The 42,307-nt window shown below is 40.0% G+C and carries 37 protein-coding genes and 1 pseudogene; 5 read left to right on the top strand and 33 right to left on the bottom strand.

Going from position 1 to position 42,307, the window contains the following annotated elements; all coding sequences use genetic code 11:
• Nucleotides 1–236 precede the first annotated feature (236 nt).
• From B4H39_RS08930 to B4H39_RS08895, 8 genes are all read right to left on the bottom strand, one after another.
• On the bottom strand, nt 237–1,343 hold the full coding sequence (locus B4H39_RS08930) for a WxL domain-containing protein (RefSeq protein ID WP_251421319.1): 1,107 nt from the start codon (nt 1,341–1,343) through the stop codon (nt 237–239).
• Nucleotides 1,344–1,357: 14 nt separating this feature from the next.
• Entirely contained in the window at nt 1,358–3,385 is a 2,028-nt protein-coding gene (locus tag B4H39_RS08925; protein ID WP_251421321.1) for an RTX toxin, read from the bottom strand.
• A gap of 12 nt (nt 3,386–3,397) precedes the next feature.
• Nucleotides 3,398–3,970 carry a hypothetical protein gene (locus B4H39_RS08920; protein WP_271328190.1) on the bottom strand — a complete coding sequence of 191 codons (573 nt, stop codon included), beginning with the start codon at nt 3,968–3,970 and terminating at the stop codon, nt 3,398–3,400.
• Nucleotides 3,967–4,989 (bottom strand): DUF916 domain-containing protein, encoded by a 1,023-nt coding sequence (locus tag B4H39_RS08915; protein WP_251421326.1) that lies wholly within the window; start codon nt 4,987–4,989, stop codon nt 3,967–3,969. The genes B4H39_RS08920 and B4H39_RS08915 overlap by 4 nt, the downstream gene beginning before the upstream one ends.
• A 65-nt stretch (nt 4,990–5,054) precedes the next feature.
• Nucleotides 5,055–6,191: a DUF916 and DUF3324 domain-containing protein gene (locus tag B4H39_RS08910; protein WP_251421328.1), complete on the bottom strand. Its 1,137-nt coding sequence runs from the start codon at nt 6,189–6,191 to the stop codon at nt 5,055–5,057.
• Nucleotides 6,192–6,387: 196 nt separating this feature from the next.
• Nucleotides 6,388–7,116 carry a WxL domain-containing protein gene (locus B4H39_RS08905; protein ID WP_251421331.1) on the bottom strand — a complete coding sequence of 243 codons (729 nt, stop codon included), beginning with the start codon at nt 7,114–7,116 and terminating at the stop codon, nt 6,388–6,390.
• Between the two features lie 27 nt (nt 7,117–7,143).
• A complete protein-coding gene (locus B4H39_RS08900; RefSeq protein ID WP_251421335.1) occupies nt 7,144–7,956 on the bottom strand; it encodes a WxL domain-containing protein in 813 nt (270 codons plus the stop codon).
• Between the two features lie 3 nt (nt 7,957–7,959).
• Nucleotides 7,960–8,781: a WxL domain-containing protein gene (locus B4H39_RS08895; RefSeq protein ID WP_202230928.1), complete on the bottom strand. Its 822-nt coding sequence runs from the start codon at nt 8,779–8,781 to the stop codon at nt 7,960–7,962.
• 611 nt (nt 8,782–9,392) lie between these two features.
• On the opposite strand from B4H39_RS08895, the gene B4H39_RS08890 reads away from it, so the two are divergent.
• On the top strand, nt 9,393–10,184 hold the full coding sequence (locus B4H39_RS08890; protein WP_251421338.1) for a class A sortase: 792 nt from the start codon (nt 9,393–9,395) through the stop codon (nt 10,182–10,184).
• Between the two features lie 157 nt (nt 10,185–10,341).
• On the opposite strand, the gene B4H39_RS08885 is transcribed toward B4H39_RS08890, so the two are convergent.
• The 22 genes from B4H39_RS08885 to B4H39_RS08780 form a co-directional block, all read right to left on the bottom strand.
• Nucleotides 10,342–10,770 carry a hypothetical protein gene (locus B4H39_RS08885; RefSeq protein ID WP_251421341.1) on the bottom strand — a complete coding sequence of 143 codons (429 nt, stop codon included), beginning with the start codon at nt 10,768–10,770 and terminating at the stop codon, nt 10,342–10,344.
• Between the two features lie 22 nt (nt 10,771–10,792).
• The gene (locus B4H39_RS08880; RefSeq protein WP_251421343.1) at nt 10,793–11,569 is read right to left on the bottom strand and encodes a WxL domain-containing protein; all 777 of its coding nucleotides are present in this window, start codon (nt 11,567–11,569) and stop codon (nt 10,793–10,795) included.
• A 39-nt stretch (nt 11,570–11,608) separates the two neighbouring features.
• Entirely contained in the window at nt 11,609–11,926 is a 318-nt protein-coding gene (locus B4H39_RS08875) for a hypothetical protein (protein ID WP_251421346.1), read from the bottom strand.
• 136 nt (nt 11,927–12,062) lie between these two features.
• Nucleotides 12,063–13,514 carry a helix-turn-helix domain-containing protein gene (locus B4H39_RS08870; protein ID WP_202230931.1) on the bottom strand — a complete coding sequence of 484 codons (1,452 nt, stop codon included), beginning with the start codon at nt 13,512–13,514 and terminating at the stop codon, nt 12,063–12,065.
• A 197-nt stretch (nt 13,515–13,711) separates the two neighbouring features.
• Complete coding sequence (gene nox / locus B4H39_RS08865; protein ID WP_251421349.1) at nt 13,712–15,049, bottom strand: H2O-forming NADH oxidase; 1,338 nt, start codon at nt 15,047–15,049, stop codon at nt 13,712–13,714.
• Between the two features lie 606 nt (nt 15,050–15,655).
• A complete protein-coding gene (gene tkt / locus B4H39_RS08860) occupies nt 15,656–17,656 on the bottom strand; it encodes a transketolase (RefSeq protein WP_251421352.1) in 2,001 nt (666 codons plus the stop codon).
• 129 nt (nt 17,657–17,785) lie between these two features.
• Nucleotides 17,786–19,153 carry a PTS ascorbate transporter subunit IIC gene (locus B4H39_RS08855; RefSeq protein WP_202230934.1) on the bottom strand — a complete coding sequence of 456 codons (1,368 nt, stop codon included), beginning with the start codon at nt 19,151–19,153 and terminating at the stop codon, nt 17,786–17,788.
• A gap of 50 nt (nt 19,154–19,203) precedes the next feature.
• Nucleotides 19,204–19,503, bottom strand: coding sequence for a PTS sugar transporter subunit IIB (locus tag B4H39_RS08850; RefSeq protein ID WP_251421355.1), 300 nt, complete (start codon nt 19,501–19,503; stop codon nt 19,204–19,206).
• A 1-nt stretch (nt 19,504) separates the two neighbouring features.
• Nucleotides 19,505–21,433: a BglG family transcription antiterminator gene (locus B4H39_RS08845; protein WP_202230936.1), complete on the bottom strand. Its 1,929-nt coding sequence runs from the start codon at nt 21,431–21,433 to the stop codon at nt 19,505–19,507.
• 189 nt (nt 21,434–21,622) lie between these two features.
• The gene (locus B4H39_RS08840) at nt 21,623–22,243 is read right to left on the bottom strand and encodes a pentapeptide repeat-containing protein (RefSeq protein ID WP_251421358.1); all 621 of its coding nucleotides are present in this window, start codon (nt 22,241–22,243) and stop codon (nt 21,623–21,625) included.
• The gene (locus B4H39_RS08835) at nt 22,240–22,956 is read right to left on the bottom strand and encodes an NADPH-dependent oxidoreductase (RefSeq protein ID WP_251421361.1); all 717 of its coding nucleotides are present in this window, start codon (nt 22,954–22,956) and stop codon (nt 22,240–22,242) included. The genes B4H39_RS08840 and B4H39_RS08835 overlap by 4 nt, the downstream gene beginning before the upstream one ends.
• Nucleotides 22,949–23,833 carry a primosomal protein DnaI gene (gene dnaI, locus B4H39_RS08830; RefSeq protein ID WP_251421364.1) on the bottom strand — a complete coding sequence of 295 codons (885 nt, stop codon included), beginning with the start codon at nt 23,831–23,833 and terminating at the stop codon, nt 22,949–22,951. Before dnaI ends, B4H39_RS08835 begins: the two co-directional genes overlap by 8 nt.
• A 2-nt stretch (nt 23,834–23,835) precedes the next feature.
• Nucleotides 23,836–24,999 carry a DnaD domain protein gene (locus B4H39_RS08825; protein WP_251421367.1) on the bottom strand — a complete coding sequence of 388 codons (1,164 nt, stop codon included), beginning with the start codon at nt 24,997–24,999 and terminating at the stop codon, nt 23,836–23,838.
• A gap of 32 nt (nt 25,000–25,031) precedes the next feature.
• The gene (nrdR, locus tag B4H39_RS08820) at nt 25,032–25,481 is read right to left on the bottom strand and encodes a transcriptional regulator NrdR (protein ID WP_202230941.1); all 450 of its coding nucleotides are present in this window, start codon (nt 25,479–25,481) and stop codon (nt 25,032–25,034) included.
• A 3-nt stretch (nt 25,482–25,484) separates the two neighbouring features.
• Nucleotides 25,485–26,138 carry a tRNA (guanosine(46)-N7)-methyltransferase TrmB gene (gene trmB, locus B4H39_RS08815; protein ID WP_251421370.1) on the bottom strand — a complete coding sequence of 218 codons (654 nt, stop codon included), beginning with the start codon at nt 26,136–26,138 and terminating at the stop codon, nt 25,485–25,487.
• A gap of 60 nt (nt 26,139–26,198) precedes the next feature.
• Nucleotides 26,199–26,972: a phosphotransferase family protein gene (locus tag B4H39_RS08810; protein WP_251421373.1), complete on the bottom strand. Its 774-nt coding sequence runs from the start codon at nt 26,970–26,972 to the stop codon at nt 26,199–26,201.
• A 349-nt stretch (nt 26,973–27,321) separates the two neighbouring features.
• Nucleotides 27,322–27,585 (bottom strand): Veg family protein, encoded by a 264-nt coding sequence (locus B4H39_RS08805; protein WP_202230944.1) that lies wholly within the window; start codon nt 27,583–27,585, stop codon nt 27,322–27,324.
• Nucleotides 27,586–27,693: 108 nt separating this feature from the next.
• Nucleotides 27,694–29,067, bottom strand: a complete 1,374-nt coding sequence (dnaB, locus tag B4H39_RS08800) for a replicative DNA helicase (RefSeq protein WP_251421376.1) — start codon at nt 29,065–29,067, stop codon at nt 27,694–27,696.
• Nucleotides 29,068–29,070: 3 nt separating this feature from the next.
• Complete coding sequence (gene rplI / locus B4H39_RS08795; RefSeq protein ID WP_202230946.1) at nt 29,071–29,523, bottom strand: 50S ribosomal protein L9; 453 nt, start codon at nt 29,521–29,523, stop codon at nt 29,071–29,073.
• Nucleotides 29,520–31,487 carry a DHH family phosphoesterase gene (locus B4H39_RS08790; protein WP_251421379.1) on the bottom strand — a complete coding sequence of 656 codons (1,968 nt, stop codon included), beginning with the start codon at nt 31,485–31,487 and terminating at the stop codon, nt 29,520–29,522. The genes rplI and B4H39_RS08790 overlap by 4 nt, the downstream gene beginning before the upstream one ends.
• A 69-nt stretch (nt 31,488–31,556) precedes the next feature.
• The gene (locus B4H39_RS08785; protein WP_202230951.1) at nt 31,557–32,210 is read right to left on the bottom strand and encodes an HAD family hydrolase; all 654 of its coding nucleotides are present in this window, start codon (nt 32,208–32,210) and stop codon (nt 31,557–31,559) included.
• Nucleotides 32,211–32,312: 102 nt separating this feature from the next.
• Complete coding sequence (locus tag B4H39_RS08780; RefSeq protein WP_251421382.1) at nt 32,313–33,725, bottom strand: Cof-type HAD-IIB family hydrolase; 1,413 nt, start codon at nt 33,723–33,725, stop codon at nt 32,313–32,315.
• A gap of 266 nt (nt 33,726–33,991) precedes the next feature.
• Between B4H39_RS08780 and B4H39_RS08775 the strand changes: the two genes are divergently transcribed.
• Together B4H39_RS08775 and B4H39_RS08770 are read left to right on the top strand one after the other, a co-directional pair.
• Nucleotides 33,992–34,957, top strand: a complete 966-nt coding sequence (locus tag B4H39_RS08775; RefSeq protein ID WP_251421385.1) for an asparaginase — start codon at nt 33,992–33,994, stop codon at nt 34,955–34,957.
• A 246-nt stretch (nt 34,958–35,203) separates the two neighbouring features.
• Nucleotides 35,204–35,497: a hypothetical protein gene (locus B4H39_RS08770; protein ID WP_251421388.1), complete on the top strand. Its 294-nt coding sequence runs from the start codon at nt 35,204–35,206 to the stop codon at nt 35,495–35,497.
• Nucleotides 35,498–35,599: 102 nt separating this feature from the next.
• Here the strand turns inward: B4H39_RS08770 and scrK are convergent, their stop codons facing one another.
• Complete coding sequence (gene scrK / locus B4H39_RS08765; protein ID WP_251421391.1) at nt 35,600–36,475, bottom strand: fructokinase ScrK; 876 nt, start codon at nt 36,473–36,475, stop codon at nt 35,600–35,602.
• An 8-nt stretch (nt 36,476–36,483) separates the two neighbouring features.
• Nucleotides 36,484–38,430 carry a sucrose-specific PTS transporter subunit IIBC gene (locus B4H39_RS08760; protein ID WP_251421394.1) on the bottom strand — a complete coding sequence of 649 codons (1,947 nt, stop codon included), beginning with the start codon at nt 38,428–38,430 and terminating at the stop codon, nt 36,484–36,486.
• 141 nt (nt 38,431–38,571) lie between these two features.
• On the opposite strand from B4H39_RS08760, the gene B4H39_RS08755 reads away from it, so the two are divergent.
• Together B4H39_RS08755 and B4H39_RS08750 are read left to right on the top strand one after the other, a co-directional pair.
• The gene (locus B4H39_RS08755) at nt 38,572–39,990 is read left to right on the top strand and encodes a sucrose-6-phosphate hydrolase (protein ID WP_251421397.1); all 1,419 of its coding nucleotides are present in this window, start codon (nt 38,572–38,574) and stop codon (nt 39,988–39,990) included.
• Entirely contained in the window at nt 39,987–40,946 is a 960-nt protein-coding gene (locus B4H39_RS08750) for a LacI family DNA-binding transcriptional regulator (RefSeq protein ID WP_394304439.1), read from the top strand. The genes B4H39_RS08755 and B4H39_RS08750 overlap by 4 nt, the downstream gene beginning before the upstream one ends.
• 332 nt (nt 40,947–41,278) lie before the next feature.
• On the opposite strand, the pseudogene B4H39_RS08745 reads toward B4H39_RS08750, so the two are convergent.
• Nucleotides 41,279–42,307: pseudogene (locus tag B4H39_RS08745) on the bottom strand (hypothetical protein); the annotation flags it as partial.

Here is a 42,307-nt window from a genome sequence, read left to right as displayed (position 1 = left end):
ACTTTCTGAGTCTATAGTATAAAAAAAGGTCAAATGAAATGAGTGTTTGATGAGAAAAGCGGAGGGAACTTCCATGTGGGTTGACTTCTGGCTTCCGTAGTCCGTGCCTGAAAAGTGGACAAAAGAAGCTCCAGTCTAGGCTGGAGCTTCTTGACTTCATGAAAGTACTTCTCACTTTCTCTTTTTACAATTCTCTATCCCCTTTTATTTTTTCATGTGGTTCATCACAGATTTACTTAATTACTTGGTACGTCAGATAAGGTCCAAGTCAACCCACCTTGATATTTTGCTGCATATTGTTGAGTAACAGGTACCTCTAGATAGATACCTTTCTGAGTTGTTCCATTCCAATTTTGGCTCAGATTAAACGTGCCGCCTTTTGTTCCTGCAAGCTCGCTATGAACGAGTGTGTTATTGGCTGACAGCATTGTTTTGTTTACACCATCAGCACTAAACCAAAGCGCTCCAACTAACGACCGTCCTCCTGCAAGAGCTACTCCTGACTCATCCACCTCGACTAAAGGATGATTTTCTTTTACAAACATTGTCCATCCTGTATTTTTAGATACCTCTCTTGTATCAGTTACCACAACATCCTGATCGTAGCTTGGAAACGCTCTTAGGCTGCTTGTTTTAACTTTCAATTGTCCAAAACTCATTATTGAGGGTGCGCTTGTAAAGTTAAGGCTTCCGCTAAAAATTGTGACATCTACAGACTTAGAAAGTGTTTTATCAGCAGCAGAGAAGTTATAAGTAATGGGGACAACGTCATTTGATGCAGCATTCTTTAAAGCAGAAAAATATTCGCCCGCATTAGCTAATACTGCTGGAGAAACAGTGCCGTCTGCCTGATAAGCTTTTGCACGCGTGTAAAAGTCAAGTTTTTCTTGATTCCTGCTCGCTCCTATTTCATTGGCTATATCTTGTCCCAATGTCACAGGGTAAGCATTCACAGCCTTTTGTCTGTCTGAAGATATGACCGCTTCATCTGCCACAAGGACGAGATGTGCCTGTGCCTTTTCATAGCTTGTCGTCCATGTGACAGGAATGTCAAGATAATCTCGACCTTCTAAACCAGCATTTGCTGTCTTGATTGTATTCGCATCAAGTTGAAGTCCTGCCAGATTTTCTCCAGCAACATTCATAAGAGATTTCAGCTGACTTTCAGTGAGACTTTTTGCGGTAGTTTCTGAAATAATTATATTTTGGGCTGAAAGTTTCAGTGTGATAGTGATTGTAGCCTTTTGAGAAATGTGAGGCACCGCTGCAGAAATTTTATTTGTAGTGATACTATTTAGAAGAGCAAGTGATAAAACTACATTTATTATAAAAAGACGTTTCATTTTTCTCCTCTTCTTTATGCTGGACCGTGCGCAAGGGTATATTTAAAGATACCAGCTCGTGTCCCTGTTTGTGAAAGTAATGTGTTTTTTGCTCTAATCCTTATGCCAGCTGAGCTTGGAACATTCACGGTATAATTTTGACCAGCATTAGCCATCGAAATATAGGACGGAAGCTTTGCATCCGAAGTAACAGATACAATGGGAAGTGCTATTCCTTTCCTAAATTCTGCCGTATTCTCCTTATTTGCTGGATCACTCCAGTAATAGCTCAGACGGTCAGAAAAATTATTTTCCATCATGGTTACAGTAAGATGAAAATTAGGCGCCTGTCCCCTATCATCTCCTAGAACGAGTCGTTGAGCTGCGTTACCATTGATCAAATTTGACCAAGACCCGTTAGCAGGTGTCCCATTAGCATCATTCGGATTGAGTGATATATTAAAAGTTCGTGTCATAGAAGATTGCCCTGCATCTAACCAGAGCCCAATTGGCTGGTACCAAGAAATATAGCGGGCATTATTCATATTAACTAAATCCACTCTAGAATAGTTATTCGGCGTTAATGCAGAGTCTGTAATAGCACCCAACCCCGTTATTCGGCCTGTATTTTGCCTGTACCAAACATCACGCGTTCCTAAATTATTTCGATTAGGTGCCACTAAATCTAACTTTGCTGTATCAAAGCGTGCTGCTGTCGTTGAGGTATGTGTTCTTAAACCCCTTCCTGTAATTGTGATTGGAAAATTATTATTTGCATTCACAGTATAATCAAACACTGAACCCCCAGCCGTGTTTAAGGTTACGACCTTAGAATCATTAAGCATCATACCGCTTCCTACTCCTGGACTTCCAGCCACGAGACTCGCTGTTGTTTTCAAGTTATTTAAGAGTAAGCTAGCATTTTGCCCAATGTTCCAGCGCACAACTCCTGTACCTACAAAACCATTGAGATTGATGTTTCCACCGCCAGTAGTTACGGCAAGTCTGCCGTTATTTCCGATATTCAGTGTCCAAGAGTTATTGGCTACAGCTAAAAACCAGCCTCCGTTGTTTCGTGCAGCTGTATTTTCTGTTCCTTTGATATCAAAGGAAGCATTATCACCAATATCCCAAACCATCGGACCACTATTACCATCATCATAATACATACAATATGTATCATTAAGATTCCAAACCAAACGCGCATTATCCGCAACTTTCAGTGTATGAGCGTTATTATTATAGGTATAAAAAGGTTGATCCCAGCCCCAGTTTTGGTTTAAAGTTGTCGTCCCTGAAACAACTTCAACCCACTTCCCACCTTGAATCCACTCCCCTTGATTATCAGCGCCGGTCAAGCCCACCGTGGTCATATTATTATTTTGTCGGATATTAAAGGTATTATTACCGAAAAACAATATTCGACCGTTGTCATTACGGATAGGTTGAGCACCAGCTGTTGGTGCTCCATTGCTCACTGTAACATCTTGATAGACAAAGGTTGGTTCAGAACCACCTCTTCCAACAGACTGAAAAATTCCTCCAGTAATATTGTTTATGATGTAGGCATTTTTCACCTCCAAGACCGTAAACTGTGAAACACCTGAGTTTGGTACACGGAAAGGACCTCGGATATATCCTGCCCCTGCACCAGAACCCGCCCCTGCTGTCGTGTAGTTGGTATCTGTATCAAGATAAAGTCGTCGTCCATTCCCATTGATGGATAAACTTTTGCCCTCAACAATCGAAACGCCATTATTGGTATTTCCAGTATTTGCGTAATTATAACCTCCAATATCAGGAGCGCCTGGCACATCTCGAACAACGTTAAAATAGACTGTCCTGTTTGAAGCAGCATTGGGTCTAACATGATGGTAGGTATCCATCATATCTTTCCAACTGTCCGTATCATAGTAAGTCGCTCCTGCCTGACCTGTGATTGCCCCAGTGGTATCAATACGGCCGCTTAACACTGCTGCATCTACATTTCTTCCGATTCCGAGCAGTATCAAAATCATAGCTGTTATAAAGAATGGAGCAAGATATTTTTTACTTAATGTCATAAATTCATTTCCCTATAGTCCTTGAACAAGTGTATTTGTGATTGTTGCTTGATAAGCGCCGGGCTTTATTTCTCGTGTGGTGTCCAATTGCATTTCAGCAGTGACACCTCCACTCTTTTGGTTTCCCTGAGCGTTTCTCTGTCCAGTTAAGACCCTTCCCGCTTGCCCAAGGATATTGACAGCAGGATTTCCCTTTATCGTGCCAGAAGCATTGTCTGCAACGCTAATCTTAAAATATTTTAAGGGTAAAACCGTTGGCTTACCATTAATATTTCCTGTAAACTCACTTATCTTTTGCTGCAAATTATAGCCATTAGAATTCCCTGTGATATTGACGATAGTATAGGGTTGCGTTCCTTTAGTGCTTATAGCGCCAGTTGTCGTAGCTTCTGTATTTGAAAAGTTAAAGTCTGGAGCTTGAGTAAGATATAAGTTATCTGTCGCAGGTGCAGTGACATTAATATATGTATCCGCACTGCCATTATTTGTATCAATCTGTACATCTGCATGAACAGGTGAAATAAATGTTACGTTAGCTATAAGAGTCAAAGCTGTATAAAAAATGAGTTTCATTTTTCTTTTCAATTTTTCTCCCTTCTTCGCTTTAGACTATAACTAATAAACCCAGTCACTCCCCCACCTAGAGCCAAAGCACCCAGCCATAAAAAGTTTGCCTTGGCTTTTTGTTTAGCACTTTGGGGGCTAACCTGAACCTTGCCTTCACTGTCCACTCTAAGCAGATAGACTTCTTTTAATGTTTTGTTCTCCTGCCTCGCTTCAATATCTAGTTTATACTCGCCACCTTTGTCCAACGCTTTTTTCACCTGTAAAGGGAGGAGAATATCGGCATAAGGTACCACTGTTCCCGAAGGATAATCTAAGCTTGAATAAAGATTTCCCTTTCTATCTTTTATAGATACACTGAGCTGAGTTTTCTCTTGCAATACATTCTTAGTATTTTTAAGACGAATGAATTGTTCATCTGTTTTCATCTCACCAGCTGAAAGCGCGAGAGAGGCCGACTTGTCCCGTTCACCAGACTGCAAAATCAGAGCAAAAGCTGAACTATAAATGTTTAATAAGCTTTGTTCTTTCTCTACCTCATTCGCACGTCGCGTCACATTGATCCCCCCTATTGCAATCTTATTTGTCCAAGAACTAGGAATTCTAACTCTCAGAGGAATTTTTTTAGACTCTCCCGGCTGCAACACTACTGTAGCACTTCCTGAACCTTTCTTTTCGCCAATCAAAACATCTCTGTAAAAGTCAAAGACTTTTGTATGTGAAAGAAAGTTTTTAGTTTCGTCTTCTTTCAAGCCATAGTCTATAACAAAATTTGAATTCGTGATGGCTTGATTTGATGTGATATAAAATGTATTTTTCTGCTTGCCGTTGTTTATTTGGATGTATAAAGTGAGTTCTTCACCACTTTTGACATTTAACCACCAATACCCTAATTTATCGTCTATCTGACGTTCTTCAAGTAGAGGACGTGCTGAGAAGTCTGCTCCTGCATTTTCTTGGGCAGCGATGCTTTCTCCATTTACCATCAAACCCAAAAAGCTCGTTAGGAATAAGAGTGAGCATATTGTAATTTTCTTCATTTCTTTCATCCTTAGTGTCTAAAATACAGCAAGTTCAGCTAATAAGTAAAACAGTGATTGCTTCCTTAATTCTCGATATCTTTTTCATTCAATCTTTTCTCAAGTTCAGCTATACGTGCTGTTTTCTCATCCTCCTCTTGGTCTTTTTTGCGACGTTTCCAAAGGATAAAGAAGAAGATAAGAATGAGGAACAAGAAGATGAGAACAATGATTAACCACTTAATCCAAGAACTGTCTTGCTTTATGGTGACATCTTTCGCATTAAGCTCCCGCGCTTTGTCCGCTGTAATTTCGAAATCTTGTACGAATGTCCATTCATATTTGTATCTTGTTTCATTGCCTTTTTCATCTTTGACCACATAGCTTCCATTTTCATCTTTTTGCCCGTGCACAACCATCTTCATTTGATATTTACCCGGTTGTAACTTCTCTCCATTCAATGACAAAGGGTAATCAAAGTTGGAGTTGGGAGCCATCTGCATCATCTCTTTGCTTGACTTATATTCCAGCTTAGGGTTGTCAATACCTTTGACAGTTGCTGAAAGTTGCATCTGATTCAGATAGCCCATACTTGGATTTTGTAAGTTGGCATTAATCACATTTCGATAATTGACTTGACCTGCTGAAACTTTTGTGAGTTTGAGATCCGGAGCCACTTTTTCATTTGATTGACTCAGCAAAAGGGCAATAACATAGGCATATTCATTTTGGATACTGATTCCTTTTGTATCTGCTGTCTTTTTTGAACCTTGCTTTTCTTTATAAGTAAGTCCTCCGGCCATATAACCTTTGAATGCCGAATCAGGCATTTTGACAGTAATCTTTACAGTTTTTGTACTTTTTGGCTCTAGGACTATTTCTTCATCAAGTTTCACATAGTCCTTCATATTATATTTTAAAGAAGCATCAGGTTTTATACTGTTCGGGGAGTATTCCACTACACCATTCAAATTTGTTGTTGCACTGGCTAGTCCTTGCTCAACAGTAACTGATTTATCTGTTGAGTTACTCAGCTCAACTGTAAGCGTCTGTGTTTGACTGGGATTCATTAAGAGGTCAAAATACGAAGCTTTACTTGCTTGATTGTCAGGAAGTATGGCCTTGACACTAAAGTTAAATTGGTTGGCAAAGGCTGGATTTACAAAGATAAACATCCCTGCTAGAGCCAATATAAGAGTGACCCACTTTTTTAAGTTTTTCATTTTTTGTTTAACCTCGATAATAATCTGCGAAATACAAATAGTAATTTTATAAATAATGACTTATTTTCTTCTCTCTTTATTCCACAAGAGAGAGGAAAATATAATTTGCTGAAAAATTTAGAGTGATGTAATCTTTTTAAGGAAGGAGTCTCAGCTTAAACTTTTCAGCTGTAACAATCTTCCGAAAGCTCAAACGCTAGTTCGCAGGAGTATCTGTTAGTGCCCATGTAACCGTAGATTTATAAGTCGTAGCTAACTTTGTCGTTTTACCCGGAACAAACAAGGATACTGATGAACCTTTACTTGTGTCATCTCCCCATACGAGCAAGTTTGTCCCTGCACCTTTACCAGAACTTGCACCAAGTATCGTACCTGACGAAGCTCCCGGCGTTAAAGTTACTGAAGAAACGGACTTATTTGCAGGTGCATCAGAGATGGAAACAAGACGACCATTTGCAAGTGTTAATTGAGCACCAGTCAAAGTTGAGCCTGTCCCTGCTGCACCCGTTGTAAATTCTGTCGCTTGGACAGAAAGAGACCAGCCTGCAAATGTCCCACGATTATCCGTCACTTGAACCCAGTTTGGACGAGTTGAACCATCGGAAATTGGATTTGCGGCAGCATTGTATGTTCTATCTGCTGAAGTGATTTCTTGGCTGCCAAAGTCAAAGCTGGAAGCATAGTCAATAGATAGAGGTCCATCCGTACCAGGATTGGGGCCGTTTGGATCGGTAGGATCAACGGGTTTAACTGGCTTTGTAGGATCAGTGGGATCGACAGGATCCGTTGGTTTAGTTGAAGGGGTGTAAGCCACTTCTCCTTTTGAATTATAAACAGCTTCATCGGCAGCAAAGACTGTCGATACTCCAGCAGATGAAGCAAGTAAAGTCAGTAATGCGAAAGAAAGAATTTTTTTCGTTTTCAATATTTATTTTTCCTTATTTTTATCTCTCTAACTGTTCTGAGGAAGTTCAGACAGTATCCATTTTAGTTGTGTTGTATAGAAGGTTGAATCTTTAAATGTTTTTCCGGGGACGAAAAGTTGAACATCTGTGTTAAAACTTTCTTTTACCCATTGTCCCTCTTTATTAAGTGTCCTTTGCTCTACGAGTCTGCTTCCCCAACGTATCATCCAAGTTCCGGCGCCTGCACCCTTATCTGCTGCTGCCACAAGAGTTTCTTTCCCGGGGACAAGATCAATCACTTCTTGAGGTTTTGGCGCTGTATCCGTATTTTCTGACACTGCTTCTGGTTTTTTCAAGGAGAGCATTGCTCCTTTCAAATCGGGATATTTTGCTTCTGGTTTTCCTTGATGAAACTGAGTCACCTCTAAGACTTTCAGCGTCCAGCCCCCCAGTGTTCCTCGGTTGTCTGTCACTTGGACATAATTAGGTGTTTCGAGTGTTGAAGCATGATATTTTTGCGCTTTGGCATAATAGATTTTATCCTGAGCCGAGATAGCATTAACTCCAAAGTCAAAAGAGGAGGCATAATCTATTGATAAAGGACCTGCTGTTCCCGGAGCAGGAGTAACTCCTCCCGGCCAGACTGGAGAAACAGGAACTCCTGGATGCTCTGGACCTGGGCTAATCGGCGGGGTTATCTTGCTTCCTGCAAGAAAATTAATTTGTCCCAATGCTGGATGGTCTTCAGAGTCAGCTTTGCTCTTCTCTGAAACGCTCGTGAAAATCATAAAAACTAGAAGTAAAGCTACACTGTACACAGATTTTTTCTCATTCCACCTGCCTTTCGTTAACCAGCACATCCTCTAATTTCCTGGTGTATCTGAAAGTTTCCAGATCAGGGTTGTTGTGTAAGCTGCTGCCTTTTTAGCAGTACTTCCCGGAACAGTGAGGGTAATTGGAGATTGAGCCGCTACAGCATCCTGAGAGCGTGCACTCGAATCGTAATCTGCTGTAGCACCTAGAGCGTATGTCCAAGTTCCCATCCCTTCATTTGCTTTGGCTGACATCAGAACTTGATCAGAGGTATTTAAGGAAAATGTTGCTGAATTAACATTAGAAGGTTTTGCAGGAGTTACTGTACCGTTTGTTACACCCTTGCTGAACTTGAGGTCGGCGCCAGTCAAGTATGTTCCAAGAGGTGCAGCTGTTTCGGGTGTGCTTGTGATGTCCGTTCCCTTTTCTCTAAATTGTCCGTCTGTTGCCACAGAAAGGGTCCATCCTGCAAAGTTTCCACGTACATCAGTCACTTGTGCATAGTTTGGCACAATGCCAGAAACCGCACCATTTCCATCAAGTATTTTTTGACCATGAGCATAGTATGTTTCACTTTTCGCGCTGATTTTTTGCTTACCAAAAGCTAAACTAGAAGCAAAGTCTAAACTCAATCCCTTTGTTACTTCAACAGGTGGTTTTACTGGATCCGTTGGGTCTGGATTTTCTGGTGTTACTGGTTTCTCAGGATCTGTTGGATCCACGGGTTTGGTTCCCGTATCTCCTGTTACGAACTTCACGTCCCCTGAAGTATCATAGTTCGCGTTTGCAGCAAAAACTGGGGGTGCAATAAGTGGGCCAACCAGCATCAAGGCTGCAAGCGCTGCTGCTGATTTGATATAAATTTTATTCATAAGTTTATGGTATTCCTTTGGTTCTTTGTAATTTGTGACAGCCATGAATTTGAGTAATGTTCACTGTCAAGGGGGTATTTGTTCGCCTCCTAAACTGGAGGTCACTAGATAAAGCAAGATATTTTAATCTCCTACAATTTGAAATAAATCTTTCAAGCTGTTCTTTTGGAATGCTGTTCAAGTATTACTCATTTCCTGATTATTTGAAGTCCGCTTTTCGACCAAGTCCGCACGTTTTTGCATTTTATAATATCTACTGTTCACTTGGGATTCAGTCATTATGGGCTCAAAGATAGTCATGAAAGTAATAAAAACTTTTTTACATTCCCTCTCCAATTCTTTTAAGGTTTTATTAAAATGAGGTAATAAAGTTAGACGTCAATCACTTTAAACCACAAATCTATTTAAGCATACCCTTCATTCTCTAGTCAATCTTATTTTGAGATTTTCATTTTTTATTATTTTTTTCAAAAAAAATTTTAAAAAAAATACGCTTAAAAGCCAATAATAGCGCTGCTCTATTTCTTCCAAGCTGAAAATACACCCTCTTGCTTTACTCGATATTGATTTCAGAAAAAAAGGAATTATTTACAAAATTTTTTCATTTTGTTATGATTGAAAAAATAAGAAATGGACTAAAAATGAAGAAAAAGCGCCTAAAAACCCTGATTACTTTACTCACTCTTTCAATGCTCGGAGTTCTCTCCATTCCCTTTTCAAAATATTTTGGACTAGCAAGCCATTCCCAACTGATAAAAAAACCAGATATAACAAATACTTTGCCTGAGAGAATTGCGGAGCCTGAGCTTATTGAAGCTCCTAATCTGAGGGATGTGGTAAAATCCTACAGCAATAAAGATAAAACTGCTGTTGGGCAGGTAATCATTCCCAGTGCTTCTGTCAACCAACCAATTTTTATAGGTTTGACAAAGGAAAATATGGCTCGTGGTATTGTAAGTCTCTTTCCCAAACGCCAGCCGGATCAACAAAGCTTAACGCTCATTGGGCATCATGTTCAGTATGACTCTAGTCTTCTCTTTGGTGGTGTCCAGTCCTTAAAAAAGCATGCGGATGTTTATGTGCGTTATTTTGATGAGTATTACAGTTATAAAGTTGAGTCCAATCGCATCATCAAAGAAACAGACCTCGCTGCTCTTGAAGATAAGGGGCCTAATTATCTGCTTCTTATTACTTGCAATAGCGCGACAACTACTCCCTACCGTGTTCTTGTCACTGCTAAAAAAGTAGCCACTCCATCTAAAAAAGCTCACGCTTCTTTTACTCATCAGAAAGAGATTATTCAAAAAGCGCATAGCAAAACCTATTGGATAAAATTTCTACTGCCACTATTTTTTGCTATCTTTTTGTCAGGAATATTTTTAATATATATTTGGAAATTTTAAACAGGCTACTGAAAATGACAATAGCTCGTGAAAACAAAAAATGAAACCCCAATCCTGTGGTTTCATTTTGATAGACTCTCGATAAGCCGAATTTTTTAAACTCCCTCTTCACGATGGGTTTATTTTTTGTTTAAGCTCATACAAATGCTTTATACGTCTATTTTTCTCCGAAGAGTAATCTCCCTGACATGCTAGAGAGGACTCTTCCAGTGTTGGTTGACTGCAAAGCTTCTCCATCCAACATGCGCACTTTTTTCGAATTTTGAAGGGAGACAGCAGTGTCTGGTGCAAAGAAATACTTGGCCTTCTTTTTCTTTTTATTTTCCTTTTCACGTTTTTCTTTTTTTATTGGTTCAGACGACTTAGAAGGACATTTTTTTGTTTTCTCTGTTCTTGGTTCTTGAGGAGCAGGTATCGTTTCTGGATCCTCGGGCCTTACTGTCGTATCTGGCGAAATGGGGTTCAGAACTTCAGCAGCCTCAGCAGATGTTTGAGATGTTAGCTCTGTCGAACTAAAAGATAATAAGATCAGACCACAAACAAGCCAAGAAGCCATCTTCGCTGTTTTTATATTTATTTTTTTCATCAAAGATCGTCCTTTTCGCAATTTATTGGTTGTCTGGAAGCTCACTGAGTATCCAAGTTAATTTTGTACGATAATCAGCGGGGGCTTTAGGCGTAATTCCGGGAACATACAAGCTAACAGAGGAGGTAAAGTATTTTTCAAGCTTTTCTTTACCAGCGAATAGCTCCTTTTTGAACAAATCTTCTTTTCCTCCCCAGCGAATAATCCATGTCCCAGCTCCCTCACCTCTTTCTGCTTGAGCAATCATTGTTTCCACTCTTGGTGTCAGATTAATAACCTCATAGGGCTTGGGATGTTTTGAATCGCCATTCGTTACTGCTGTTGATTTTAGAAAAGACAGAGAAGCCCCTTTCAACTCCTCATACTTTGACGATTTCCTTGTTTTAAACTGTTTTTCTTCATAAACTTTTAAAGTCCAGCCCTTAAGTGTCCCTCTATTGTCCGTTATTTGAATAAAATTTGGTGTCACAAGCGAGGAATTATAGTAACGTTGAGCTTGGGCAAAATAAACTTGATTTTTATTCGAAATTTCATTCATCCCAAAATCAAAACTGCTTGCAAAATCAATAGAAAGATTACCCCCGGTACCTTTATTCGGCTTGGTATCATCTGGGTTAATCGGTTCAGCAGGAACATCTGGATTTTCTGGATTTACGGGTGGCGAGACTGCATCAGATGGGGTATAGGTAAGTTCAGCATTTCCTCTGTAAGCTCTAGTTTTGTCGTCGGCTGCTCCTATTAGGACGAACTGTAAGGAAAGAAAAAGCCACAGTGAAAAAATTATCATTTTTATATACATCTTCCCTCCTCTACTTGGATTGATTTTGAGTTGTTACTTTTAGAAAATTGTCTGTTCTTCCTTCAAAGTTTTCATCAAGAACATCGCCAACAAAAAAGGCAAGAGAGCAAAAACTATAAATTTTGCATTTGAGCCATCACCTGCATCTGGTATCTTTTCACTTTTTGCCATCCCTGCTTCCCTTTTTTCTGCAGATGACAGGGTATTCTCCTTATCTTTTGGAGGATGATATTCTCCATAAAATCCTGTTTGCCCATATCCTTCATAAGAGGCAGCTGTTACAGAAAAATTCATAAAACTAAATGGTATTAAAATTAATAAAAGCAGAACCCATAAATTTTTCCTTATTTTCTTCATGCAGCCTTCCTCCGAAATATGTCATTGTATTCACTAATTCTAACATTTCACATGAAAGAAATCATTTTTATTTTTTGTTCAAAAATAAAAATAAAACAAAAAATCGAAAAAATGAATTTACGATTTTTTAACAATATTAAGAGTCTAGGCTGTCTTTCTTTATCCTCACCACGCTGTTTCCAAAAAATTCCCAGTCATAAGAGGTGGGAGGAGAAGCCCAAATGATTTGCTCTGCCTCAACGTCTAGGGAGGGCAAGTTGGACAAATAAATATCAATGTTTTCTCTGTCCCCTCCAATACTTGCTTCAATATTTAAAAAACCCAAAGATTTTATATTTCTCAAAATATACTGGTTATAAGATACTCCATAGGAGAAATCAACACATATTTTGACCGTTTTCCGCGTTTTGTGAACAGAGGTATAGCAGAGCAACAAAAACATATATTCACGCGCAAGTGCCTCATGTTTTTCTTGAAATAAATCGCCATCTTCGGAAGACATCATCTTTTGATTAACGAAGTTATAGCAAAAGATTTCTATTTCTTCATAATTTTCTCCCATAAATTTAAAATCATTGAGACTAGAAGAATCAAAGTTTGCTCTTAAGGAAATGAGTAATCTCAAGTGAATATTATTTAATTCTCTTTGAGTTTCGGCTTTTTCAAACTCAGATTCATGCTCCCCAAATTTTTCACTGAAAGTTTCTGTAAATTCCCTTGTCAGTTGAAGAACCTTCTCTGGCATCTTAAAACTACACTCTTCCGTTATACCCTCACTTGAAAGAAAGTAGAGCAGCTCATGAGCTTCTTCTAATATTTCATGATCTGCCCCCTTGAGAAACTCTTTTAGAAGTTCTTGGATAGGTGCAATAAAAGGACTATTTCCTTTCATAAAAGCTTCAGCTTTTGTTTTATTTCCAAGATAATTTCTCGTATAAATGACAAAGAGACGATACGATAGTTTCGTTTTATCTGTTAAGGTAAGGTCCTGAGTAAAAAGTCCGTTTATTTTTTCTAAACCCGCTATCATCAGACTAAGATTTGCGGCAACATCACTCGAAAAAATCTTGTAGAAGTCACCATAAAGGGAGAGATAAAAGTTATAAACAAACTCTCTAATCATCCATTCTTCACCTGAAAACCTCATGTTTTTATCAATGGAAATCCCATACTCTACTGTCAAGTCAGAAAACTTTTTTACAAGCTTATAGGTTGATGATTTGGATAAAAAAACTATTTCTTCCAAATCCGCAATTTTGTTGACTTCCTCTGTAAATATAGCTCTTACAAGCGATTGCATCTGAGACCTTTGCACATAGTGATTCAAAAGAATCATTATGTTCCCTTGAGTCTTCCTTTCATAACGCACATAACTTTTCTTGGTCTGCAAATCGATGAGATAATAGCGCTCTAACTTCCAGGTCTTAATTTCTGCCTTTATTTCTGATAGCAGTTTTTTCACTTGATAGTTATTAATCTTAACTTCTTCCATCAACTCATCAAAAAGAATTGTAGAAAGATGGTGATTTTCAAGATAATAGAGTATCTTCAGTTTTTTTAAATCATCTTCGTCTAAATATTTTAACAAGCAACACTTCCTCCAACTCTCTTTTTTATTTATCTAATATTACACTATATTGAATAAATGTCAAATAGCCTAACAGAAAAAGAGGCGTGCCGCAATTTTTTTAATTTTCTATCCGATTGTTTATAGATTACAGCTTAAAATTTGAGTCTAACAAAAAAATCGTAAAGAAAATTCTTCACGATTTTTTATATGAGCAATTACTTTGCGTTCAAAGCAGCAACAGTCATGTAATTATACGGACTATTGAAATGCGGTAAAAAGAAAAGGTCAAGCAGCGCAAGTTCATCAATTGTTTTCTGTTCCTGAATTGCTAAACTAAACATGTTGATATTTCCGGCGATAATCTCGCTATAGCTGGCCATTTGAGCCCCCACGATACGACGACTTTCTTTTTCATAAACAATACGAATCTTGACTGTATCATTGTCTTCATGCAAGAACCAAGCCTTTTGCTTATCCTCAAAGTCCGTGTAGCTCACATCTAGTCCAAATCTCTCCGCCGCCTTAACTGAAAATCCTGTTGAAGTCATGTTATAGCCAAAAATAGAGATACCATTAGAACCCTGAACACCTGCTGATTCCAGAGATGTTCCCCCGATATTATGACCTGCGACAATCCCTGAGCGGACAGCATTTGAAGCGAGTGCGATGTAGGTAAAGTTCTGTAAAGCATTTGAATAAATACTTGCTACATCTCCTACAGCGTAGACATCTGGATCACTCGTTTGTTGATGCTTGTCTACTTTAATCGCTCCGTTTCTTAATGTTTCAAGTTGATCACTTGCCAGAGCACTGTTTGCTGTAAAGCCGATACAGTTGATTACCATATCAACGTCATAGCTGTCCTTATTGGTCACAATCTGTGAAACACGACCATTTGTGCCCTTAAATTCTTGGGCAATCTCCCCAAAGTGTAATTCAATCCCCTGTTTTGAAAGATTTTCATCCATTCCTTTGGCAAAGTCTTCATCGTAATACGAAGCAAGAGAGGTAGCCTCTGCATCAAATAATAATACTTCCTTACCGCGGCGTTTTGCGGCTTCAGCAATCTCTGTCCCAATATATCCTGCGCCAATAACAGCAATACGTTTCACGCTCTCTTTAGCAAATTCTTCATCAACTGCTTGCCCTTCTTGGAAAAGTTTAAGAAAATGAATCCCTTCTAACTCGTTGCCTAAAATTTTAGGAATAATTGGTCTTGAACCCATGGCAAGAATGAGCTTATCATAATCTCCCACCAAAGTTTCGCCAGTTTTTGCTGTCGCGTGTACTTGCTTCTTCTGAAAATCAATAGTGGAAACTTCTGTTTCAGTAAGAACCGTCGCGCCTTTTGCTTCAAAATCTTCTGGACGAGCATAAAATAACTCGTGGGGTTGGTCAATCTGACGCCCTACCCAAAGCGCAGTACCACACCCAAGGTAGCTCATATTGCTGTTGCGGTCAATCATGACAATTTCATGGCCTGGGTACTTATCTAATAATGTATTTGCAGCAGCAATACCAGCGTGATTTGTGCCTATGATAACGATTTTCATATTGAAAAATCTCCCTTTTACTTTAGTTATATTACGTATATTTCATTTAAATAACTATATTATCACATATATTTCTATACATCAAACAATACATCCTGTTCACTATAGCAAAATAGGACTTTTCACCTGCTCATCGTCTATAATCAGACTTGGAGTTACAGCTCTAAGATAAGTACTCTAAGGGAAGCAACTTTTATCAGCACTTATCAGTTGCTCACTTTACCCTGTCTTTATTTCGTTCATTGATTTTCCTCTGTTATTTGGGAACAAAATAGTTAATGCTTCTGCCTTTCTCTCAAAAAAGGCATCCTTTTATCCTTAAATGTTTCTCCTGATTTCTTAAAGAAAACCATAAAATATGTGTTGTTTCTTACAAAGAAAAAAAGCCTCCCAAACGGAGAGGCTTTGTTAGGCAACTTTCGCTGTGTCAGAGTGGTTCACACACACTGACAAGTTCTCATGCTTCCTGCACGAACAACTTAATGCTCCAGAACTCCTGTGCTTCAATAATCTACCAAAGTAGAACATCGACTCATCGCATGAAACTATTATAACATAATATGCTCCCCTGAGGGCAACAAAAATTTTTCACGATATTGCCTGAGATTAACAACAGCCTTTAGGACAATTGTCTTTCATTTCTTTATATGTTTTTACAACATTTTCTACTGTAAAGCCATATTCTGGCAAAATAACATTTGCAGGTGCTGAAGCGCCCCATTTGTCTACTGTTACAGTAGCTCCAGCTAAACCGATGTATTTGGCCCAGCCGAAGCTTGTACCTGCTTCGACAGCCAAGCGGCAGCATACATTTTTCGGAAGAAGTTCTTCTTTGTACTCTTCAGATTGTTCATCAAAGATATTCATTGACGGCATAGAAACGACACGGACACCTTTTCCGAGTTCTTTTTTCGCTTCAAGTGCAAGTGCAACTTCTGAACCTGTCGCAATGATAATCCCTTCAAGTTCACCTTCTTCTTTAGAGAGAATGTAGGCACCACGGTTTAAGCCTTCTTCAGCCAACTGTGCTGTTCCTTCAAGTACTGGCAAGTTTTGACGTGTCAAAACAAGTGCAGTTGGGCGTTTTTTACTTGAAACTGCACGGCGCCATGCTGCAACAACTTCGTTGCCATCTGCAGGACGAATCGTGTCCAAGTTTGGCATAGCACGCACTGAGGCCAACTGCTCAACGGGTTCATGTGTTGGCCCATCTTCACCAACAGCGATAGAATCATGCGTCCAAACGTATGTGACTGGCAATTCTTGCAAGGCAGCCATACGTACTGCTGGAAGCATATAGTTACTAAAGACGAAGAATGTACCGCCATAAACACGTGTACCCCCATGAAGGGCAATGCCGTTCATAATGGCTCCCATGGCAAACTCACGAACACCAAACCAGATGTTACGACCTGCGTAGTTATCTGGCATGAAGTCTGTATCATTTTTCGCCATTGTATTGTTGGAGGCTGACAAGTCAGCTGAGCCCCCCCAAAGGTTAGGCATTTGTGCTGAAAGCTCTTGGATAGCTTCTTGTGATGTGACACGTGAGGCTTTGCTTGACCCCACTTCGTGTTTGCTTAAATCAAGTTCCGGCGTCTCATTTTCAAATGCTTTGGCATATTGTTCCGCAAGTTCTGGATATTTTTCAGCATAAGCTTTAAAGGTATCGTTCCAGACTTGTTCCAGTGCTTCGCCACGTGCATTGAGTGTTTGACGGAAACGTTCAGTGACTGCCTCAGGTACAGTGAATTCTGGGTAATCCCAGCCGTAAGCCTTCTTAGCAAATTCGATGCCTTCTGCTCCAAGCGGTGCACCGTGTACTGCTGAAGTTCCTTGTTTTTCAGCACCATAACCAATTATCGTTTTCACTTCAATAATTGTTGGTTTCCCTGTTTCTGCTTTTGCTTGCTCTACTGCTGCTGCGATTTCGGTCAAGTCATTGCCATCCTTAACCAAAATATGTTGCCAGCCATAGCTTTCAAAACGCATTTTAATGTCGTCAATAAATGATTTGTCCAAATCACCATCAAGCGAGATATTGTTTGAATCGTAGAAAAGAATAAGTTTTCCAAGTTTCAGTTTCCCAGCCAGTGAAGCTGCTTCTTGTGAGACCCCTTCCATAAGGTCACCATCCCCATTGAGGGCGTAAGTATAATGGTCCACGATATCAAAACCAGGCTTGTTATAGGTTGCTGCCAAATGCGCTTCAGCCATCGCCATACCAACCGCATTAGCAATACCTTGTCCCAAAGGACCTGTGGTAGCTTCTACACCGTCTGTCCAGTCAACTTCTGGGTGACCAGGAGTTTTTGATTGCCACTGGCGGAAGTTTTTCAAATCATCCATGGATACTTTATAGCCTGCTAAGTGTAAAAGGCTGTAGAGCATTGCTGAACCGTGACCCGCGGAAAGAACAAAACGGTCACGGTTAGACCACTTACGTCCTGTTTGTGGGTTCACATTCAAGAATTTGCTCCAAAGTACATAAGCCATTGGCGCTGCCCCCATGGGTAAACCTGGATGTCCAGAATTTGCCCTTTGGATAGCATCCATTGACAATGTACGGATTGAATTTACAGCCAACTGATCAGTGTAGTCGAACATACTTATCTCCATTTAATCTTTTAGTCATACATCTTATTATAACATAATTGAAAACGTTTTTTATTTTCGCCTTATTAAAAAATCAGATTTCCCCAATGGAAACTGATTTTTGTGCGCATCTACAAGTGTTTAAGCTTTTGATTTATCACGGGCATTTAAAACTGCACTAAGGATTAAAACAACAGCCAAGAAACCGAGAATGAGTGTAGCAATAGCTACAGTTCCCATCTCTCCAACACGGCCAATAATAATACCTGGAATCAGATAGTCCGTATCGGCAAAGGTCGCTGATGCCCCAGCTCCAAAGGCGCCCAATGATGGAATGATGAACAGTGGAAGCCATGATAAGAGTAAGCCATTGGCAAATGATCCAATCACTGCGCCACGGCGCCCACCATAGGCATTACCAAAAATTGCGGCTGCTGCACCGCAGAAGAAATGTCCAACAACACCTGGAATAATAACTGTTGTTCCCATGACAAGCATAGCAGCCATTGACAAGCACCCTGTAATAAATGAAACAAAGAATCCAATCAATACAGCATTAGGTGCGTAAGGAAAGACGATAGGAACATCCAAAGCAGGCTTTGAGTTAGGAACTAACTTTTGCGCAATCCCTTGGAAGGCTGGAACTATTTCTGCCAAAATCATACGTACCCCTTGGAGGACTACAACGAAACCTGCTGCAAAAGTTCCTGCTTGAACTAATGAAAAGATTACAAAGTTTGTGCCACCAGAGAGCTCACCCTCAACATATGCTGGCCCTGCAGCAATTGCGAGAAGAATGTAAACTACGGCCATCAACAAGGAAATCGATACTGTTGAGTCACGTAAAAATCCAAGTGATTTAGGAATGTTAAGTTTTTCTGTTGATTTTTCAGGATCTGGATTACCCAGTGTTTTCCCTAACCAACCAGCAAGAGCATAACCAATATTTCCTGTATGCCCCATGGCAACATTGTCTGTTCCCGTAATTTTACGCATGAAAGGCTGACAGAGCGCTGGGGTAACAGTCAAGAGTGTTCCTTCAAAGATACCCCCAAGAAGGATTGTTTGCCAGCTTTGCCCCATTCCTGCTGAAACAAGAATAACCGCTGCCATACAGGAAACATAGAGCATAGCCTGACCTGTTAAGAAGATGTACTTAAATCTTGTAAAACGCGCCAACAAGATATTGACAATCATTCCAACAAGCATGATCAAAGCTGTTGGTGTCCCATACTCAACCAGAGCTAGAGCAACGACACCCTCGTTTGTTGGGACAATCCCTTTAACATTAAAGGCATGTTGAAACATGTCCGCAAAGGGTGCAAGAGCACCAACTAAAATCCCAGCACCACCGACCAAAACTAAGAATCCAGCAAAAGTTTTAACAGAACCTTGAATAACAGCTGTAGCTGGTTTCTTTTGTAAAATAAGGCCGAGCATCGCGATTAGTCCAACAAGAAGTGCGGGAGTTGTCGCAACAGAGACAATAAAGTTTAAAACTCCATTCATTTTTTTGTTCTCCTAAATTTATTTTTTACTAATTTTTATTACAGGTCTTCTCAGCTATGAGAAATTCCTCTTTCGTCCAAGACCTTAACCAAAGCTTCACGTGCTGCATCGCGATCAATAATTGAAGATAGGGGCACGATTTTTTCTTCCGGAATATTCGGTAATGCTGTTGTTAAAGTTGACTCTACAAAGAAATAATCAGCTGCATCAGGCGTTGCAGAGCCTACATCCATGTGATCGAGCTCAAATTCATTGGCATCTAATCCCATCTCTTGTAAAAGTGCTTGGAGGTTCATTTGTACCATAAAGCTTGTTCCTAGTCCTGATTGACATACGCATGCGATTTTCATATTATTCTCCTTCTTTCTCTGAAAAAATTTGTTCTAATTCTGCTACCGTTTCTGCCGTTAGCATTTTATTGAGTTCTTCTTTATTTGACAAAATTTGCGTCAAGGTCGATAAAGCCTTAAGGTGTGTTTCGTTATCAATGGCCGCAAGAACGATAAATATTTTTATTTCATGTTTGGGATCGTCTTGCAAATACACGGGTTTATCACATTTTAACAGAGACATGCCCAGCTTATTGACGCCATCTTCTGGACGCGCATGTGGCAGCGCAATTCCCATCCCTAAGTCAATATAAGGTCCAAATTCATCTACACGATTGATAATGGCTGAAATGTAAGACTCCTCGATTTCTCCTTGACGAAGCAAGGGCTGTGCAGCAAGCGTAATCGCGGATTTCCAGTCTAATTCTTCATCTGTAAAATGGATTTTTTCTTGAGTTAATAAATCTGAAAGCATTACCCCTAATGCCTCACTTTCTGTCTTTTTATTGTTTAACTTGCGGTCTATAATCCGCGTTAACTGTTTTTTAGTTGCATTACTTTTAATGTCAACATAAGGCTCAATAGCACGCAAGATAGCTTGAGCACTCGGTTTATAAAAACCTGGAAGATTAAAATCTTGTGAAATTTGATTGTAAAGTCTTGTTTCTTCCTCAATATCTGGAAATGCAGACATGACATACAATTTCTTGTCTGTCATAACAGGTACTGTGGAAAAGATAATATCATAGGAATGCGCAGGAATATTGTCTAAGTCAGAGCTGGCTGTGCTGAGAAGAAAAGTCATATTAGGAAACATGTTTTCTAAACGTTTACGCATGATTAAGCTTGAGCTCACTCCATTGACACATAAGACAATGGCACGGAGATTTTGCGCGTGCTTCTTCTTATAAATTTCTCCACCAAAGAGAATGACAAAGTAAGCGCGCTCATCTTCTGAAATTTTGCCACAGACTTCATGTAGAGGTGCTAAGGCAAGCGCCATTAATTCAAAGAGTGAAGCATACTCTGCTTTTATTTTAGGCAAAAGTACATTGTCTATCTCATAATGATATTTCAAGCGAAAATATGCTGGTACAAGATGCGCACGTAAAGCTGCAAAGGTCTTTGTAAAGTCTTCGAACTCTACAGCTGCGAGTTTCATGACATTTTCCATGATTTCAAAACCGATACGATAGAGAAAATCAAAACCAGATTTGTCAAAATTTCCATCGCTCATACCAATAACAAGTGCTTCAACTTCTTGGATATTTTGTTTAAGACTTCCAAGACGCGCTTGAAGCAGAGCAAGAAAAATTAACATTGAAACATAACGACTGTGTACAACTTCAACTTTCAGTTCCCTGATTAAACGATTTGTTTCTTGCCCCACCTCGTAAATAAAGAGCTTATTTTCTTGATTAAGATATTTTGATAAAACATAGTAATCTTTATCATCATGGAGCTCTTGTAGAAAGCGCCAAGCTATTTGTCGAAGTTCAAGCTCCTCACCTTTCAGATAAAAGCCTGACTTTCGAGAATATTCTAGACTAACCGTTCCCTTGTTTATTTGTTGTCGTAGCTTTTTAATGTCAGATAAAACTGTGTTGCGGCTTACATTGAGCAGACTCTGAAAGTTACTTGTGGACAGTGCGGAAAGTTTGGAGAAGACAAGCAGATAAATCAAACATTGTCTTTTAGACTCGCTTAAAGTAAGAGCATATTCGTCTATATTAAATCGGACAGCTTCAAAATTTTCCAACCGCTCTGGAAGTGCCAAGACATCGTCTCTAAATTCCAATGGTCTTTGTTTTTGATCTTGCAACGCACGATTCAACTCACTAAGTTGCCTGTGAAATTCCTGACTCTTAAGGCCTGTAAGTTCAAGAATTTTTTCCAGTTTCCAAAAACGTCTTTCTGAAAACAATAGGATATCTAAGTTATAACTAAGCATCTTTTTTCCTCACATCTAAATTATAACGCACTTTAAGTGCATAAAATGACAACTTCAGCACAAAATAAGAAAACGTTTTCTTTATAGATTGGACTCTTCTATAAAAAATGACGTTTTCCTCTATGTTAAAAATCGCTTCGATAAAAAGCGATTTTTATTATGAAATAAAAAGTTTCGAAAAGCTAAAGCTTAAACAATGTCAATGCCATGCAAAGCTGCAAAAAATGGGACTTGACTCAGATTGACTTTAATATTTTTGGCCAGTTCTGGACTGACATCCAGCCTTTCAAATTGATTAGTTGAAAAGTCAATACCCGCTAAGGAAGTCTCCCAAAAATTGGCCTTCTCTAAATCATTATCCTCAAACCTTACGTGCTTAAATTGACTTGCAATAAAAAGACTTTCTTTTAACGTATTGCCAGAAAAACGCACATTTTTCAAACGGGCACTTGAAAAATTCGCATAGTTAAGTAAACTGTTCTGAAATTGAACATCTTGCAAAAAAGACTGGGCGAACTCTGTTCCAAGAAGTTTACAATCCTTAAAAACGCAGCGGTAAAAACCAAATTTGGAAAACTTAAGGTTTGAAAAGTCACATTTTTCAAATACACAGTCTGTAAATTCTAAATCCGCTTCCACAGACAATTCAAAGCTTACATTTTGCAAATGACAGCTGCTAAATAATTGTCTATCAGCTATATCTATTTCTTGGTTTTTTAAGTGCACTTGATAAGCTTCATTATCTTCTAAATCTTTAAAATCTACAACTTCAAGTTCAGTTGGTAGTTTTGGAGGCAAGATTCCTTTCATAAAAGTCCCTTCACCGTAAGATTTTCCCTTGTTGAAGGATTTTCTGGTTTTCCCCATTGGTCAACCATTCGACTCGACCAAGTTGAGTTTAAGCGGCGCGCTCCAGCATAATCATCTTGGACCTTATCATATTGGCGAAGGACTTCTTCATCTTGCTCAATATATTTTTCTGGGAAAACAAGAGCATCATAAGGCAAGCGAGGCTTGACTGCGTTTACACGTGCTGGTTTCCCCAAGGCAATAGCAAAAATCGGATAGGTATAGTCTGGAAGATTCAAAAGTTCAGAAATCTCACTGGACTGCTCTCGAATCAGACCAACCATGACACCACCATAGCCAAGCGATTGTGCAGCAAGTAAGGTGTTTTGTCCCGCCACGGCAGCATCAACTGACGTGATAAGAAGAGACTCTACACCTTCTGGTTGGAACGTTCCGCCATTCATTTCTACAGCTGTTTTGGCACGATGAAGATCACCTACAAAAACCAAAAAAGCGGCACAGTTCTTAATTGCTTTTTGCGGTTGCTGCGCGAAGATAGCTTCTTTTTGCTCTTGAGATTGCACAACAACAATAGAGTAAGACTGAAAATTTTTCCAGTTTGGCGCTGCACGTCCTGCATCAATAATTGTTTTTAATATTTGTTCAGGAATTTTTTCTTCTGTAAAATTACGGACAGAACTGTGTTGCATCATCAGATTAATTGTTTCATTCATGACGTCGATTTGCTCCTTCTAAACGAACTTCATTTGCCAAATATTTTACACGTTCCATCACACGTTTGGCCGGCCATATCTCATCTGCTTTTTTTGTTTCAGCCAAATGTAGCTCAAGTTCTGTCATATTTAAGTTTGATGTGAAAAATGTTGGTAAGTTTTCTTGCATTCGGTGCTGTAATATAACCTGTAAGATACTGTCACGCACCCAAGCATTATTCAGTTCAGCTCCGATGTCATCCAAGACCAAGACTTCTACTTTTTTGATTTCATTCACCCAGTACTTGGCATTATCAAAGTCTAGGTCAGAAATAAAGGTCGGATAATGCAGCAGAGTAGTTGAAATACCTTTTTTGGCTAACTCATTCGCCATGGCAGCCATGAGGTAAGATTTTCCAACACCAAAATCTCCATAAATGTAGAGGCCCTTTTCTTTTGGATAATTGTCGATGAAGTTTTCTACCTTGCGGAAAAGATCAAACTGATTTTGATTGTCGGTCAATACATCCGCATAAAAATCGATCTGCTTCATCTCTCTAGGCAAGCCGATGATCTGAACACGGCGGAGTTGATTGCTTGCTTCTTGACGACGGGCAAGCTCTGCTGTCGTCTGATAAGAAACATCTGCATAACCGTGATTCATAATCAAGACAGGTTCATAGCCATCGGCCGCCATCTTCTCATGTTTTTCGAATTTTTTTCGCTCTTTGACAAATTCATAAAACTTAGAATAGCTACGCTGTACTTCATCTTCAGTCATTTGATTTTCTGAAATAAAAGCTTGAACCTGCTCATTTTTCATGACTTCAGACACAAGTTTATCGAAATTCCCACGTACATCTGGGCGCTTACTCAAAAGTTCTCCGATTGATTCCATGTTCACTTCTCCTCTCTGTCCTTGCGACGTGAAGCCTTATATTGCTCAAATTTTGCAATATCTTCCGCACTGGTCGTATTTACATAGCTGGCGTTCGACCATTCCGGTGCTTTTTTCACCAATTTTCCCTGATTTTTATGACTTTTATTGTTCTTTTGTCTTTCATCGGCCTTTTGCTGATGCTCCAAGATACGTTTTACCGCCGCTTCAGCATTATAAACTTTATGACGCAGCCAGTCATTGGCCAGCGTGTTCACAAAACTTGAGTTGAGGCTTGATTTTCCCTGCTGAATGAGCACATAATGAATCAAAATATTTTGAACTTGATCTGCTATATTTTGCTTGGTCAAACGATTAAGAATTTTCATTTCTTCCTGTGAGGCAAAGCCACCCGTTTGCTGTTTCAGCTTACTTAAGAAATCAGCAGGAGTTACTTCTTTACTGATAACAATCAAGTCTTGAAAGCCTTTAGGAAATTCAGACAAGGACGGCACGGGCTCAGACTTTCCAGCCAGCATGCTCGCAAGGTGAGCTATGTTCAAAGTCTTATCTGCATTGGCTGTTTGTTCTGCGGCTTTAAACAGTTCATACCAATTTAGGTCAAATTTTTCAGCTAGACTGTAGAGCGATAAAATATCTTGATTTTCATTAGAAAAAGTCAAATGCTGACTTTCCATAATGCTCTTAAAGGAAGTGAGATCAAATTTTTCTGGTTGAGCAAGCTTACTGCTCCTTTCAAACTTGACAGAATAAACTTCATGGAATTTTTTAGTAATTTCCAACGCATTGGGTTCATTTTTCTGAGCAAGCGCTTGAACTTTATTTTCACCAATTCGCGAAATTAATAACTGCTTATAGAAATCGTCTGCCAAAAATTCCTCAAAACTCAAAGGGCTTTTAAGCTCTAAAAAATAGCCAGGTTGTTGGTCAAAAACCCGAACCAGTCCAATCCCTGAAAGCTTGTCTAGCGCGTCAATGAAGGGATTGAGACCAAAATCAAGGTACTCCAAAAAATGAGAAATCTTGCCCGTCGAAAAAACGCGCAAGAGTTGATAAAGTCCAAATGCATCTCGACCAATGATTGGTAAATAAAGCAGCGAAAAAGTATCGGCATCAAAGCTGATTTTTCCTCGATTTAGAATAGAAAATGAATCACCTGGTCTCATAGTTCATCCTTTTATTTCTCTTTTTACAACCGTTAGTCTTTTTTGGTAATCTTTTTAAGTAAATCTTCGATTTCACTTACATCTTTAAATGAGCGATAAACACTGGCAAAACGCACATAAGTAATGTCATCCAAATTCATCAGTTCTTCCATGACAAATTCGCCAATGACTTCTGTACGTACTTCATTTTTTTCTAACTGACGTACTCTTTGTTCAACACGATCAACCAGTTTTTCTATAGCTTCACTGCTTACTGGACGTTTACGTGCACTGCGGACGACTCCTGTGATGATTTTATCACGGTTAAAGACTTCACGTGTATCGTCGCGCTTAATGACCAAAAGCGGCATTTCTTCAATACGCTCAAAAGTTGTGAAGCGATTTCCACAGCTTTCACATTCACGACGACGACGAATCATATTATCTGCTTGGCGTGAATCCACTACTCGTGACGATTCAGATTGACATTTTGGACATCTCATAGCTTAACCTCTCTTTGGGAATTTTGCTTCTAAACGGTAAATCACCTGCCCCTTACTTGAGAATTTTGCTTCATACTCTGTCATTACATTGACTCCGGCAAATTCTTCATCTGCGTGCAAGTCCAACCATACTTTTTCTAAAATCATACCATACTGGCTCATGCTTGCCAAAGAATATTCGAAAAGTCCACGATTATCTGTTTTAAAGTGGATTTCACCTTCTTTAGGCAATATTTGTTCATAAGTTTCTAAGAAAGACTTATAAGTCAACCGACGTTTTTCATGACGTTTCTTGGGCCAAGGATCACTGAAGTTAAGATAAACGCGTGACACCTCCGCATCTTCAAAATACTCTGTTAGAGCCGCGCCATCAACTAACATCATCTGTACGTTAGGGAGGTTGGCTTCTAAAGCTTTGTCCAAGGCATATGACAGCACAGATAATTGCATATCAATAGCGATGTAGTTTATGTCTGGATGTTGCGCAGCCATCCCTGTAATAAAAGCCCCTTTGCCACATCCAACTTCAATATGAATGGGATGATTATTTCCAAAGCGTTCTGCCCAGCGCCCCTTGAAGTCTGCTGGGTTTTCTACAACAACATGTGCGTTATTTTCTAAGTGCTCCGCAGCACCTTTACGATTTCTTACGCGCATTTTTTCTCCTATTTATTGAAAAAATAAGAAGGCAAGCCTCCTGATTTTATTATCTAATTTTTAAAACAAGCGACAAAAATCCTGAAAACGTGATATTTCTTGTTCCGTTTCCTTAATCTGATCCCTCGCCATATACTCTGATATTTGACGCAAAAACGAAAGTTTCCCATACCATATCAACTCACTTTTAATATTTGCTGCCACACCATAACCTGAGTCAAGCAACCATTTTTCCCACTCTTCTGGTTTTATATAATGTGTCAAGACGTGAGCTATATCGACAAGAGGACTGCTCAAAAGTACTGTATCCCAATCTACAAGGTACACTTTATCACTTTCGTCATCCACCAACCAATTCTTGTGGTTCACATCACCATGAACTACAGCAATATCTGTTGCTTTTAATTCCGGAAGAGTTTCAGACAGCTCAATAACAACATTTGCCAAAAAACCATTCGTCTCAAAAATTGAGCTCTTACTCAGCACCTGCTCCAAAAGATCTGCAGGAAACAAAATCTCGTTATCTAGCTTTCTACAGGCTTCGATAAGCTTTTCACTTTGATGCAGATGACGCAAGATTTTGCCAATACGAGAATCATTCATCTCATTCGGTTTCAAAGTATGACCGTTAATCCAAGGCTGAGCAGCTAACATGTCACCTTCTGCCGTACGCTTCGTCCATAAGACCTGTGGCGTAATCCCCTCAAGGTAGACACTTGTCAAAAAGGGGCTGCAGTTTTTTTTGATAAAAACACGCTTATTGTCGCTTTCACCAACAAAAGCATTTCCTGAACCACCTTTGACAGGTATCATTGATAAACTTGAAGATGTCATGTTTACTCCTTTCTTTGGATTTATTTGTTTTTTGTTTGAGAAGTTTTCTAGTAGTGAGTGGTCATAGAACCACCTGCAATAATGTCTAGTGCTTGCTTAAGCTCCTACGGAGACCTTGTATTCACAAGACATTGTAAGCAGTGGTCTACCATTCTGCGGATTGCACAGCGCTAAAGTACTGGCAATCTTACTACCAGAGAACTTCTCGAAAATCCCCCTGCAGGGTGAGCCGCTACGTGAAGTGATTGAATGTTGCAAAGCAAAGTCGACCATTGAGCTTCTATCTAGAGTTTAACTCATCCAACAGTGCTTTAGAAAATTTTTCAAATAAATAAATGAGCGAAACAAATTATTTATTTGGATAGTGAATCAAAATAGTTTGTGTCAAAATGTCCGCATATTGGTAAGACTCTGTTACTTTCGGTCCACGTGTTGGGATGTTTTCAATAATAAAGTGTGTGGCATAAGTCTCGATCAAGTTAACCTTATGACGATTTTCACGTTTACGTCCAAATTGTGATGTAATTTCAATGGTTTGACCAACATGTTCTTCAACTTGTTTTCTGATATCGACGATTTTTCCTACTTCTTGACTTTGATTTTGGTTATCCATTTTACTCTCCAATTTTTCTCTAGAAATGCAAAGGCAGGCGTTTTTCGCCTAGCCTACCATTTTAAATTTTAAATCTTATCCATTATAACATGAATGCTACTAGAAATGCTAGTCTGCATATCGATTATCAATGCTGGCAAATTTATTGTATTCCTTTAGGAAGAGCAGTTCGACTGTACCACGACTTCCTGAACGGTTTTTTTCGATAATTACTTCAACCTTATTGTCCACTTCTGCGATATCATTAAAGTCATCGTCATCTTCCCCCCCTGCACGCTCATAATAATCGTCCCGATAGAGAAAGGCAACGATATCAGCATCTTGCTCGATTGACCCTGATTCACGAATATCTGATAAAACAGGTCGTTTATCCTGACGCTGTTCCACTCCACGTGAAAGCTGACTCAAAGCGATGACAGGAACTTTTAACTCTTTTGCCAAAATTTTCAACTGACGCGAAATTTCCGAAACTTCTTGTTGACGGTTTTCACGGCCTGTCCCTGAAATTAGCTGCAAATAGTCAATCACTATGAGTCCCAAATTTCCGGTTTCTTGAGCCAACTTGCGTGAACGTGCACGAATCTCTGTAATTTTAATGCCAGGTGTATCATCGATGTAAATACTGGCTTTTGAGAGCGTTCCCATAGCAATAAAGTATTGATTCCACTCTTCGTCGTTGAGTTGACCCGTGCGCAGATTATGGGATTCAATCGTCCCTTCAGCAGCCAACATCCGGTTAACTAAGCTTTCCGCCCCCATTTCTAATGAGAAGATGGCGACTGTCTTGTCCTGTTTGGTACCAATATTCTGTGCAATATTAAGGGCAAAGGCCGTTTTACCAACGGCGGGACGAGCAGCAAGAATAATCAATTCTTCTTCATGCAAGCCCGTTGTCATCGCATCTAAAGCGGGGTAACCTGTTGCAATACCTGTAATAGTTGATTTTTGTTTGGCCCGCTCCTCCAGCTCATCCAGATTCATTGACAGGACATCAGAGATACGCCGAAAGCTTGATGTATTTCGACCTTGCTGAACATCAATCAGTGATTTTTCAGCTTCCGCCAGAACGTCCTCGGCAGAATCTTCTTGGCTATAGGCTCTCTCCACACTCTGTGTCAATTTATTAATCAGCTGGCGTAAAAGTGATTTTTCCGCAACAATTTTTGCATAATAGGCAGCATTAGCAGCGGTTGGAGTAGCTGTTGCAAGCTCAGCGATATAGGAAATTCCACCAATCGTATCCAAATCATTTTGATTTTCTAAAAGGGAACGAACCGTTAGAACATCAATAGCTTCACGATTATCCGACAGATGCTCCATCGCACGAAAAATAATCTTATGCGCATTTTTATAAAAATCATCTGCAGATAGAAATTCTTTTACTTCAATCAAGCGGTCACTATCAAGGAAAATAGCCCCCAGAACAGCTTGTTCGGCGGCTAAATCTTGTGGTGGAGCTTTGATAATATCAATATCAGGCATTTCTTATCTCTCACTTACTTTGACCTTGACTGTAGCAGTGACATCACGATGCAGCTTGATAGGAACATCCTTAACACCAAGGGCTTGGATTTTATTGATCAACTGAATTTTGCGTTTATCCACTTTTACATCCAGTTGACTTTGAAGTGCTTTTGCGATGTCAGCCTTATCCACAGCACCAAACGTATGACCTGTCGCTCCAACTTTCATCTTGATTTCAACCATAACACCGTCTTGCTCAAGGCGTTCTTTCAACACTTTAGCAGCAGCGAGTTCCTCAGCCTCTTCTTTCTCTTTCGCTTTAGTCTTACCTTGGAGCTCTGCTATAGCAGCACTTGTTGCAACTTTAGCCAACTTTCTCTTCAGGAGAAAATTATTGGCATAACCTGTTGGTACCTCTTTGATTTCTCCTTTTTTTCCTTGTCCTTTTACATCTGCTAAAAATACTACTTTCATTGTTCTTTCTCTCTTTCCTTAATAATCTTTACTAAATCTTCTTTAACTTCATCAATATTACGTTCATATATTTGGGTAGCAGCTGCATTAAAGTGGCCGCCGCCTCCCATAGCTTCCATGATTGTCTGGACATTGTAATCTTTGAACGAACGTGCTGAGATAGAAATATAACCGTTTTGATGGTTAGCGATAGCAAAAGCGGCTTGAACGCCCGCCATATCAAGCAAAGTATCCGCTGCTTTAGCTATGGCAACATTATCATATTTATGTTCAGGCTTCCCAAGGGCAACGATAATCCCTGGGACAACATATTCAGAATTGAGAATAATTTCGTTAATCTTTTTATATTTTTCAAACTCTGTAGCTAAGATGCTTTTAATGAGGTTGTTGTCTGCGCCTTGTGAACGGAGGTAAGCTGCAACTTCAAACGTACGTGACGTTGTCGCTTTGGTAAAGTGCTTCGTGTCAAGCTCAATACCTGCCAGAGCAATACTCGCATCTGTTACTGTCATTTTAGAATTATACTCATGGAATTGCAAAAGCTCAACAGCTAACTCACTGGCTGAACTTGCACTGGATTCGATGTAAGAAAGTAAGGCATGCTCTGGAAAATCATCATCCCGTCTATGATGGTCAATAACAATCAACTTATTAAAGGACTTATAAAAATCAAGATTTAGAGTTTGGCTTATCTTAGAATGGTCAACCATGATAAGCAAAGAGTTAGCTGTTTTCATATCAAAGGCCTTCTCTAACTTAACAATATGTGCAAATCCTTCCTCTGTTTCATTAATCAAGTCAATCGCCCGACTGACCTCTGGCATGAGCTGATCGGGGTCATAAACTACATAAGCTTCCTTGCCTGATAAGTTGACAAAATTTTTCATCGTAATCGCAGCACCCAGTGCATCCATATCGGGAAAACGGTGTCCTACAATGAAGACATCCTCACTCTCACTAATAATCGTTTGGAGAGCCGTTGAGATAGCTCGAGCACGCGTTCTTGACTTTTGAGTACGACTTTCAGAATTTCCGCCGAAATAAATCGTCTTGGCTTGCGGCGTATTTTCACGAAGGACTGCTTGGTCACCTCCGCGGACTAAAGCAAGCTCTAAGTTGTTGAGTGAGATTTTTCCGATACTTGGAAAATCATTCCAACCATAGGAAACCCCAACAGATAAAGTTAATGGAATTTTACTTTCCGCTGAATTTTTACGGAAGTCTTTCAGCAGAGAAAACTTATCCTCAATCATTCTACTCAAAATACCATAGTCACAGAAAAAGTAGTAACGACTGCTTGATACACGGCGAAGATAAAAACCATATTTACTCGCAAAACTCTCCAAGTTACTCGCAATCAAGCTATTTACTTTGGTACGCTCGCTATCTGTAATCAAATCTGTAACATCGTCATAGTTATCTACAGAGATACTGCCAATAACTGCACGACTTTCTTGCAAACTTTCTCGGCTGTTCGCTTCTGATGTAGCATCTGCCAGATATAAAAGATTTTTTTCATCGTCTAAGGTGATAAAGTATTTCTTTTTCTCAATCGTAAAAAACTGATTTCTTTCTTCATGGTATTTTTGAATAATTGACTTGACTTCGTTTTTATCTAATACACGGTCATCACCATGATAAATCAAGTCAATAAATGGATTAAACCATTCAGGTTCATAGGTCTCTTTGTTATAACGTATAACACCTATGGGCATGTTATCTAAGGTTGCATTGAGTGAATTTTCAGCTTCATCATTTATTTTTCTGATAAACTCAACCCTTCTCAAACGATAATTTCGGGCTTGGAGTAAGAGAACAGCTGTTATAATGACATTCATAAGAAAAAGATAGAGCACTGCTATCCATCGTGAACCCGAAAAGACCAGCAAGAGACTTTCCAGAGCTTGTACGATAACCATGGCTAATACAATCGCCACTGGTGAAAATCTCTGTACAATTTTCATTTTCTTCTCCTTTTGTGCATTTGACTCGACTCATGTGGCAATATTTTATAGTGCCTCGGAATCACAGTTTCACTGCGTTCTTTCCAGTTCCTTTTTGACTGATGTTAGATTAGGAAACCAGGCATCTGCAGCAGACTGATCCATCCCAAAGCGCATATCTTCAATAGCCCAAACCATAGCGCCAGCAGCTTTACCAGCCGTAATCCCTTTTTCCGAATCCTCAATAATCAAAGTTTCCTCTGGTTTGACATTCAGAGCCTTCATGCTCAATTGATAAATCTCCGGATGAGGTTTTGTCGCTTTCAAGTCATTTCCCGAAAGGATGGATTCAAAATATGACCGTAAGCCATGTATATCAAGCATCTCTTCAATATCTTGCATCGCAGAACTCGAAGCCAGACCAATTTTGAAGTTATCTGCTCGCAAGGAATCCAAAACATCCTTAACATCTGGGAAAAGTAGTTCTTTGTAAGGAAGGGGTGTCCTATCTTTAAATTCCAAATAGGCAGTCTGTAAAGCTTCTGCTTTTTCATGGTCAAAATCTATACCTAAAATTTGCGGCCAGATTTCTCGCATATTTCCACCAATAAAATCCGAGTGCCTCATGTGGTGAATTGGAATATTATGGCTACTAAAAAATTCTTCACGTCTTTGAGCATAGAATTGTTCCGTATCAACTAAAACACCATCCATGTCAAAAATCACCGCTTTATACTTGCTTATGTTCACCTAAAACTCCCCAGTCTTCTGCTTATATCTGCTCTATTATAACATATTTTTCAGTTGAAGATTGTGCAGAAAAGGCAAAAACCGCTTCAAAGCGACTTACTTTTCTTTCTTCCTGTTATTTGCTTCCCTTAATCCTGCCTTTCGTAGAGCAATTCTTTTCTGTCTTTCCAACTCTCGCTCAATCTTTCCTTCTGGGGCATATTTGTCTTCCCAATCCTCAGGCTTAAGTATTTTATGCGTTTCAGGATCAAAATGGGGCTGACCATCTGGGAAGATTTTTCCCATATTTGCATCATGCACAAAGTTAAAAATCTCGTAAGGGTCCACTCCGGCTAGCACCAAACTTCCATAAGTAAAATAAAGAAGATCAACTAGCGCATCAACTTCTCCAATCAAAGGGGCTTCATCTTTGGCTTTACGCTTCACTTTGTCGACTGCTTTGTCAATATCCGTATGCAGATTTGCAGCCAGCTCATCAAACTTATCCCTATCACCATTTGCTGAGGCATAGAGGAACTCCACAATTTCTTCTACTTTAAATCCTGCACGATATCCTGCTTCCATAGGAGGAAAAGCCCGTGGAATTTCCTGACTACGCCCATCCATCATCCTGTGAAACTCTTTGACCTTATTAAAGTTTTGATCCCGGGAGATGAAGTTGTTCGTTGTTGAAAAATCAATGAGACCATAATACGCAAGAGCCTTGGCAATGCCATCATGGTTATTGCTTGCCGTAACATGTGTTGCTTTCTCCTTAACGGCTTTTGAAGCATTTCCCATTGCGATACCGTACTCCACATGTGTTAGCATGTCCAAGTCATTTTCTGAATCCCCAAAAGCCATGACTTGATGAAAGTCAAAACCATAATGCTCACCAACTCTTTTGATTCCGCGTAACTTCCCTGAATCGCAGGGAATCATATCTACAGAATAAGGATTACTCCGTGTAATCATCAAATTTGGAAATTCTTTTTCCAGCGTCTTTGTTTCTGACTGGGTAGCAACCATCATCACCTGATATATTGGCTCACGTAGGATATTCAAAAAATTTGACTGAGGCACGACACGGCGCACAATATGCTTGAAACTGTTTCTTGCTATGTCTGAAGTACCAGAAGGTAGTATTCCTGAAATAATACCTGCCATGCGTGTTTCACCAAACTTTAAAAGTTTGGAACCATTAACACCATGGGCTGTTCCAAGGGAGATATCTCGATGATGGTCCTTTGCAAAACGAACAATCTGACGTAAGGTCTTCTTATCAATCTCCTCGGCATGTAAAATATCCTTTGGCGTAAAAATATATTGCCCATTGTAAGTTACAGCAAAGTCTAAATGGAGCTCCTCCATCAAGGGCAGAGTAAAAGCAGGACCTCGTCCCGTAGCAATTCCAACTAATATATCTTTGCGTTTTAATTCATCAATAGCTACTCTTGTACTTGGAGCAATTGCTCTTGTTCCTGTAAAAAGAGTGCCATCTAAATCGAAAAATACTGCTTTTATATCCATTTTCCTGTTTTTTGCCCTATACTTATAAAATTTCTATACTTGTCCTTGTTTTCTGCTTAACTTTTTATACCCTTCAAGAACTCTATCCTACTAATTATACAAGTTTTCCCCTTGAATTTCCATGAATGATGACCATTTTGCACACAAATTTCCCATGTTTCTATGCAGGTTACTATTTTCAAAATAAAATAATCGTTTAACTTGACCCCTTGCAAATATGCTATAATAGAGTTGTTTTGATAGGAGTTTGGAAAGGAAAATGATTGATGAAAAAGATTTTAGTGTTGCATACTGGGGGAACTATTTCTATGGCTGAAGATGCTAATGGTCGTGTAGCTCCGAACGCAGTGAATCCTATGAATGCTGTAAATATGCCTCTTGATTCGATTCACATGGTCTCCGAGGATATCTTTAACCTCCCCAGTCCCCACATTACTCCCAATGAAATGCTGTTGCTTAAGAATCGGATTAATAAAGCTTTTGCTCAAGAAGATTTTGACGGTGTTGTTATCACGCACGGGACAGATACGCTTGAAGAAACAGCTTTTTTCTTGGACTCAACTATTCCACGAGGTAAACCAATCGTCCTAACAGGAGCGATGCGGTCAAGTAACGAACTTGGTACTGACGGTATTTACAACTTCCTCAGCGCCCTTCGTGTCGCTGCTGATGATGCTTCTCACGACCGGGGTGTATTGGTTGTGATGAATGATGAGATACACTCTGCACGCTATGTCACCAAGACACACACAACTAATGTGTCGACTTTCCAAACCCCAACACACGGTCCTGTTGGCTTAGCGACAAAACACAAACTTTTTTATTTCCATACAGACAGTGAAAACCAGCATCTTGATATCTCTTCTGTTCAAGGAAAAGTTCCCATTGTTAAAGCTTATGCCGGTATGACTGGTGAGGTCTTTGATCTTTTTGACCTAAGCAGTCTCGATGGTCTGGTGATTGAAGCACTTGGTGCGGGCAATCTTCCTCCAACAGCTGCACAAAAATTGGGGCATATCCTTGCTATGGACATCCCTGTTGTTCTGGTGTCCCGCTGTTTTAATGGTATCGCTGAACCTGTTTATGCTTATGAAGGCGGTGGTTCTAAGTTGGCGGAGGCTGGTGTCATGTTTGCACCCGAAGTCAATTCACAAAAGGCGCGTATCAAGCTTCTCATTGGTCTAAATGGTGGTCTCCACGGCGAGCAGCTCAAAAATTTTGTTGAAAATTAAGAAAAGAGGAGCTGTGAAAAGATAAAGCAGCCTTTCTCTCCACTCTATAAGACTCATCATATAAATGAACTCTAACAATATTTAGAAAAGTTACTTTTTAGTAACTTTTTTTGCTTGCCCCCTACTCACTAAGGCAAATCCCTTTGGTTTAAGCTAATATTAGGACACCGCTTAGATTCATTAAAGGTGAGTATTGTAAAATGCTATTAAGCTAGCTTAAAAAACACAACAATGGAGGACAACAAAGTGAAATTAAAAGCAATCGTATTAGGGGCAAGCCTGCTCTCTGTATTGGGCGTAAGTTCAATAGTGGCTCATGCTAATATGCAAGAGCAAGGAGCATCCGCAAGCTCAAATGAAGAAATTTTCAAAAAATTTGATGAAATCAAAGCAACAGCGCCCAAAGTTGATATCCAAGAAACTTTAAAAGAAAGCAATGCTCAAGAAATTAGTGGCATGACCGAATATGGAGCAAATGGTGAAGAAACATCGGTTTACTCCCTAGACGGCGAAAAAACATGGGTACAAGATAACAAGTAATAGAATAAACATCTTCTAGTAGAAATCTGGGAAAGATATAAAAACGCTCAACGACTGCCTTCATGTGCAATCGTTAAGCGTTTTTTCAAGCCCTGAATAAAGTCAGTCCTTTTTCGTTAGCACTTCGCTTGCTAGAGCAAAATTTCCAAGAGTTGCTGAACCATTATTTTTAATGCTTGGTGCAACAATATATTCTTCTATCTTGCAAGGGAGGTCCACATAGTTGTTCAGCAGCTGTTCAAACTGCTTATGCACGCGTTCCAGCATATGTTCTTGTCCCATCACACCTCCACCAAAAACAATCTGTTCTGGTGCTAATGTCAACGTTGCATTGACTGCAAGCTGTGCAATGTAATAGGCTTGAATATCCCAAACCGGTGAATCTGCTGGAACGTTCTCTCCACGAATTCCCAAACGTGCTTCAATCGACGGGCCTGCTGCCAAGCCTTCAACGCAATCTTGGTGAAATGGACAAATGCCTGCAAAATCCAAATCACCTGGATGACGTTTGACAAACTGATGCCCCATTTCAGCATGAGAAACAGCCCCAATAAACTTACCGTCCTGTATTGCTCCTCCGCCAATTCCGGTGCCAATCGTAAAGTAAACCAGTGATTTTTTCCCTGTCATGAACATTTCACCATAGGCTGAACTATTGACATCAGTGGTAAATGCCATCGGAATGTCGAGCGCTGTTTTCAGTTTGCCCAGCAAATCAAAGTTTGCCCAGCCCTCTTTTGGAGTTGTAGTAATGAAGCCATAGGTCGCACTGCTCGGGTTGACATCAATGGGACCAAAAGAGCCGATCGCGAGGGATACAACAGGATTTTGCTTGAAAAACTCAATCGTTTTTTCAACGGTTTCATCGGGAGTTGTCGTTGGAATTTGTATAGATTTGACAACTTGATAGTTTTCATTTCCAACAGCTAAGACAAATTTTGTTCCTCCTGCCTCAATCGAACCATAATATCTCGTCATAAAACCTCCTATTTGGTCAGTGTGAGTAGAGCCTCACCTACTTTGACTCTTGTGTTTTCCTTAAGTGGCTGAACTTCAGAAAATTCTGCAGTATTTGTGACAATTACCATGACAGTATCATCAAGTCCTGCATCCTCAATAGCCTTTCTATCAAAGCTTCCCAATAAATCACCTTTTTTAACAGTTTGACCGGCGGTTACCTTTTGCTCAAAACCTTTTCCAGCCATAGACACTGTGTCAATTCCGATATGGAGCAAAATCTCAGCACCTTGGGCTGTTTTTATCCCATAGGCGTGTCCTGTTTCATAGGCAATCATAATTTCACCATCAGCTGGTGCAAAAATTTGACCTTCAGAGGGTTTAACCGCGATTCCTTTTCCCATCACTTCTTTCGAAAATACAGGGTCATTGACAGCGTTGAGCGGAAGAGCTTCACCGTTTAGCGGAGCTGCTATTTCTTGGCTCTCACTCTTTAAGACTGTCACCGTTTCAACTGTTTCGTCCTTCTTTTCCTGTTTTTCAACTGCTGCCTTTTTCACTTCAATGGGTTTTCCGTAAATATATGTTACCACAAAGGCTAATACAAAGCTAATCAGAATTCCAACAAGGAACATCGGAATACTGCCTGCCTTGATGGAAATGAAGCCCAAAATACCAGCAGATCCTAGACTTGCAGCAAGCACATGGAAAAGTCCCATAAACAAGCTGGCAATTCCTGAAGCACCTAGCGCAATAAAGAAAGGATACTTGTACTTCAAGTTCACTCCGAACAGTGCAGGCTCAGTGATACCAAGTAAGGCAGACACACCTGATGGTGCTGCGAGAGCCTTGGTTTTCTTATTTTTTGTGATAAAGAAGATAGCAAATGTCGCTCCAGCTTGTGCCATGTTAGCAGCGGAAGCCACAACGAAGATAAAATCTCCTCCCTGACCTGTTTTTTGAAGATTAGCAATCAGCATCGTTTCGATAGCTGGAAAACTTTGGTGAAGCCCAGTAATGACAATAGCTGAATAGAAAGAACCAAAAATTCCCATTCCAAGCCAACCTGCTATATTGTAAAAACTAACTAAGCCGTTTGTTAAAGCATCCGCAACCGTACGCAGAACTGGTCCCACAATTGTAAAAGATAAAAATCCAGTAATAATAACAGAAAGTAAGGGAGTAAAAGTAAAGTCAACCGCATCATTCAAATGTTTGTGGAAGAATTTTTCCAGCTTAGCCAAGATGTAGGCAATGGCGATGACAGGTAAAACCTGTCCTTGGTATCCTGCTTGTGCTATGTTAAGCCCAAAAATATTCCAGTAAGGCATCGTATTATTTGCCACAGCTTCAGCAACATTGTAACCATTGACGAGACTCGGCATAACAAGAATCATCCCCATCACTGCACCGAGATAAGGGTTCCCTCCAAAGCGTTTTGTCGCAGAATAACCGATCAGGATAGGAAGGAAAGTAAATGGCGCAGCTGCCATTGTATTAATAATTCCTGCTACATCTTTCCAAGCCGGATACATCTCAATCAGAGATTTTGGTCCGAAAAGTCCAGCACTTGTAAATACATTGTTAAGTGCCATAAGAAGACCGCCCGCAACTAAGGCTGGAATCAAGGGAACAAAAATGTCTGACAAGAGTTTAACGAGAGCCATCAATGGACTTTGCCGTTTCTGACTCGCTGCAATCTCTTTCAAATCTGTTGTAGACACCTTAGAAACTCCGGTCATTTTGACAAGTTCGTCATAAACAACGTTAACATCCCCAGGCCCTACAATAATTTGATATTGTCCGGCAGTTTCAAACGTTCCTTTCAAATCTGGATCATTGTCTAAGGCTTCTTGGTCAATTGTGCCACTGTCTTTTACAACCAAGCGCAATCTTGTCGCGCAATGCGCAGCAGCTTGTAAATTATCTCTGCCAACAGCTTTGAGCACCCGCTCTGCAACTTCTTTGTGGTTCATATGTTTATCCTTTCAAAATTCTTTTCATTTACAAAGCTTAGTTTAGCATTTTTCATTTTTTATGTCAAACGTTTATCATATTTAAATTAATCCACCAATCTACAACTTGATTTTATGCGAGAAAACGTTTATCATAAGTATATGGAAAATATGGAAAACACTCAAACTTGGACAAGAAATGAACGTTACAGAAGTTATGACAGCTATTCTGTTGATTATTTAGAAGCTTTGAAGAAGAGCGTGTCTCGCTCTCCTTGGCGCGCTCGTTTTCACATCGAAGCGGAAACAGGACTTCTCAATGATCCCAATGGCTTTTCTTACTATAATGGGAAATGGCATTTATTTTATCAGTGGTTCCCATTTGGTGCGGTTCACGGACTGAAATCATGGGTGCATTTGACAAGTGAGGATTTGGTGCATTTCGAAAAGGACGATGTCCTTTTGTTACCAGATACCACTTTTGACAATGCTGGTGCATACTCTGGCTCCGCCTTACCTATTGATGGAAAACTCTTTCTCATGTATACAGGCAATCATCGTACAAAAGATTGGACACGTATTCCTTACCAACTGGGCGCATTTTTAAACGAAAGAAACGAGCTCAATAAATTAGAGAAACCAATCATCGAACCTGATTTTTCCGAGGTTACTGAACATTTTCGTGATCCCCAAATTTTTAGACATGACGGCTGTATTTATGCTATAATCGGTGGACAAGATTTGCAGGAAAACGGGATTATTAAGCTCTATAAAAATGAAAACAAGGACTTAAGAAGTTGGCAAAAAGTAGACAACTTGAAATTTACAAGTGATAAAATGGGCTATATGATTGAATGCCCAAACTTGGTTTTTATTGACGAAAAACCTATTTTGATTTTCTGCCCGCAAGGACTGGACAAGACAATCAGCGCTTATGACAACATCTACCCAAATATGTACATAGCAGCCGAACATTTTGACGCTGACAGTGCAGAGTTGGTCAATCCCTCAAGATTAAGAAACTTGGATGATGGCTTTGATTGTTATGCGACTCAGGCTTTCAATGCACCAGATGGTCGGGTTCTGGCTATTTCTTGGCTGGGATTACCTGACACAAACTGTGCAACAGATGCTTACGGCTATCAAGGTGCCTTATCCCTTGTCAAAGAGTTGAGCTTAAAAAATGGGAAGCTCTATCAATACCCTGTAGAAGCTCTTAAAAGCCTGCGGCAAGAGGAACAAGATTTAAACTTATCAAAAGTAAGTCTAAAAGAAAATGCCTATGAGTTAGAAATTGATTTTGCTGCGCAAGAGTCAACCGAACTTACCCTAATGGATGGTGCACTTTTGATTAAATTTGATAAGGAATGCAAAAAAGTCACCGTGATTCGTGGCAGTGAAAAACGGCAGGTTGAGGTCAACATTCATCAAGTGAACATTTTTGTTGATGAATCTATTTTTGAGATTTTTATCAATAAAGGAGAAAAAGTCTTATCAGGACGCGTTTTTCCAGATAAAGACCTCAAAACAATTTCTGCGAGTCGTCTAACACAAGTCAAACTTTGGAATTTAGGAAAATAATGGTAAAACTAGAAGACGTTGCAAAAAAAGCGGGAGTAAGTTTAACAACAGCTTCGCGCGTGATTAACCGCAAGGGGTATCTGAGCAGTAATACGATTCAAAAAGTGGAGGATGCTATAGCAGAGTTGCACTATACGCCAAACGCTGCAGCACGAAGCTTGCAAGGGAAATCTTTGAAACTCATTGGTTTGGTTTTCCCAAATATTCAGAATATCTTTTATGCCGAGCTGATTGAAAAAATTGAGCAAGAGCTCTTTAAAAAAGGCTATAAGTCCATGCTTGCCTTGACTGAACACGACAAGCAAAAAGAACGCGATTATCTGTCCCTTCTCTTATCCAATCAAGTCGAAGGCATTATCTATGGCAGTCATAATTTATCACCTGACGAATACAGCAGTATTCAAGCGCCAATAGTCGCGTTCGACCGTCTTCTAACGCCTGAGACAACCGTTGTCGGCCCTGATAATTTTCAAGGAGGGCAGCTTGCAGCGGAAGCACTGGTTCAGACCGGAAGTAAAAAGATTGCCTTTTTCGGCAGTACGGATAACCCTTTCTCCATTACAAATTTGCGGCGGGAAGGCTTCCTTTCTTCTCTTGAAACACAAGGTCTGGAGGCAAGTGTCCTGAACTTTTCTTCAAGTTTAACTGTCACAAGAAAGTCCGCTCAGATTAAGCAAACTTTACTGGAGCATCAATTTGACGGTATCTTTTGCACGGATGATTTAATGGCACTGCTTGTCAAAAACATCGCTCAGGAGCTTCATCAAGAGCCTTATGTTATCGGTTTTGACGGGACAGAGTTCATTCAAAATTATGAAACAAGTCTGACAACCGTCAAGCAACCGATTAGTGACTTGGCAGAACTTCTTGTGGAACTCCTTCTTAAGAAAATTGCCGGTGAGACACTTGCACATAGCTATCAGCTCCCTGTTAAATTACACATTGGCGAATTATAAAAATCAAGAAGGTTTACGGGAGGCTACTTCTGCACGTAGTATCCCTCTTAAGCTAAAAAGGCACATTTTTTGGTTGTTTTAGACAGCCTGCCCTTGATATTGTATATTCACGCTCATTATTGCGATTGTAAAAATATAAAAAAATAGACCGAACTTTTTGGTCTATTTTAGTTTGAAAAAGCCAGCCGTCTTAAACGGTTTCTTTGGCGCTTGTTTGCACAAGCTCTCTTTCTTTGTCTTTATTATACAATTAAACGTTTCTTGCAGAGGTGCTGCAGTTCTCTCCGTGTGCCTTTTTCTTGAATTGAAGAATGTAAGCGCTACAAGAAAGGTTAAAAACTAGAGGTCCATGCGCCGTCTTGGTCACGGAGGATGAGGGCGGGGCGCGGAACATGAAGAGAGGTATCCACAATACCAGCAAGATGCGCCATAAGTCCCCCGTTTGCCCACCATGTAGGAGAAGGCGCAATTATCCACGGTACATTATGCCTAGCCAATGTACGAAGTGCCCAAGTTCCATCCCACCCTGTACCACCCGAACTATTCCTTGAATTACGGTCTGGAAAAGCTAAACCTGAGCCAGAGGCACGTACAACATCAGCCATAGATAGGGCGAAAGCTTTCTTCTCCCCACCCGGAGTATACATGGTGATATCGTCACGCATTGCAGCTGGTACTGAAGGATGATTCAGATCAAACTTCCAGTTGATGTCACCCTCGACCCAGATATCTGTTGGATTATTCACACTGCCACCAGGATCGAGCCAACCACTTGCTGCTGTAGTCCAGAAACCCTCGGGCGCATTGGCAAAATCATCTGGGAATGTTGCTTGAACAGGTTGTACCTGTCGTCTGATGACACTCGGTAGCGCATCATGGAAGTCACGCATTCTACTGTCAATTATGGAGCCGTTGTAACTTGTCGTTCCCTCCGTTCCCCATTGTCCAGCACCAATTCCAGCATTATGTAAAACCAGATGATTTCCTTCACCCTTGTTCTCAAGGTAGCGGTATTGCGTGCCACGCATAGAGAAAATCTGTCCCGGTTCCAGCTCACCAAGGATAGGTAAGCCATTACGCACTTCATCCACCAGTTGCTTGGCAAGGTCGCTGTGGTTTTCGTTACTTCCCTCCCATAGTGCCGACACATCATTATCTGTGTTAGACACCATATTGGCTACAGCCTTAATGCCATAATAATAATCTCCCCGAATCCCGCTTGTCGCAAAGTTAGCCTGATCGAGAAGGAAAGAGGTGGCTTCCTCTGGGAAAAGCAGATTGGCCCAGTAAGCCCAGCCTGTCTGGGGATCCACCACCCAGAAGTTACCGACACGGTCTTGAACGGGCAGGGCATTCCACTG

Source organism: Lactococcus sp. UBA7128 (genome assembly GCF_002492185.1).
GTDB lineage: Bacteria > Bacillota > Bacilli > Lactobacillales > Streptococcaceae > Lactococcus > Lactococcus muris.
This window is presented reverse-complemented; position numbering and strand designations above follow the sequence as displayed.

Coding starts and splice junctions, on each gene's coding strand:
- B4H39_RS08930 (WP_251421319.1), bottom strand. CDS start 1,343: ATGAAACGTCTTTTTATAATAAATGTAGTTTTATCACTTGCTCTTCTA.
- B4H39_RS08925 (WP_251421321.1), bottom strand. CDS start 3,385: ATGACATTAAGTAAAAAATATCTTGCTCCATTCTTTATAACAGCTATG.
- B4H39_RS08915 (WP_251421326.1), bottom strand. CDS start 4,989: ATGAAGAAAATTACAATATGCTCACTCTTATTCCTAACGAGCTTTTTG.
- B4H39_RS08910 (WP_251421328.1), bottom strand. CDS start 6,191: ATGAAAAACTTAAAAAAGTGGGTCACTCTTATATTGGCTCTAGCAGGG.
- B4H39_RS08900 (WP_251421335.1), bottom strand. CDS start 7,956: ATGTGCTGGTTAACGAAAGGCAGGTGGAATGAGAAAAAATCTGTGTAC.
- B4H39_RS08895 (WP_202230928.1), bottom strand. CDS start 8,781: ATGAATAAAATTTATATCAAATCAGCAGCAGCGCTTGCAGCCTTGATG.
- B4H39_RS08890 (WP_251421338.1), top strand. CDS start 9,393: ATGATTGAAAAAATAAGAAATGGACTAAAAATGAAGAAAAAGCGCCTA.
- B4H39_RS08885 (WP_251421341.1), bottom strand. CDS start 10,770: ATGAAAAAAATAAATATAAAAACAGCGAAGATGGCTTCTTGGCTTGTT.
- B4H39_RS08880 (WP_251421343.1), bottom strand. CDS start 11,569: ATGTATATAAAAATGATAATTTTTTCACTGTGGCTTTTTCTTTCCTTA.
- B4H39_RS08875 (WP_251421346.1), bottom strand. CDS start 11,926: ATGAAGAAAATAAGGAAAAATTTATGGGTTCTGCTTTTATTAATTTTA.
- nox (WP_251421349.1), bottom strand. CDS start 15,049: ATGAAAATCGTTATCATAGGCACAAATCACGCTGGTATTGCTGCTGCA.
- tkt (WP_251421352.1), bottom strand. CDS start 17,656: ATGTTCGACTACACTGATCAGTTGGCTGTAAATTCAATCCGTACATTG.
- B4H39_RS08855 (WP_202230934.1), bottom strand. CDS start 19,153: ATGAATGGAGTTTTAAACTTTATTGTCTCTGTTGCGACAACTCCCGCA.
- B4H39_RS08850 (WP_251421355.1), bottom strand. CDS start 19,503: ATGAAAATCGCATGCGTATGTCAATCAGGACTAGGAACAAGCTTTATG.
- B4H39_RS08845 (WP_202230936.1), bottom strand. CDS start 21,433: ATGCTTAGTTATAACTTAGATATCCTATTGTTTTCAGAAAGACGTTTT.
- B4H39_RS08840 (WP_251421358.1), bottom strand. CDS start 22,243: ATGAAAGGAATCTTGCCTCCAAAACTACCAACTGAACTTGAAGTTGTA.
- B4H39_RS08835 (WP_251421361.1), bottom strand. CDS start 22,956: ATGAATGAAACAATTAATCTGATGATGCAACACAGTTCTGTCCGTAAT.
- dnaI (WP_251421364.1), bottom strand. CDS start 23,833: ATGGAATCAATCGGAGAACTTTTGAGTAAGCGCCCAGATGTACGTGGG.
- B4H39_RS08825 (WP_251421367.1), bottom strand. CDS start 24,999: ATGAGACCAGGTGATTCATTTTCTATTCTAAATCGAGGAAAAATCAGC.
- nrdR (WP_202230941.1), bottom strand. CDS start 25,481: ATGAGATGTCCAAAATGTCAATCTGAATCGTCACGAGTAGTGGATTCA.
- trmB (WP_251421370.1), bottom strand. CDS start 26,138: ATGCGCGTAAGAAATCGTAAAGGTGCTGCGGAGCACTTAGAAAATAAC.
- B4H39_RS08810 (WP_251421373.1), bottom strand. CDS start 26,972: ATGACATCTTCAAGTTTATCAATGATACCTGTCAAAGGTGGTTCAGGA.
- B4H39_RS08805 (WP_202230944.1), bottom strand. CDS start 27,585: ATGGATAACCAAAATCAAAGTCAAGAAGTAGGAAAAATCGTCGATATC.
- dnaB (WP_251421376.1), bottom strand. CDS start 29,067: ATGCCTGATATTGATATTATCAAAGCTCCACCACAAGATTTAGCCGCC.
- rplI (WP_202230946.1), bottom strand. CDS start 29,523: ATGAAAGTAGTATTTTTAGCAGATGTAAAAGGACAAGGAAAAAAAGGA.
- B4H39_RS08790 (WP_251421379.1), bottom strand. CDS start 31,487: ATGAAAATTGTACAGAGATTTTCACCAGTGGCGATTGTATTAGCCATG.
- B4H39_RS08780 (WP_251421382.1), bottom strand. CDS start 33,725: ATGGATATAAAAGCAGTATTTTTCGATTTAGATGGCACTCTTTTTACA.
- B4H39_RS08775 (WP_251421385.1), top strand. CDS start 33,992: ATGAAAAAGATTTTAGTGTTGCATACTGGGGGAACTATTTCTATGGCT.
- scrK (WP_251421391.1), bottom strand. CDS start 36,475: ATGACGAGATATTATGGTTCGATTGAGGCAGGAGGAACAAAATTTGTC.
- B4H39_RS08760 (WP_251421394.1), bottom strand. CDS start 38,430: ATGAACCACAAAGAAGTTGCAGAGCGGGTGCTCAAAGCTGTTGGCAGA.
- B4H39_RS08755 (WP_251421397.1), top strand. CDS start 38,572: ATGGAAAATATGGAAAACACTCAAACTTGGACAAGAAATGAACGTTAC.